The 55864-nt window shown below is 44.6% G+C and carries 58 protein-coding genes (1 of these 58 running past the window's edge); 35 read left to right on the top strand and 23 right to left on the bottom strand.

All coding sequences use genetic code 11. The features are described from left to right. The 3 genes in view from AB4484_RS06470 to AB4484_RS06480 are tightly spaced (at most 52 nt apart) and all read left to right on the top strand, a layout consistent with a single transcriptional unit that may run on beyond the window. Positions 1-168, top strand: partial view of a DUF2955 domain-containing protein gene (locus tag AB4484_RS06470; RefSeq protein WP_372077125.1) — the 3' end only. 849 nt of this gene lie to the left of the window's left edge; the window shows 168 of its 1017 coding nt (coding positions 850-1017); its start codon lies beyond the left edge, outside the window; it ends in the stop codon at positions 166-168. Next, a complete protein-coding gene (locus tag AB4484_RS06475; RefSeq protein WP_017062227.1) occupies positions 131-598 on the top strand; it encodes a MarR family winged helix-turn-helix transcriptional regulator in 468 nt (155 codons plus the stop codon). Before AB4484_RS06470 ends, AB4484_RS06475 begins: the two co-directional genes overlap by 38 nt. 52 nt (positions 599-650) lie before the next feature. After that, a complete protein-coding gene (locus tag AB4484_RS06480; RefSeq protein WP_372077126.1) occupies positions 651-1184 on the top strand; it encodes a lipocalin family protein in 534 nt (177 codons plus the stop codon). Between the two features lie 70 nt (positions 1185-1254). Here the strand turns inward: AB4484_RS06480 and AB4484_RS06485 are convergent, their stop codons facing one another. Beyond that, entirely contained in the window at positions 1255-1593 is a 339-nt protein-coding gene (locus AB4484_RS06485; protein WP_050650325.1) for a hypothetical protein, read from the bottom strand. Between the two features lie 236 nt (positions 1594-1829). Here AB4484_RS06485 and AB4484_RS06490 point away from each other — a divergent pair, with 236 nt between their 5' ends. The 5 genes from AB4484_RS06490 to AB4484_RS06510 all read left to right on the top strand — a co-directional run bounded on the left by AB4484_RS06490 (position 1830) and on the right by AB4484_RS06510 (position 5051). Next, positions 1830-2663: an AraC family transcriptional regulator gene (locus AB4484_RS06490; RefSeq protein WP_050650324.1), complete on the top strand. Its 834-nt coding sequence runs from the start codon at positions 1830-1832 to the stop codon at positions 2661-2663. A 104-nt stretch (positions 2664-2767) separates the two neighbouring features. Continuing rightward, positions 2768-3496 carry an AzlC family ABC transporter permease gene (locus tag AB4484_RS06495; RefSeq protein ID WP_372077127.1) on the top strand — a complete coding sequence of 243 codons (729 nt, stop codon included), beginning with the start codon at positions 2768-2770 and terminating at the stop codon, positions 3494-3496. Between the two features lie 2 nt (positions 3497-3498). After that, complete coding sequence (locus AB4484_RS06500; RefSeq protein WP_372077129.1) at positions 3499-3828, top strand: AzlD domain-containing protein; 330 nt, start codon at positions 3499-3501, stop codon at positions 3826-3828. 62 nt (positions 3829-3890) lie between these two features. Next, positions 3891-4196, top strand: a complete 306-nt coding sequence (locus AB4484_RS06505) for an NIPSNAP family protein (RefSeq protein WP_372077131.1) — start codon at positions 3891-3893, stop codon at positions 4194-4196. Positions 4197-4277: 81 nt separating this feature from the next. Then, on the top strand, positions 4278-5051 hold the full coding sequence (locus AB4484_RS06510) for a viroplasmin family protein (RefSeq protein ID WP_372077132.1): 774 nt from the start codon (positions 4278-4280) through the stop codon (positions 5049-5051). Positions 5052-5236: 185 nt separating this feature from the next. On the opposite strand, the gene AB4484_RS06515 is transcribed toward AB4484_RS06510, so the two are convergent. After that, a complete protein-coding gene (locus AB4484_RS06515) occupies positions 5237-6385 on the bottom strand; it encodes a glycosyltransferase family 4 protein (RefSeq protein WP_050634766.1) in 1149 nt (382 codons plus the stop codon). 316 nt (positions 6386-6701) lie between these two features. Between AB4484_RS06515 and AB4484_RS06520 the strand changes: the two genes are divergently transcribed. The 6 genes from AB4484_RS06520 (at position 6702) to AB4484_RS06545 (ending at position 11699) form a co-directional block, all read left to right on the top strand. Further along, positions 6702-7628, top strand: coding sequence for a glycosyltransferase family 2 protein (locus tag AB4484_RS06520; RefSeq protein ID WP_372077134.1), 927 nt, complete (start codon positions 6702-6704; stop codon positions 7626-7628). Positions 7629-7784: 156 nt separating this feature from the next. Further along, positions 7785-9221 carry a lipopolysaccharide biosynthesis protein gene (locus AB4484_RS06525; RefSeq protein WP_372077137.1) on the top strand — a complete coding sequence of 479 codons (1437 nt, stop codon included), beginning with the start codon at positions 7785-7787 and terminating at the stop codon, positions 9219-9221. Positions 9222-9335: 114 nt separating this feature from the next. Then, the gene (locus tag AB4484_RS06530) at positions 9336-9689 is read left to right on the top strand and encodes a hypothetical protein (RefSeq protein ID WP_372077139.1); all 354 of its coding nucleotides are present in this window, start codon (positions 9336-9338) and stop codon (positions 9687-9689) included. A 108-nt stretch (positions 9690-9797) separates the two neighbouring features. Next, on the top strand, positions 9798-10412 hold the full coding sequence (locus AB4484_RS06535) for a LysE family translocator (RefSeq protein WP_372077142.1): 615 nt from the start codon (positions 9798-9800) through the stop codon (positions 10410-10412). A 36-nt stretch (positions 10413-10448) separates the two neighbouring features. After that, positions 10449-11225: a phosphotransferase gene (locus AB4484_RS06540; RefSeq protein WP_372077145.1), complete on the top strand. Its 777-nt coding sequence runs from the start codon at positions 10449-10451 to the stop codon at positions 11223-11225. Between the two features lie 39 nt (positions 11226-11264). Then, positions 11265-11699, top strand: coding sequence for an N-acetyltransferase (locus AB4484_RS06545; protein WP_048609286.1), 435 nt, complete (start codon positions 11265-11267; stop codon positions 11697-11699). A gap of 42 nt (positions 11700-11741) precedes the next feature. Here the strand turns inward: AB4484_RS06545 and AB4484_RS06550 are convergent, their stop codons facing one another. The 4 genes from AB4484_RS06550 to AB4484_RS06565 all read right to left on the bottom strand — a co-directional run bounded on the left by AB4484_RS06550 (position 11742) and on the right by AB4484_RS06565 (position 14784). After that, positions 11742-12209, bottom strand: coding sequence for a DUF3429 domain-containing protein (locus AB4484_RS06550; protein WP_048609287.1), 468 nt, complete (start codon positions 12207-12209; stop codon positions 11742-11744). Next, entirely contained in the window at positions 12206-12751 is a 546-nt protein-coding gene (locus AB4484_RS06555; protein ID WP_017096041.1) for a glutathione peroxidase, read from the bottom strand. Before AB4484_RS06555 ends, AB4484_RS06550 begins: the two co-directional genes overlap by 4 nt. 104 nt (positions 12752-12855) lie before the next feature. After that, a complete protein-coding gene (locus tag AB4484_RS06560) occupies positions 12856-14175 on the bottom strand; it encodes an ABC1 kinase family protein (protein ID WP_372077149.1) in 1320 nt (439 codons plus the stop codon). A 222-nt stretch (positions 14176-14397) separates the two neighbouring features. Beyond that, positions 14398-14784: a thiol-disulfide oxidoreductase DCC family protein gene (locus AB4484_RS06565; RefSeq protein ID WP_048609289.1), complete on the bottom strand. Its 387-nt coding sequence runs from the start codon at positions 14782-14784 to the stop codon at positions 14398-14400. Positions 14785-15170: 386 nt separating this feature from the next. Here AB4484_RS06565 and AB4484_RS06570 point away from each other — a divergent pair, with 386 nt between their 5' ends. Next, positions 15171-16961: a hypothetical protein gene (locus AB4484_RS06570; protein ID WP_372077151.1), complete on the top strand. Its 1791-nt coding sequence runs from the start codon at positions 15171-15173 to the stop codon at positions 16959-16961. An 86-nt stretch (positions 16962-17047) separates the two neighbouring features. On the opposite strand, the gene AB4484_RS06575 is transcribed toward AB4484_RS06570, so the two are convergent. Then, complete coding sequence (locus AB4484_RS06575; RefSeq protein ID WP_372077153.1) at positions 17048-18391, bottom strand: sigma-54 interaction domain-containing protein; 1344 nt, start codon at positions 18389-18391, stop codon at positions 17048-17050. A 286-nt stretch (positions 18392-18677) separates the two neighbouring features. Between AB4484_RS06575 and AB4484_RS06580 the strand changes: the two genes are divergently transcribed. The 4 genes from AB4484_RS06580 (at position 18678) to AB4484_RS06595 (ending at position 22630) form a co-directional block, all read left to right on the top strand. Beyond that, positions 18678-19235, top strand: coding sequence for a DUF1439 domain-containing protein (locus tag AB4484_RS06580; RefSeq protein WP_060982921.1), 558 nt, complete (start codon positions 18678-18680; stop codon positions 19233-19235). A 226-nt stretch (positions 19236-19461) separates the two neighbouring features. Next, positions 19462-21024, top strand: coding sequence for a glutamate synthase-related protein (locus AB4484_RS06585; RefSeq protein ID WP_372077155.1), 1563 nt, complete (start codon positions 19462-19464; stop codon positions 21022-21024). Between the two features lie 273 nt (positions 21025-21297). Beyond that, positions 21298-22089 carry an arylamine N-acetyltransferase gene (locus tag AB4484_RS06590; protein ID WP_050634755.1) on the top strand — a complete coding sequence of 264 codons (792 nt, stop codon included), beginning with the start codon at positions 21298-21300 and terminating at the stop codon, positions 22087-22089. A gap of 19 nt (positions 22090-22108) precedes the next feature. Continuing rightward, positions 22109-22630 (top strand): NADPH-dependent FMN reductase, encoded by a 522-nt coding sequence (locus AB4484_RS06595; RefSeq protein WP_372077158.1) that lies wholly within the window; start codon positions 22109-22111, stop codon positions 22628-22630. Positions 22631-22736: 106 nt separating this feature from the next. Here AB4484_RS06595 and AB4484_RS06600 read toward each other — a convergent pair whose 3' ends face one another. Beyond that, on the bottom strand, positions 22737-23549 hold the full coding sequence (locus AB4484_RS06600) for an enoyl-CoA hydratase/isomerase family protein (RefSeq protein ID WP_372077160.1): 813 nt from the start codon (positions 23547-23549) through the stop codon (positions 22737-22739). A gap of 130 nt (positions 23550-23679) precedes the next feature. Between AB4484_RS06600 and AB4484_RS06605 the strand changes: the two genes are divergently transcribed. Next, complete coding sequence (locus AB4484_RS06605; protein WP_012604456.1) at positions 23680-24639, top strand: LysR family transcriptional regulator; 960 nt, start codon at positions 23680-23682, stop codon at positions 24637-24639. 152 nt (positions 24640-24791) lie between these two features. Further along, positions 24792-25232 carry a redox-sensitive transcriptional activator SoxR gene (gene soxR / locus AB4484_RS06610; protein ID WP_004736387.1) on the top strand — a complete coding sequence of 147 codons (441 nt, stop codon included), beginning with the start codon at positions 24792-24794 and terminating at the stop codon, positions 25230-25232. A gap of 17 nt (positions 25233-25249) precedes the next feature. Here the strand turns inward: soxR and AB4484_RS06615 are convergent, their stop codons facing one another. Together AB4484_RS06615 and AB4484_RS06620 are read right to left on the bottom strand one after the other, a co-directional pair. Continuing rightward, positions 25250-26014: a carbohydrate deacetylase gene (locus AB4484_RS06615; RefSeq protein ID WP_333007484.1), complete on the bottom strand. Its 765-nt coding sequence runs from the start codon at positions 26012-26014 to the stop codon at positions 25250-25252. A gap of 130 nt (positions 26015-26144) precedes the next feature. Then, the gene (locus AB4484_RS06620) at positions 26145-27473 is read right to left on the bottom strand and encodes a 6-phospho-beta-glucosidase (RefSeq protein ID WP_372077162.1); all 1329 of its coding nucleotides are present in this window, start codon (positions 27471-27473) and stop codon (positions 26145-26147) included. Positions 27474-27577: 104 nt separating this feature from the next. Between AB4484_RS06620 and AB4484_RS06625 the strand changes: the two genes are divergently transcribed. The 3 genes from AB4484_RS06625 to AB4484_RS06635 all read left to right on the top strand — a co-directional run bounded on the left by AB4484_RS06625 (position 27578) and on the right by AB4484_RS06635 (position 29474). Further along, a complete protein-coding gene (locus AB4484_RS06625; RefSeq protein ID WP_050644616.1) occupies positions 27578-28462 on the top strand; it encodes a LysR substrate-binding domain-containing protein in 885 nt (294 codons plus the stop codon). Positions 28463-28538: 76 nt separating this feature from the next. After that, on the top strand, positions 28539-28919 hold the full coding sequence (locus AB4484_RS06630) for a VOC family protein (RefSeq protein WP_048609300.1): 381 nt from the start codon (positions 28539-28541) through the stop codon (positions 28917-28919). A 153-nt stretch (positions 28920-29072) separates the two neighbouring features. Further along, positions 29073-29474: a globin gene (locus AB4484_RS06635; protein WP_372077164.1), complete on the top strand. Its 402-nt coding sequence runs from the start codon at positions 29073-29075 to the stop codon at positions 29472-29474. A 62-nt stretch (positions 29475-29536) separates the two neighbouring features. Here the strand turns inward: AB4484_RS06635 and AB4484_RS06640 are convergent, their stop codons facing one another. Beyond that, positions 29537-30097 carry a hypothetical protein gene (locus AB4484_RS06640; protein ID WP_050644615.1) on the bottom strand — a complete coding sequence of 187 codons (561 nt, stop codon included), beginning with the start codon at positions 30095-30097 and terminating at the stop codon, positions 29537-29539. A gap of 365 nt (positions 30098-30462) precedes the next feature. Further along, positions 30463-31233, bottom strand: a complete 771-nt coding sequence (locus tag AB4484_RS06645) for a DUF481 domain-containing protein (RefSeq protein WP_372077166.1) — start codon at positions 31231-31233, stop codon at positions 30463-30465. Positions 31234-31372: 139 nt separating this feature from the next. Here AB4484_RS06645 and AB4484_RS06650 point away from each other — a divergent pair, with 139 nt between their 5' ends. Then, a complete protein-coding gene (locus AB4484_RS06650) occupies positions 31373-31762 on the top strand; it encodes a DUF4345 domain-containing protein (RefSeq protein WP_050622079.1) in 390 nt (129 codons plus the stop codon). A gap of 9 nt (positions 31763-31771) precedes the next feature. Beyond that, a complete protein-coding gene (locus AB4484_RS06655; RefSeq protein WP_372077168.1) occupies positions 31772-33274 on the top strand; it encodes an arylsulfatase in 1503 nt (500 codons plus the stop codon). A 67-nt stretch (positions 33275-33341) separates the two neighbouring features. Here AB4484_RS06655 and AB4484_RS06660 read toward each other — a convergent pair whose 3' ends face one another. The 4 genes from AB4484_RS06660 to AB4484_RS06675 all read right to left on the bottom strand — a co-directional run bounded on the left by AB4484_RS06660 (position 33342) and on the right by AB4484_RS06675 (position 38419). After that, positions 33342-34367: a LacI family DNA-binding transcriptional regulator gene (locus AB4484_RS06660; RefSeq protein ID WP_048609306.1), complete on the bottom strand. Its 1026-nt coding sequence runs from the start codon at positions 34365-34367 to the stop codon at positions 33342-33344. Between the two features lie 250 nt (positions 34368-34617). Then, positions 34618-35724, bottom strand: coding sequence for a porin (locus AB4484_RS06665; protein ID WP_372077170.1), 1107 nt, complete (start codon positions 35722-35724; stop codon positions 34618-34620). A gap of 248 nt (positions 35725-35972) precedes the next feature. Then, positions 35973-36989 (bottom strand): nuclear transport factor 2 family protein, encoded by a 1017-nt coding sequence (locus tag AB4484_RS06670; RefSeq protein ID WP_048616719.1) that lies wholly within the window; start codon positions 36987-36989, stop codon positions 35973-35975. Between the two features lie 125 nt (positions 36990-37114). After that, on the bottom strand, positions 37115-38419 hold the full coding sequence (locus AB4484_RS06675) for an MFS transporter (protein WP_017104144.1): 1305 nt from the start codon (positions 38417-38419) through the stop codon (positions 37115-37117). 348 nt (positions 38420-38767) lie between these two features. Here AB4484_RS06675 and AB4484_RS06680 point away from each other — a divergent pair, with 348 nt between their 5' ends. Both AB4484_RS06680 and AB4484_RS06685 read left to right on the top strand, forming a co-directional pair. Then, a complete protein-coding gene (locus tag AB4484_RS06680; RefSeq protein ID WP_372077172.1) occupies positions 38768-40309 on the top strand; it encodes a sodium:solute symporter family transporter in 1542 nt (513 codons plus the stop codon). 26 nt (positions 40310-40335) lie between these two features. Further along, a complete protein-coding gene (locus AB4484_RS06685; protein ID WP_050652336.1) occupies positions 40336-41706 on the top strand; it encodes an L-serine ammonia-lyase in 1371 nt (456 codons plus the stop codon). 100 nt (positions 41707-41806) lie between these two features. On the opposite strand, the gene AB4484_RS06690 is transcribed toward AB4484_RS06685, so the two are convergent. Next, positions 41807-42292, bottom strand: coding sequence for an Lrp/AsnC family transcriptional regulator (locus AB4484_RS06690; protein ID WP_372077174.1), 486 nt, complete (start codon positions 42290-42292; stop codon positions 41807-41809). A gap of 122 nt (positions 42293-42414) precedes the next feature. Here AB4484_RS06690 and AB4484_RS06695 point away from each other — a divergent pair, with 122 nt between their 5' ends. After that, positions 42415-43014 (top strand): LysE family translocator, encoded by a 600-nt coding sequence (locus AB4484_RS06695; RefSeq protein WP_016798109.1) that lies wholly within the window; start codon positions 42415-42417, stop codon positions 43012-43014. A 136-nt stretch (positions 43015-43150) separates the two neighbouring features. Here AB4484_RS06695 and ahpF read toward each other — a convergent pair whose 3' ends face one another. Then, entirely contained in the window at positions 43151-44743 is a 1593-nt protein-coding gene (gene ahpF, locus AB4484_RS06700; protein WP_372077176.1) for an alkyl hydroperoxide reductase subunit F, read from the bottom strand. 198 nt (positions 44744-44941) lie between these two features. Next, a complete protein-coding gene (gene ahpC / locus AB4484_RS06705) occupies positions 44942-45499 on the bottom strand; it encodes an alkyl hydroperoxide reductase subunit C (RefSeq protein ID WP_016798107.1) in 558 nt (185 codons plus the stop codon). Positions 45500-45969: 470 nt separating this feature from the next. On the opposite strand from ahpC, the gene AB4484_RS06710 reads away from it, so the two are divergent. Further along, entirely contained in the window at positions 45970-46461 is a 492-nt protein-coding gene (locus AB4484_RS06710; protein ID WP_016798106.1) for a VOC family protein, read from the top strand. Positions 46462-46604: 143 nt separating this feature from the next. On the opposite strand, the gene AB4484_RS06715 is transcribed toward AB4484_RS06710, so the two are convergent. Further along, complete coding sequence (locus AB4484_RS06715) at positions 46605-47279, bottom strand: fibrobacter succinogenes major paralogous domain-containing protein (protein WP_372077178.1); 675 nt, start codon at positions 47277-47279, stop codon at positions 46605-46607. Positions 47280-47450: 171 nt separating this feature from the next. Then, positions 47451-48341, bottom strand: a complete 891-nt coding sequence (locus tag AB4484_RS06720; protein ID WP_372077180.1) for an AraC family transcriptional regulator N-terminal domain-containing protein — start codon at positions 48339-48341, stop codon at positions 47451-47453. Positions 48342-48572: 231 nt separating this feature from the next. Between AB4484_RS06720 and AB4484_RS06725 the strand changes: the two genes are divergently transcribed. From AB4484_RS06725 to AB4484_RS06745, 5 genes are all read left to right on the top strand, one after another. Continuing rightward, entirely contained in the window at positions 48573-49442 is an 870-nt protein-coding gene (locus AB4484_RS06725) for a patatin-like phospholipase family protein (RefSeq protein ID WP_372077182.1), read from the top strand. Positions 49443-49739: 297 nt separating this feature from the next. Beyond that, positions 49740-51116: a uracil-xanthine permease family protein gene (locus tag AB4484_RS06730; RefSeq protein ID WP_372077184.1), complete on the top strand. Its 1377-nt coding sequence runs from the start codon at positions 49740-49742 to the stop codon at positions 51114-51116. A gap of 245 nt (positions 51117-51361) precedes the next feature. Continuing rightward, complete coding sequence (locus AB4484_RS06735; RefSeq protein ID WP_048609315.1) at positions 51362-51853, top strand: VOC family protein; 492 nt, start codon at positions 51362-51364, stop codon at positions 51851-51853. Positions 51854-52183: 330 nt separating this feature from the next. Continuing rightward, positions 52184-52609, top strand: coding sequence for a septal ring lytic transglycosylase RlpA family protein (locus AB4484_RS06740; RefSeq protein WP_157373141.1), 426 nt, complete (start codon positions 52184-52186; stop codon positions 52607-52609). 469 nt (positions 52610-53078) lie between these two features. Next, positions 53079-54092 carry a manganese-dependent inorganic pyrophosphatase gene (locus AB4484_RS06745; RefSeq protein ID WP_372077186.1) on the top strand — a complete coding sequence of 338 codons (1014 nt, stop codon included), beginning with the start codon at positions 53079-53081 and terminating at the stop codon, positions 54090-54092. Between the two features lie 142 nt (positions 54093-54234). Here AB4484_RS06745 and AB4484_RS06750 read toward each other — a convergent pair whose 3' ends face one another. Both AB4484_RS06750 and AB4484_RS06755 read right to left on the bottom strand, forming a co-directional pair. Next, entirely contained in the window at positions 54235-54456 is a 222-nt protein-coding gene (locus AB4484_RS06750) for a hypothetical protein (RefSeq protein WP_050644600.1), read from the bottom strand. A gap of 492 nt (positions 54457-54948) precedes the next feature. Further along, on the bottom strand, positions 54949-55845 hold the full coding sequence (locus AB4484_RS06755) for a LysR family transcriptional regulator (RefSeq protein WP_372077201.1): 897 nt from the start codon (positions 55843-55845) through the stop codon (positions 54949-54951). Positions 55846-55864: the final 19 nt, after the last annotated feature.

Raw genomic sequence — 55864 nt, forward strand, 5'->3', positions numbered from 1 at the left:
ATGTTAGGAACTATGCTACCATTGCAACTCTATGTTTCAGCAACCGATCTTGGTTTGCAAGATACCTACTTTCGTGCAGAGTTAATGTCCATCGTGTTGGCATTATTAGTGGTCTGCCAAGGAATTATATATGGAAAATCAACCAGCATTATCCATCACCGGAATTGATGCACTCGACAGCAATCCTATGTTCTTAATGGGCTTTGCTTACAAACAGTTTCGAGCTCAAGTCACCGCTGAGATGGGCACCACTTCGGGCATTTCTCTAGAGATGTTTGGTGCGCTTCGAGTGTTAGATAAGCATGGCAAAATAACTCAGCAAGAGTTAACCAATTACTTGCTTCGAAATCGCTCTGTGACCAAGCGTTTGGTTGATAACGCGATTAAGCTGAACCTTATTGAGGCCAGCAAGAGTGAAACGAACAAAAAGGTAAAACTTCTTTCTTTAACGGAAGAGGGCAAGAAGCTTGCCGAATATTGTGAGCCTATGGTCGATAGTATCAGCGAGCAGTTTCAGAGTGCGTTGAGTGAAGACGAATCCAAGCAGTTACAGACCTTGTTGGCTAAGCTTGTAAAAACAGACCAATTCGTCGACTGATTATGCGATCGAAGGTGTGGGTCTAATAACAATCGAATAAAGAGTAAGTGACATGACATACAAAATATTAGCGATGCTAATGATTAAGCTGTTGTTTACGTTTCGTGGCAGTAAACCCACGTCTAAAATTCCCGCCTCTGACTTTGATGCCGAACGCTTCGCTGGTACATGGTATTCCGCTTGTTATATCCCGCATCCATTGCAATCAAAGCTCGGTTCTTTGTCGTTTAGCTTTTTATTTGAATCTGACGGTAATCTTAAGCTGACAACTCGAGGCTACAACGCGAAAAAGAATGAGTGGAAGACCAAAGAACGAGCCGCAACATTTAAGGGCTCTCAAACCGAAGCGTGGTTTTCAGTCGAAGCGAATAGCCCTTATGAGAAGCAGAGAAAGGTGATTTTCTTGAATGAAGATTACACTCAGGCTTTGTTGGTGGGTCCTACCAAAAATACCTTACAGATCTTGTATCGCACTGCAGAGTTCACCAAACAAGACTTAGACTCGCTGATTGAACGGGCGCAGAGCATGGGTTTTAAAACCAGTAAGTTAGTTCGTGTGTCACAACATATCAATGATGTGCCTTAACAATAAAGTAAGTTCGGCTAGTCCTGACTAGGTAGCTCGGCTAATAAGCAAACAACATTGCTAACCCGTCCTAATTCGCTGGCAACACCACTGCAGACGCTTCTTCGTCTGAATCTTCTTTGTCTTCTACTTGGTCAGCAACCCAATCAATTGTCTTTGTTAGATAAAGCTTGTTGGTTTCGGTATCGCACCAACTCTTGGATAATCCTCTTCGATTGAATTCACTGCCAATTGCTGCGAGTGTCTGGTTACTTGAGCGCCCGTAATACAAGGTGTCGCACAGTTGCAGGTTCGACATCGATTGTGGGTATGTATTAACCGACGAGGAGTTCATGCTCAGTGCTTTGGATTGATTGTGCGTACAGCCTGTAAGGCTCAGGAAAAAGAAAAGGATTAGCGTATTTTTCATGGTGTATCAGGTCTATTGCCGATGATTTGAAGACAGTATTGGCGTGTATGATTAAATTATTGTCAATTTTTTGCCAACTAGTTATAGACCAAGACTTTCCTCCCAGTTAGAAAGCGTTATTAAGCCAACGACAAAAACGGTATTAACAAACAAAAGCGCAATTTTGTACAAAAGCTGAAAGAGACTATAGAGTAGACTGATAAGTCGCTCGATAATCAACAGGCTTGGGAATTGTTATGGAGAACAAGAAACACTCTAAAGAAAAGGCCGAATATAAGATAACCGAAGAGCTCGGTGGCCTTGAAATTCTTAATGCTGAATACGAAAAGCAGAACTTCTCGCGCCACAGCCACGAGGGCTATACGCTGGGAGTCATCGAGCAGGGCGCTCAGCGTTTCTATCGAACGGGCGGACATCATATTGCGCCACAAAATGCGATTATTCTGGTCAATGCCGACGAAGTTCATAGCGGTCACTCTGCTACTGAGGGCGGTTGGGCGTATCGAGCCATGTATCCACTCCCAGAGCAACTTGCCAAGATAACTCAAGAGCTTAACCTACCGAATTACGGCGCACCTTACTTCCCAAGAGCGGTTGTTGAAGACCCTGAACTCGCTAATCAATTGAGGTTGGTCTTTAACACGATCGATGAATCCGACAATCGCCTGTTAAGAGAGACCTTGATGTATGGGATGTTGGTTAAGCTGATTAGTCGACATGGAAAATCGCCGCTTAACCCTCAACTCGATGGGAAAACTCAGCGCCAACTTGTCTTAGTGAAAGAGTTCTTAGATGACTTTCCACAAGCCGATGTGTCCCTAGAAGAGCTATCTAAGTTAGCGGCATTAAGCCCGTTTCACTTAGTGCGTTCTTTCCAAAAAGAATTTGGTCTTCCGCCACATGCGTATCAAATCCAATCTCGGTTAAGGCTTTCTCGTAAGTTATTGAAGCAAGGGCATACCATTTCTGATACCGCGCAAGAATGTGGCTTTCATGATCAAAGCCATTTTCATCGACACTTCAAAAAGGCCAATGGCTACACGCCGGGGCAATACATTAAAATGCTCTAAATCGGACACCTTAATTCGTTCGCGAAATCGAGCAAGTTTGTACAATCGAACCGACTCCACTCTTCTTACATTGAATAGCAAATGTGAAGAGAGAAAAGAATGATATGGATAGTGAAACAATGGATAGACGAACACAGTTATGGAAGGGCGTTTTAGCGGGAATGCCTTTGAGTATTGCGGTCATCCCTTGGGGAATTCTTGCGGGCTCATATGCGATAGATGCCGGATTGAATCAACTTCAAGCGCAAGCGATGTCGGCTATTCTATTTGCTGGCTCAGCACAACTTGTTGCTGCAGGTATGTTTAAAGCGGGTATTGGTTTAGGCACTATGTTGTTGACCACACTGTTCATCACCTCAAGGCACTTTCTGTATAGCGTATCGATGCGTGACAAAATCAGCCATCTTCCTGCGCGTTGGCGTCTATTACTCGGATTTTGGCTCACCGATGAGCTGTTCGCGATTTGTAGTGGGCAGTCTCAGCAAGAGTTTAATCGCTGGTATGCTGCGGGTGTAGGCGGCGGTTTTTACCTCGTTTGGAATATCGCGAGCTTCGTTGGCATTGTCGCGGGAAGCCAAATTCCTTCGCTTAATGAAATTGGGCTCGATTTCGCGGTCGCAGCAACCTTTATCGCCTTGGTGTTCCCATTAATCCGAACTCTACCCGTCGTAGTGTGTGTGGTGGTTTCATTGGTCACTTCGGTTGCCATGTCGGTTAACAATATTGAGGGCGGGCTAATGATTGCAGCGATTGCAGGTATGTTAGCGGGCTTTTTCAGTGAATCGTTCCAAGAGCGAAACAACGGTAACAAGACAATCGTGGAGGGGAAATAGAGATGATTTGGTTAAAGATATTACTCATGACTGCGATTGTTTTCTTTAGTCGGTATCTGTTTCTTGAGCCTGCAATCCCGCTTCGACTCAATCAAACCGCAAGGCGCCTATTACGCTATTCGAGCCCCGCGGTGCTGACTGCGATTTGGGGGCCAATTGTATTTGCTCCTGAACAAACATTTTGGCCAAGCCTTGAAAACCCATACTTGATAGGCGCGGTGGTCACAGGTCTGTTGATTTGGAAAACAGGCAATGTGCTACTAACGATCGGCGTTAGCATGGCGGTGTTTTTGTTCTATAACCTTGTCGCGGTTGATTACCTTTTCTCGTGAGCTTCAACTTCAATGTCAACTTAGGCTTTGTGTTTCTCCTATTATTTAAGGGCTGTATAAATATGATTACTTGTTATGTTCGATATATGATTGATCCTAAAAAGGTAAATGAGTTTGAGGCATACGCAAAAATGTGGATTCCTCTGGTCGCTAAATTCGGGGGCCAACACAATGGTTATTTCTTACCGTCGGAAGGGGCGAACAATATTGCCTTGGCGCTGTTTACCTTTGAAAGTTTGGCTGCCTATGAAGAGTATCGGATTAAATCGTTGAACGATGCTGAGTGTATTAAAGCGTTTGAATTTGCAGACGAAGTTGATTGCATCGTGAGTTATGAACGCAGCTTTTTTAGACCTGTTTTAGAGTGATAGACCTTGCAACGTATAGCGTGGTGGCATCTAATGTACTGATTCACGGTTTGTGTGTTTAGGTTTTGGTAAGGAGTTAGTTTGGCTAAGAAATATTATGTGGTTTGGAAAGGTCGCACACCGGGTATTTTTACCACTTGGAATGAGTGTAAGTCTCAAGTCGATGGCTTCGCTGGTGCGAGATATAAATCGTTTCCAACACTAGGCGAGGCTGAGTCTGCTTTCGGTGGTAAAACGTCGTCTGCGTCAGGTTCTACTGCGACAAAGCCAAGCTCTGCGGGTAAGTCGACGAAAGCTAAGGTGCCGCCTCTTTCGGAGCAGCAAATCACAGATATGCTTTTTGATATCAAGATCTTTACCGATGGTGCGTGTGAACCAAACCCTGGTGAAGCAGGGACGGGGTTAGCGGTCTACCAAAACAACCAATTAACAGAATTGTGGTATGGCCTATATCAACCTGTTGGTACCAACAATACCGCCGAGCTACATGGGCTTAAGCAAGCGTTTATTCTCGCGAAAGAGAAGTTAAACGCAGGCCTCTCTGTTGCGATTTATTGTGATTCTAAGTACTCAATTGATTGTATTACTAAGTGGGCAACGGGTTGGGAGAAAAAGGGCTGGACTAAGTCGGGCGGCGAGATCAAAAACCTCGATATTATTAAGCCTGCGTATGCGCTCTACCAAGAACTGGCTTCAAAAATTACCATCTACCATGTGAACGGTCACGTTGGAATTGAAGGTAATGAATTGGCCGATAGAATGTCGATTGTGGCTATTTCATCGAAAGAGCAACAACTCGCTCAATATCGTGACATCGAAGATATTGAGTCTATTTTGACACTGCGAGCAGGCTAGTTTGGCTTCTTAATGAAAAGCTACTGAAAGCATAAGTCGCCATCATTGGGCAGTGCTAAGTTGAGCGTTACATTTCAAATGGATGTAGCGCTCTTTTGTTTTTGTGGTGCTCCGTTTTCTTATGGTGCTTAGTAGTTCTTGTGAGGCGTAGCGGTCCTTGTGATGCTTACTGCCTGAATTAATCCTTATTGAGCCGGGTTCTCTATCCAACGAGATAACTGCTGAGCTTGTTTTATCGAGTTAAAACTGTCTTTCACTCTCTCACGCGCCTTTAACCCCATCGATGCTTTATCGTTGCTGCTTAGCTGCGCGAAACGCTCAATCGCTTCTCTTAATTCTTCCACGTTTTTTTCGCTAACCACAAAACCTGTCTCTGGTGAGACGATCTCTTTGCACCCCATGATGTTGGTGGTAATGACTGGCGTTCCCACGGCCATCGCTTCTTTTAAAACCAGAGGCCCTGTATCCACACATCCGGTTTCGGAAAAACAGAAGGGCGCGATTAGGCTGTCATAGTTCGATAGTTTTTCTTTTACCCATTCGTGAGGTTTCGCGCCAAGAAAGGTCACGTTTCGAGCAAGTCCTTTTTCTTTGACCTGCAATTTTAACTGTTGCTCTAAATCGCCCGTACCGATGATATCGAGATGAATGTCGAGAGGTTCGGCAATCGGCGCCAATGCATCAATAAGATGGTGGATGCCTTTTTGCTCCACTAATCGGCCAAGGAAAACAAAACGAAGTTGCTTCGCTTCGGTTTTTGGGTTGAGTTGGAATTGTTTGGTATTAACTCCGCAGTGCAGGAGTTTAATGTTTCCTTTCGCCATGGTGTTGAAGTCAGCAAGCATGTCTTTACACACAGCAACCACAAAATCACTCGACGATATTTTATGTTCAATGTCATAAGCGAACTCGTAAACATCATGACCATGAGCAACGAACGAACAGGTGATATTCAGCAGTTTTGCCGCGACGATGGCGTGAGCAGTGGTGTGCTGACAGAAATGCGCGTGAACGTGTTCGACGTCATTTTCCGCGAGTTGCAGCGCTAATTTAAACCCATAAGCGAACAGTGACTTTTTGGGCATGCTGGTTTGCTTAGAAATAAATGAGACAGCCTTGATGAAACCTATCCAGTTAATGCTGGCGACTTTCCCCTTCCGAACATTTTTACCTATTTCGACAATGTCGTAGTCGAACTGTTTTTCACTGTTTTCAATTTTGAACGTCATGACACAAACATCGTGCCCACACGCTTTCACAGAGTCGACTTCTGTTTGAATGAAGGTCTCACTGAGTACTGGGTAGGTTGGCGCCACAAATGCTACTTTCTTCATTCCTTACTCCTCAAATCCATATGACTAAAGCTATCAAGCCAAGGTAATAACCAATAAAGCAAGATACGAACCAAGATCGAATCGTAGCTTTGGAGGGCTTTCTGATTGCTTTTCGAAGGTTACCCCTTAAGAGGTGGCTCGTTTTCTCAAATTGATAATCAAATTGGAGTTGCAGTTTTTTTGAACATCTGTGTTTGGTCGTCATTTTGAGAATGGACGCGTAGGTGGCTGATCTAGATGTGATTTCATAGCAAGACACTCTCGGCATAGAACATGCAACGTCAGCCATATAACGTATAAATCTGAGGGCGTCATTATGGCTAAAGTAAGTGTTGTTATTCCTACCTACAATTGTTTGGATTACCTGCCGAAAGCGATTGGCAGTGTACTAAAGCAGACTCATCAAGATGTTGAGCTGATTGTCATTGACGATAACAGCAACGATGGAACGTCGACGTATCTTGCTTCTATAGACGATGAACGCATTATTACGTTGTCCACATTGGGTGTTGGTGCGCCTCAAGCGAGAAACCTAGGGATTGAAAAGGCGACCGGTGAATACATCGCTTTTTTAGACGCAGACGACTTCTGGTTTCCTGAAAAAATTGAGCGCCAACTCGAATTTCATCAACGTTACCCTGAGCTTGCGATGAGCTTTACTAACTACGAGCATCTTACTGAAGATTACCAAGTGATAGTCGACTGCTTTAGTTACTGGTCGCAGTTTCAAGATCAAGATGAGCTGTTCATCAATATCGAGAACCCGTTGGAGTTCATCATTGAAAACAATGTGATTGGAACATCAACGGTCATGGTGAAAGCAGATGTGTTTTCTCAAACAGACAGTTTCAATGCTGACATCAAGTATGGGGAAGATTGGGAACTGTGGCTTCGAATGAGTGAAAACCATCAGATCGGTGTGTTGAACTCGGTGCAGGTTGGTTACTTGATGAGAGCGAGTTCAGTAACCCAAACTGAAAGTCTTAAACTGAGAAATTTACAGTCTATAGAGACTATTCTTCAACATTACCAAAATGACAGTCAACGATGGAATTTACCCACTTCCAGCTTAAAAATCGCAAAGGCGAGAATACTGGAAGGCTACGCTGACTATTATCGAGGCTTACAACAAAACCGATTGGCCATTTCATACAGTATCCGCTCGCTAGTTTTGGCTCCGCAAAAACGAACGTTACGACATCTTCTTGGAGACTGTAAGAGTTTCCTAATGCCTGCATTGTAAGGAATAGGTGTCTGCTATGGGGTCACTAAAACAGTCTGCCTATTACGCCATTGGCATTGTGATGATGAAAGGGATCTCGCTCGTGATGATCCCGACATCTTCTTGGAGACTGTAAGAGTTTCCTAATGCCTGCATTGTAAGGAATAGGTGTCTGCTATGGGGTCACTAAAACAGTCTGCCTATTACGCCATTGGCATTGTGATGATGAAAGGGATCTCGCTCGTGATGATCCCCTATATTACTCATAAGATGACGTTGGCTGAATACGGTTCTTTAGAAGCCATTGTCTTGTTGGCTGACATCGGGACGATCTTATTTAGCTTTGGCATTGTTGAAGCCATGTATCGATATGTTGGCGTTGCTGAGGGTGAAGAAAAGAGAAAGCTGGTATCGAACTGTTTCACGTTGAGTGTCTTGGTCTGTGTGCTTGGAGGGGCTTTAATTGCTCTTAGTATGCCGTTGTTGTTGCTGATGCTTCCCGTCGAGTTCCAACCCTATCAGATCCTAATTCTGTTAATACCGACCATGTTAGATGGTGCGATTTCTATCCCGCTCACATTGATGCGAATGAATGCGATGGCTAAGCGCTTTTGCATGCTCAATGTAATGAAGGCGAGTGTGCAAGCTGCTATGACGTTTGTACTGCTTGAAGCAGGTTATGGCATCGATGGTGTACTCATATCTGCCGCTGTTTCGAGTGTGTTGTTGATGCTGTGTTTACTGCGTTACCAATGGCAGGAGATGGGTTCATTTGGCAGCCTCAAATACTCCGCTAAGATCCTGAAATTTGGATTGCCCACGTTGGTTGGTGGCGCTTCAATATATATGATTACAGGGCTAGACCGCTGGGTGATGGCAAGCTTTGTTGGCGTTGAAGAACTTGCGATTTATGCGGTCAGTGGCAAGTTTGCGTTGCTTCTGGGTTTGCTACTGCAGCCTTATGCTCTGTGGTGGTTTCCAAATCGAGTGGCCATGTTACAACAACCTGATGGTAAGAAAGAGTGTGCGCACAGAGCGCTGGTCGGCGTTAATCTGGCCATTGTGTTGGGTTGCTTGATGATCCTCACTGTACCTGGTTTTATTACTTTGATTCTGCCAAGCAGTTATCAATATGCAGGCACGATTGTTGTAGCACTCTTGGCGATTGGTGTAATTAAGAACGCTGGGGATTATCTCAATCTTGGCTGTTTCAGCGGTCACTCAAGCCAATCGCAAATGTGGATACAAGGCGGGTGTGCGATTCTAGCTGCGATTGGTTATTTTGTTGTGACACCTATTTATGGAGTGTGGGGCGTTGTGGTGGTGCTTTGTGGTACTTACGCCGTGAGACTGTCACTGCTCTATATCGTGAGCCAAAAAATGGAGTACTTGCCTTATGATCACCGAAAATGGGTGGCTGCGCTGAGTATCGCCATACTTGCCATTATTTGTGATCGAGTTCTTGGCTTGGCGCTGGTTGATGTTCATGATTTTGTTTTAGGCAGTTTTGTGGCGATAGTGACGTTAGTGGCCTTCATTCGATACTCTGTTATCCCAGTTCCACAGGGGCTTCTCGATAAATTGATGTTAGGCAAGCATTCACATGTGGGTTGAATTCGTGTCACCCAGCACTGGGCTTTCTAATCGGCACTCTTAAATATAATAATTCTTGATAATAAAACGCTGTTCATAATGGTTCTGATTAGATAGTATTTATAAATTCAGTGAATGCTAACGATGGAAAGATATATGAATAAGTGGATGCTGCTCCTTTCTCTGTTTTCAGCGGCCTCATACAGCGCCTCTGATTTTTCAAGTGAGGGTATTGCTGTTCCCGACTTCAATTCACCGGATTTCAAGCCGCCAGAAGTTTCTCAACAGGAACAACACAACATCGTTTGTGAAAGCGTAGTCTGCAATTCAACATCTGCACGTCAACCCGTTCCTGTTGTTGGTGAAGTGCCCGATAGAGAGCCTAATCAAACTATCGAAACCCTTGCGAGTGCCATTTACATAGTGGGTGAAATGGGGATTGCAGAAAACTTAGCGACACCAGAGTACGAGAAATTTTTTGAGAATTAGTTGAAAGGATACGACACTAGGATTGGTACTGGTTTTAATAGCTGCTATAAAGGTCATATTTCATTCAATGATACGACAACCTTGGCATATTGAGACTAGGAAATACCAATGGAAATATGGAAGTTGCTGCTGTTTATCCCCGCTTGTTTTGCGCTCAACATGACTCCGGGCCCAAATAATTTGTTATCAATGAACAACGCCCGTTGTTACGGATTTCAGGCCGCCTTTGTCGCCGGACTAGGAAGAATCCTCGCTTTTTCTGGCATGATTGCTTTGGCTGCATCTGGCTTAGCGGTTGTACTTTACACCTCTGAAACGTTGTTTTTCCTTATCAAGCTATTTGGCGCGATGTACCTGTTATGGATCGCGTTCAACCTATGGCGATCACAAGCTAGCCCGGTCGCGGATATCGAACGAAATAAGAACTGGTTTGGTCTGGTTAAACAAGAATTTGCACTCGCTTCTGGCAATCCAAAAGCGATACTCATTTTCACTGCATTCCTTCCTCAATTTGTTGATGTTTCAGCGGATGTAAATACTCAATTCTTTGTTTTAGGAAGTACATTCTTAGTATTAGAAATGCTCGCGATTTCTATCTATGCGGCGTTTGGTTTATATCTACGAAGTTGGTTTTCAAAACCTCAAATGGCCAAGCGCTTTAATAAAGCATGTTCTGTGTTTCTTGCCTTATCTGGTGCGAATTTGCTGGTAAGCCGTCAGTAGGGTTCGTTCTGTTGTTTACATGGATAGAAGGATGCGATGAGTAATCAAGACCTTTCACAAATGGGCGCTGCGCAGGTTTCTTTAACTCAGCGTAATGGCGTTCCTTGTATACATAAACAAGGGGCTGGCGAGGTTGAAGTCGCTTTTTACCAACACGCAGCGCAGCATCTTGATGGAGTGAATACGCCTCGGCTTCTTGCGGTCGATGGCCGTGATCTTTATCTCGAATACATACCTAATTCGGTTTGCCTTACTGAGCTGCAAACGACAAGTGATGTATTTCATCAGCTCGCGAGTATTCATCGTTCTCAATATCGACCAACATTTGAAGTTAAGCGCCATCAATGGAGTTTAGATGACACTACGGCGGCTTTATCTTCCCTACAGTTGCCTCAAGTTACGCAAGACAGTCTTAAGTACATTCAATCGCAGAGTGATGCTCTTTTTAATCATGACACGTTAATTTCGGGTGACTCCAATGAAGGGAATTGGGGAAGAAGAGATAACGGTCAGCTCGTGCTGTTTGATTGGGAGAGGTTTGGCTTTGGTAGCCCCGCGATAGACTTGGCGCCACTCGTTTCTCAAATGGGTACTCTGCAAGATTATGAGCTGATTATTGAACAGTATCTTTGCCATAACACCTTGATTCCGCGTGAAGAATTAATAAAGCAATTGATCATCGCTAAAAGCTGGATCGTAATAGAAGTCACGAATATATTAGTCGGTCGTAACAACCCACAAGCTTCCAAGTACATCAATTGGTTTGGAGAGCAATTGCCAACTTGGCTGGCTTCAGTTGAAGGCCAGTTGTAGCTGAATCGCGGTTGTAGGTATTCTATTTAAGGTCGATGTATGAATGTTGTTTGTGCGGAAAAACAAGAGCTCGCTAATATTTACCAATTGGAACATGCTTTATTTGGCGATCACGCCTATCCGTTGTTTTTCTTTCGTCAGGCATTTGATTGCTGGGGGAAGGGCTTGTTGGTGGCGAAACAGGATTCGCAGGTTGCGGGCTACGTGTTAATGACGCCAACCGACAAACAACAAGAGTATTGGGTTTTGTCACTGGCTGTAGATACTGCTTACCGAGGCATGGGGATTGGCCGTTCATTGATGCAGCAGGCGATAGAAACATTGCCACAAGATTCCAAGCTGTTGCTTACTGTTGATCCAAATAACAACTCGGCTTGTGAGCTGTACTTGTCGATGGGGTTCGTCACCATCAAGGAAGAGAGCAATTATTTCGGTGACGATGAGCCTCGTCTGGTCATGCAGCTCATCGTCTAGTTCCCGTTTCATTGTGTCTATCTAGGTGCAGGCATCACGCGCTTAGGTCAACATTACGATACCGTGCATCAACACCACGCTAGAGGTCAGTCGGGTTCGCATATCAAAATAGCCGTCTGGGCCTTCACTTTGGTTCTCTTCTCTCATTGACCTCTCCGCTCGCCAAACCGCAATGTAGCCAATGATAAGAATCAGAGTGGTGAGAAACTCTTGTTGCTCACCGAGTAGCACCGCTAGCCACGCAGCTAACACAATAACATTGCTTAGAATCAGAGCCTTGTTGCTGGATTGGCTTTCGAAGTTATCTATCCCATTGCCCCACAAGATGCCCGACAAAAAGCTCAAGATAACCACGCTGTAGGTGATGAAGAGTGATTCTCCGCTAAAGCTAAAGAATTGGCTGTCGGTGAGTGATAACAGTAGGCCGAATAAAAAGGGGATTAAACCCATATAACCGAGCTTGGCCATGGTGTTGCGTGTTTGAGTTGTCTCCAAGTAATCTGACCTCATAACTGCTGCTCTATTGCATTTTTGAGGGTACTACTGGTTGGCGATGTAGAACTCGGGAAGGTTGCTATCACTTTGCCTTCTTTGCTGACCAAGAACTTGTAGAAATTCCATTTTGGTTTGATACCGGCTTGTTGTTGGATTTCGGCAAAGACTGGATTTGCGTTTGGCCCTGAGAGTGAAGCGCGCGCCATCATCGGAAAAGTCACACCATAATCTAGGTAGCAGATTTTAGCGGATTGCTCCTCGCTTCCTCTGTCTTGGCGAAAATCATTGCTTGGGAAACCAACAACCGTGAACCCTTCATCTTTATACGTTTGGTGAAGCTGCTCAAGTTGCTCGAACTGTGGCGTGAAACCGCATTGGCTTGCCGTATTTACAATCAATAAAGTCTTGCCTTGAAACTCTTCACACAGCTCAATTTCTTCGTTTGAATTTAACAGCCTTTGTTTGCCATTGAGTATCTCAGGGCAGCTTGCTGAAAAAGCGAATGAACTTGTTAGGCTCGCGATTAGGGCGGTGGAGCACAGCAGTGAATGTTTCATAAGTCTGACTCATTTTAGTTGGCGTAACTGTTATTACTGTTCAACGACTTAAAATGATCACTTTAAAGACCAGAATCGCTTAAGTATCAGCTGTCGTTTAAGTGTCAATTGTCGCTTAGTAAATAGGGCTCCACCAAGCGTCTGATGTTTACCTTGGCTCCAAGACGAGATGCCAGCAGGTACATGCCTCCGATCTTTCGGTGCAGGAACAGCGCATCGGCTGGTGGTGTGTGCCAATACTCTTGTTCCATGCTCAATATGGTGCCTGCTTCACGAAGCCTTTGTGCTAAACCACTGGCTTTGAAGTCGTAATCTTCATCGACAAGCATGGGTTCACACGCCATAGTCACTAAGTTGAGAATCGCTTGGCGCTGGTCTGGGAGGATGGTCTCGCTAAAAAATCCAATTTGCTCTAGGGCTTTGTTTAACCCCTGCTCATCATGATTGACTACAGATGTGAAAGCCATGCGATAACCATCACTGAAGCGGTCGCTGTATTCACGGGTGGCACCGAAATCCAATAAGCCAATCTGTCGTGTTTGTTCCACATACAAGTAATTGGCGAAGTTGGGGTCGGTCTGCACCATCTTAAAATCGAACAATTCCCTGAACATGAGTTCGAGCAAGCTGTGCATCACAAAATCTCGTGTACTTTGATCAGAACCTTCAATTTGCTCTATCGAAATGCCCTCAATGAAGTCCATGGCGAGCACCGATTCTGATGAGATTTGCGTATGAATCTTAGGCACGACGAAGTGAGAGTGCGCTTTTAATGCATTTTGATAACGAGTCGCATACTCTGCCTCGCGAGCATAGTCGGCTTCATCATGTAGTTGTTTTTTTGCCTCTTCTAACAAGCCTTTGTAATCGACTGACTTTGGTATCAACCCAACAATATTGAGCAATGTACCAACGTTGTCCACATCACTGTCGATGCTTTTTCGAATGCCAGGGTATTGGACTTTGACGGCGAGTTTGTCTCCCGCATCGCTATAGGCTTGGTGAACCTGGCCTATAGATGCGCTGGCAATAGGTTTAAAGTTGAAGGAAAGGAATTCGGCTTTCCAATGGCTCCCGAGCGCGCTTTCTAACACTTGGTTGAGCTGCTTTGTTGGCAGAGGATCTGCGTCTGAGCGCAGGCGAGAAAGAATGTCGGCTAATTCAGGTTCTAAGACATCGCCTGCATCCATTGATAGCATCTGCCCCAGTTTCATTGCTGCACCGCGCAGGTGTGCGAGTTGATCGGTGAGTCGAGCAATGTTTTGTGTCGTTAGCAGTAAGTCTTTTGCTTTAGGCCTGTTGCCTTGTGCTATTTGCTTGGTACCTTCCGTTAGCACATTACCCGCGACCCTTGTTGCCAGCGAGGCAAACTTACTGAATCTAGAAATTCGATGAGTGGGAAGGTTTCTCTCTTTTGCCGACATAAAGGTTCTCACTTAGTTATCAAGACTCACTACAAAGTTCTATAAATCATTACCCAACCGAATGTTTTGTTGTGGTAACTTGTCTCGCGAAACAGTAAACAGAATTTAAAGGACAAAACATGAAGTTTATTTGGTTAAAAGTCGCGGTTACCGTTTTAGTTTTTGCCGCACTGTTTGGCGTGGTGTATTACAAAGTCGCGAGTGGCATGTCTTAACCTAGCGCTATTTTGTGCAGCTGTTACCATCGCAGCGCGACTTTCCGGTTAACCAGAAAGAGACTTTATATCGGTTCTTGGCAAATCGTAAATAACACCAATCTGCCACTGGCTTAAATATCGCCCAACGTAAAGGGGCGTATAGCCAACCTTTTCCTACTAGGCGCCATGCTTGGTAGGTCACGTCTAAACCTAGCAGCAGTTTTCCATTCTCATCCAGTGCATGCAAAATAGTGTTGGCTGCGTCCGCATCAATCTGTGGGTAGTCTGAAAAGGCTTCACTGTAGATATCGATGGTTTGAATCTTATTCTCGGTATCATGCTTGGCAAGTGCCGCCATCTCTTTTGCGCACAATGGGCATGTCCCATCGTAGAATATCGTAAGTTGTGTCATCGTCTGTTCACCTATCATTTCACGATCTGAACCTCCCGTTACCCGTCAATTCAACCGCTTGTTATTCAATAATCTAGCAATGGCTACGTGATTGTACCTTTTAAAGATCACTCTCCTCGTATCAAAGCTCTAAAGATGTCTGACTTAGACACTTTGTTCATCCTTCCAAGTCCTTGATTGTTTGGTCAAATCTCTGGTCTATGGACAAATGATAACAAAGCGTCCAATAAAGGTGTTCCGTCAATATATAAACATCAATCAAATCAATTAGTTGAACTTGGCTTGGAATATGCTCTATCGAACCTACGAATTGCTAAAGGATTTTCTCCAATTTGGGCAAGGCAGAAAACCCTAAAAGCATAAGTATGAACAAATGGAGAGAGAACATGAAGGTTATAAATTATTTACTTAGTGTGCTTTTGTTGTTTAGTAGCCCCCAGTTGGCGTGGGCTACTGTTGATGTGATGGAACTTGATGGTAATGCGACCAGTGATAATAGTGGTATTGATTGGGACGATGTAAATGATCCCAACAGCATGGTTGGGATTGCAGAATTTTTCCAAAAAGACCGTAATGGTATCGACCAAATCTTTTGGAAGGGTGGATCAAAAGATGATTCCGACATTACGGATTGGGCGTTCCGTACCGCGTCACCACAACCAAAAGATGACTTTACCAATGCGTATGCCGCTGCCTTTGAAAGCGAAGGCGATTTGCTAATTTACTTTGGTGCAGACCGATATGCGAACAATGGTGATATGTACATTGGCTTCTGGTTCCTACAAGACCAAGTAGGGTTACCGGATGGACAAACCAAGGGCGACTTTGTTGGGCAACATGTCAATGGAGACATCCTTGTGCTGATTTCATTCCCACAAGCGAGTGGCGGTAATCCGTATATAGAAGTGTTGCAGTGGGATTTGAATAATGGCGATGTCACCGACAACATGACGAGAATTTTCCAAACAGACGGTGATCCTAAATCGAATGATTTTGTGGGAGCTAGATGTGGCAGTGGCGCTGTTGGTGTCGATAAGATATGTGCGATTGCAAATGATGACTCTATCGGGGCAATACCGCTACCTAATGTACAAGGTTGGGACTACCTCGCGAAAACGGGTGAAACAACCTCTATTCCGACAGAGAGCTTTGTTGAAGGACGTCTGAATTTATCTGCGTTGTTGAACGATGAGTTTGGTATCAGCGACATTCCTTGTTTCAGTAGCTTCTTAGTTGAGTCACGAGCTTCTCGTTCGATTGATGCATCTTTGGCTGACTTCGTTGTCGGTTCATTCAGTTTATGTAGCATCAGCATAGCGGCGACTTGTAACACAACCAGCTTTACGGTTGATGGCATGTTTAACATCGATTACACCGTGATGGTAACCAATACTGGTCCAGGTTCGTTAGGCACCAATGGTGATTACGAAGTGGCCTTTTTATCGGAGTCACCAATCTTAGGCGCGCTTCCAGTGGTTGGTAATGGTGATGAAGTGTGGAGTGTCGGTGAGTCATTCTCATTCATGGGTAATTACTTGTCTGTAAATAATGGTGCTGTCGGTGTCATAGATGGTTCGGTGGATCTTGATGGGCTTATTGTGAATGCTCAAGCGCCAGTGGCCTACAATTGTCCACCAATAGACTTGAGCCCGATGGTTGAAATTTCTAAGGTGTGTAATAGCTTCTTAGAGGTTGATGGCGGTCAAGTTGTGCTTAAGAAAACCTATGATGTTGAAATATGTAATACCGGTGATATCCCATTAGCCATTGAATCGCTGGTGGATTCTAAGGATGACTCTTTGAGCCGTTCTGATTTACCTACTGAAGTAGTCAACAGCAGTTATTACCTCGACTTTGCTTTACCTTGTGATGATCTTGAGGATGTGACCACATGTGGTGCTGGCAATATGTGTAGTGCATTAAGTGCCGACCCTGAGCTGTTTGCTTGTAAAACGGGTGAAGGAGAGTGGATACCGAACTTTGGTGATGCGATTGGCCAAGTGTGTACACAAGTAAGTAAAACTTATGCGCCAAATGTGTTACCAACCGGAACTGCAGGAATGCTATCTAATCAAGTGACAGCAACGTTTGACTCGCTGTTCTTGCAACAAGCATTTATGGAAACATCGAACATTGCAACCTGTGATGTTTGTCCGTTTACTGTTCCTGAGCCATAAGTACTTTCATTAATTGAGTACAACTAAACTCCAAAGCAGCCTAGTTCGTTAGGCTGCTTTATTAGTTAGTTAGCTAGCCAGGCGACTTAAATTACTATCTGATGTTTTTTGATCAGCTTATATAAGGTTGTCCGAGAGATAGATAACGCTTTAGCGGATTGGGAAATATTGTAGTGGTGTAGCTGAATCACTCGACGAACATTTTTTGAAGACAGTCGTGCGTCACTCTCAGTATCGGGCGACGCGTCTTTCAATTGAATCCCCATATGACGAGTAGAGAGGGCGCTTGAATTAGAAAGAACAATCGCCCTTTTTATGCAGTTGAATAACTCTCTAACATTGCCCGGCCAATGGTACTGTTTCATTTGCTCAAGGGTGTCACTAGGCAGTTTGGTTTTGGATGCGTAATTGTGCTTCAGTTCAAATCGAACCAAATCTTCAATGTCTTCTTTGTGATCATTGAGTGGTACTAGGTCTAATGGAAGTACATTGATGCGATGAAAGAGATCCTTTCGAAATTTACCCGCAGCAACGGCTTGTTCGATATTGACGTTGGTGGCGAAAATTACACGGCAATCTACGGGCAATTGGTTGTTACTGCCTAATCGTTCTATCGAGCTATTTTCAAGAAAGTGGAGCAGGTAAGTTTGCAGCGAAAGTTCAAGGTCGCCGATCTCATCCAAAAATAGTGTGCCACCATTCGCTCTTTCCACGTGTCCGACGTAGCGTTTGTTTGCACCTGTGAACGAGCCTTTTTCAAAGCCAAATAACTCTGAGTGAATCAGGGATTGTGGAATTGCGCCACAATTTACAGCGATGAAAGGTTTTTGACTGCGGGCTGAGGCCTCATGTATTAAACGCGCACATAGGCTTTTTCCTGTTCCGGTTTCCCCTTGAATCAGCACTGGAAAATCGTTGTTAGCGATCTTGGCTATCTTCTTTTTAAGTTGTTGGATGGTTCTGGATTGCCCTACCAATTGACATTCATGGCACGAGACAGGCTTGGGTCTAGTTTGCTTGGTATCTACCATGCCATACGCATGCCCTAAATTTCGACAAAGCCATTCTGTATCAATAGGTAGGTGGTAATAATCCCAAAAGGTTTGCTTAATGAGCGATAAGTTGCGGCTTGGTGGTTGGTTGCAGATAGCGATTGCTTTTAAACTTGGAGAGTGAACCTTTAACGCTGATATTTGCTCACACTGTTTGTCGATTGAGGATGATGTTAGACAAGAAACGACAATTGGTGCGTAGCTTTCGCTGCGTCTATCAAGTAAGTGAATGGCCTGTTCGGTCGTTTCTGCAACTTGAGCTTCCCAGTTATGGAGACGCAGCTCTCCTACCCACTGACTATGGTGCAGGCATGCGGTGTTGCATAACAGAATCACAGAACGAGTTATTGGCTCAGGTGATACTCTTTTTGATGGCATTGTGCTCACTCTTCATGTTTCGACTCCATGATGAAACCTTCAGTAAGCCCCCTAAATATCCATAAGCTTAGAAGCAAAATTCAATTAATTCGAGCACACAAATCTGATGGCGTTTGGCTGACAAGTGTCATTATCTCAAGCGGGAAAGCTAATCTGGTGCTTTACTTACTGATATTTATGCTTATTAATTAAAGGTATTCACGAATATCGTGTTTTTACTGTTTTGTTTATTGATGATCACACAGTAAACTCCGCGCTAATCACTAACGATAAAGAGCTGATATTGATGATAATTAACGTAGCAAAAAAGTTCATTTTGGCAGCTTCTGCGCTGGTGCTAGGTGGTTGTGTGAGCTACAGCGTGACTGAGCAAGAAATGACGAACTACCTTCAAGATTCGGTGATGTTAGAACAAGAAGTCGGTGTGCAAAACGTTATGTATGCTCAAGTGGCGGTTGATGACTTAGCGGTGCAAATTGGTCGAGCTGATGCCGAGCGAGTGTCTGTTCTGGCGAATACCAATGCAAAGGTTCAAGTGTTTAACATGCCAAACATGGGGCTAGATCTGGATATCGAATTCAGCGCGATTCCCGAATACGACAAAGAGAGTGGTGAGGTCTACTTAAAGTCTCTGCGTCTTGAGCGCTTTGAGGAGAAGGGAAAGCAGCTTTCTCCTGAAATAGAGAAGTTACTAAAGCCTGCCGTTTCTATGATTGGCTTTGCTTTGTCTCAGTCACCGGTTTACAAATTGGATAGCAATAAGGTTCAAGAGTCATTGATCAAGTCATCGGAACCTAATCTAGTGATTAAAGACAACAAGCTGGTCATCGAGTTATTTGATTAACCTTTCCCGTTTAGCTGACACTCAGATTTAAAACACAATGGCTGCCGATTTGGTGGCCATTTTTGTTTGTGTTGAATCAGCAAGATTTCTGTTTTGAGGCTGTCCATTAAGCTTGTTTTCACTGGCTCATTTATTGAATTCGCCGCGTATCTCACCTTTACTTTACTCTTGTGAGCAAGTCATCGCTTCAGTCATCAAATCATAAGAAAGAAAAGGTGAGCGAACTATGAAGAATCCAGTAATAGCGGATAACAAACCCGTTAAGGTCGAGCTAACCGAAGGCGAGGAGTATTACTTCTGTACCTGTGGCAAATCGAAAAACCAACCGTTTTGTGATGGTTCTCATGCAGGAACGGGCTTCAAACCAAAGAGTTTCGTGGCCGAGGAAAGCGGCGACGCTTATCTGTGCCGCTGTAAGTATTCGAACAACCTCCCTTTTTGCGATGGCACCCATAAACAGTTTACTGCTGAGCAAGTGGGTCAAGAAGGCCCTGATGTTCATATCCAAGCGGCAACGCCCGATCTCTTACCAGCGGCTTCTGCAACCAAAGAAGAGCCCACGGTCGAATTTATTCATCAATTAGCACGAGATGGCTTATCCAAAGTAGGTCACCATGGGCCAATGACTTCAATGGGTGTCCCAAGATATCTATTACCTCACTGGGATGATATTCAAGTGATGGTTGCACAAATGGCGACTAAACCGCTATTGGAAAATGTGCCCGTCGGTGCTGAGCTTATTATTGGGCCAAAAGCGAAAAAGCCGCTTAAATTGAACATCTCTTTATTTGTGTCTGATATGAGTTTTGGGTCGTTATCTGAAGAAGCGAAAATCTCTTTAGCGACAGGCGCGGAGCTTGCGGGAACGGGAATATGCTCGGGCGAGGGCGGCATGTTACCCGAAGAGCAAGCGGCGAACTCACGTTACTTTTATGAATTAGCTAGCGCACAATTTGGTTACGACGAATCTAAGCTCAAAAATGTCCAAGCCTTCCATTTTAAAGGTGGGCAGGGTGCTAAAACCGGAACAGGCGGTCACCTACCGGGTGCGAAGAACATTGGCAAGATAGCCGAGGTACGCGGTATTGAAGCGGGTACAGCCGCGATTTCCCCACCCACCTTTGTTGATCTAAAAACCGTCGAGGATTTCAAAAATTTCGCCGACCGAGTTCGAGAAGTGACGGGCGGTATCCCAATAGGGTTCAAGTTGAGTGCCAATCATATTGAAGAGGATATTCAGTTCGCATTGGATGCCAGTGCCGATTACATCATCTTGGATGGTCGAGGCGGTGGTACTGGGGCGGCGCCAGAAATGTTCCGTGACCATATTAGTGTGCCGACCATTCCAGCGCTTGCTCGTGCCAGAGCCTATCTAGACAAGCAAGGCGTAAGTGACAGAGTCACCTTAATCATTACTGGTGGGCTTCGTGTTCCAATGGACTTCGTAAAAGCGATGGCGCTTGGTGCAGATGGTGTCGCTATCTCGAACAGTGCCATGCAGTCGATAGGTTGTGTTGCTGCCCGTATGTGTAACACCAATAATTGCCCGGCGGGTATCGCGACTCAAAAAGCCGATTTGCGCCAACGGTTAAATGTCGAGAAGGCATCGAACCAATTGAAGAACTTCTTCGAAGCCTCGACTGAATTGATGCAAGTGATGGCGAGAGCGTGTGGTCATGATCATTTGAATCAGTTTAACCCTCACGATCTGGCAACATGGAATCGCGAAATGGCCGAGCTATCCGGAGTCGCTTACTCTGGTGTCAGTCCATTAAACCAACTTAAGTAAATAGTATTTCGATAAAGCACACTCACTGTATTTTGAGTGTGCTTATTTTTGTCTGTGTAAAGAAAATCTATATTTAACCTTTCGTAATTAACTGCTTTATAAGTATTTTTAAATTATTTCCTATTTTTTGAAAATATCGCTTTACCTCAAGTTAACTTAAGGTTTTATCATCGTCCCCAATCTAAAAACATAAACAATCACCTTGTCATTCTTGAGCGTTGTCAGCTTGGAAGACGTCAGTCATTAGGTGATGAAAACAAATCAGGGTTAGGTATGGAACAGCGTCAAGTCACCGAATATTTTTCAAGAATTGGTTTATCTCAACCAAGCGATACCACAATCGAAAACCTAATAGCGATCCATAAGCATCAACATCGAACCATTCCGTTCGAGAATTTTGATGTGGTTCAGGGACTGCCTATTCAACTGTCTCAAGAGGCATTGCATGAAAAGCTGGTGGTTAATCAGCGAGGTGGTTATTGCCAAGAACTTAATGGGTTGTTGCTGAATGTGTTAACTCATATGGGCTTTGAAGCGAGAGCCTTGCTTGGTCGAGTACACCTAGCAGGAGAGCCTACAGGGCGTAGCCATCGAGTGACATTGGTGGCGATTGAAGGCAAACAGTGGCTGGTGGATGCGGGCTTTGGCACCTTTACCCCTCGTGCTCCATTGCTGATTGAAACCAATATTGAGCAGTCTAATGACTTACAAACTTTTCGTTTTATCGAAGATGAACGATATGGTTTCTTACTGCAGATAAAGCAGGGTGAAGAGTGGATGAACGTCTACAGCCTAGACATGACGTATGTGGGTGCCAACGACTTAGAGTCGAGCAACTTCTTCACTTCAAACAGTCCGAAATCCATTTTTACATCAAACTGTATTGCGGCACTACCGATTGAAGGTGGGATTGTCACGCTGCTTAACCAGAAAATTAAAATTAGCATAAATGGCTCAACAGAAGAGTGGTTACTTGAAGATGAGCCTACGTATCTTGCTGCATTACAAACGTACTTTGGTTTAGCGCCAAATGTGCCTTTTCAAACTTTAGAGAAATGTTTCTAACCAAATTCGAGGATCAACAATGAAAGTAATAGCGGTTGGCGCGACCAACAGTAAAGCATCGATTAACCAACAATTGGCAGCGTACACCGCAAGCTTAGTTGAGGGCGCGCAAGTAGAGGTGCTCGATCTTAATGATTTCGAGATGCCTATTTATAGTGAAGACAGAGAAAAAGAGTCCGGCGTTCATCAACACGCGCAGCGCTTTTTTAGCAAGATTGGCGAAGCAGATGCTGTTGTCATCTCTTTTGCAGAGTACAACGGCTCATACACCGCAGCCTTTAAGAATGTGTTTGATTGGACATCACGAATCGACATGAAAGTGTATCAAGGCAAACCTGTTGTGATGCTCTCCACATCACCAGGCCCAGGTGGCGCAAGCTCTGTGTTGGCGTCTGCGGTAAATTCGGCACCTTACTTTGATGCTGATGTGAAGGGGTCGATGTCGATGCCAAGTTTCTACGACAACTTTAATGTAGAAACGGGTGAGATCATCAATGCCGAAATGGCCGAGAGCCTGAAATCGATCATGAGTCAGATCTAACTGCTTCAGTGAGTAAGAGAATTACTACATCGGTGCACAGATAAATTGATAAATAAATAGATACATAAATGGCCATCAAGCGATGGCCATTTAATTGCGTCATTGTCTATTGTGATAACTCTGCTGCGGTGTCAACGAAGATGCCTTGAATGTCTTTCGCTTCACGTTCGGTTTGACCACCGTGTTTTAGAAACGCACCGATAATTGCTGCGGTTTTTTGCTCTTTTGCGCGCTCTAAGAAGTAACGCAATTCTAGCTCAGCGCCCGCTTGCTCATCTTTGATTGAGGCTGCGATGATCTCTTTGTACATCACGATATCACGTACTTCTAATTGACTGATCACACCGAGTGTCGCTGCTAAGAAACCCTCTAGCTCTGCCTTCGGTACGAACTGCGTAATGATGTTACGGTCTTCTGCTTGCTGAGCCGTAAAGTCGTTGCCAAGCAGCAAAGCTTGTAGCGCTTTGTTTTTGCCCATGCGTCTTGCAAATTGAACTGCGCCTTGGCCACCCGTTGGGATGTTTACATGAATTTCAGGTTGTGCGAACGCTGAGTTTTCAGTGCCGTAAGCAAGGTCACACGCCATCACAAATTCATTACCGCCTCCACGAGCTACGCCATCAACTACCGCGACAGAGACTTGTTTCATCGCTTTAATGTTCTCAATCATATGGTTGAATTCGATCGAACCGGCTTGTCCACCTTGTGTACCGTTGATCACATTGAGATCTAAGTGAGCCAGAAAGAAGCTCTCATGTAGTGATTTAAAGACCACAACCTTAGTATCACGATCATCTTTCAATGAAAGTACAAAGGCATTGATCTCGTTGATCAAGTCGAAAGTCAGCACGTTCACTGGTGGGTTGTTGATTGATACCGTTGCGATGCCATTTTGGTTAGTCACAGATAGTAGTGTCATGGGGTGTTCCTCTATTAGGTCGGGACTGAATGTTGTCTCCGTTATGTGCAGCTACTATAGATTTGTAATAAGATGAGAAAAATAGTCATATTGGCACTTGATTGGTGCTTTAAATGCAACAAAGGGCGTTATGGATATATCGAGTCGTTTATTATTGTTACTTGAAGTGGTTGAGCTGGGTTCGTTTGTCAAAGTGGCGGAGCAAAGAAACGTCGACCGTTCCGTTATCTCTAAACAGATCAGCCGTCTTGAAGAAGAGCTGGATGTTCGATTACTCAATCGCACCACTCGTTCGTTATCTCTGACAGCTGCAGGCAATGAGATGGTCAATCAAGCGCATCAGCTTCGTGCACTATTGAACGATACTCGACGCTTGGCGCAAAATTATCATGCAGAGCCTCGAGGGTTATTAAGAATCACCAGCTCGACCATGTTCGGTCGACAATATGTTCAGCAGGCGATTGCGGTTTTCCAGAAGCAGTATCCAGATGTTGATTTTGAATTGAGACTCGAAGACCGAATCGTCGATATGGTTAAAGAAGGGTTTGATATTGGTTTCCGTATTGGTAAGCCCAAAAACTCCAGCCTAATCAGCCGTAAGATAGCCAGAAGTCGATTGCTGATTGTCGCTTCACCTGAGTTCATTGCTCAGCATGGCGAGATCAACACCATCGAAAAGTTAGAGTCATTACCTGCGACTATCTATGCCGCTCCGGGTTTGTTGATTGATAAGTTTTCTTATGTCGATCAAGAGGGGCAAGCGCAGCATTTTCAGCTTAATGCCGCTTATAAAGTGAATGACGTTGAGATGATTTCCAAGAGTGCGTTAACCGGCAGTACTCTCGCGGTCGTCACGGCGCAGATGATTGAAGATGAAGTGCTCAGTGGCGAGTTGGTGCCTATTATGACTCACTTAAACTTGGATGACTTTGGTACTTTTTATGCGGTGTACCCACATCGAGATGCACCCATAAAAACTAAGCTCTTCATTGATACATTGAAAACCATTGTCGGTGAAGATAAACCCGTGTGGGAGCAAGGCATTCCCGGGTTTGACGACATGTATGGTAATCAGCGAACAAAATCATAGCCCGGATAATCAATGTGTTAGGCTTTTTTGTTGCGCGTATTTTGTAACCTAGTCCAAACCTTAATTTGAGCCCAAACTTCAAGTTAAAGTGAACTCTATTATACTGTTCATTATCAGGAAGAAACGGCTATTCAAACAGGAAGTGAAAGATCATGAGAAACATCGTATACCTCACCATAGGCCAGTTGGCTGAGCGCAGTGGCGTGGCTCCTTCGGCCTTACGTTTTTACGAAACCAAGGGGTTGATTGCTTCGATTCGTACTAACGGAAATCAGCGCCGTTATCAGTCTGCGATGTTGAGACGAATTGCGTTGATCCAAGTCGCACAGTCGATTGGCTTCACGCTGGAAGAGATCACCGAAGAATTATCGACATTGCCGATGAACCATACCGCGACTAAGCGAGATTGGGAGCGTGTTGCTAAGAAGTGGCAGGGGCAACTCGACAGTAAAATGGCGCAGATTAAATCGCTACAAGAAAACTTAACAGGCTGTATCGGTTGCGGGTGTTTGAGTATGCAGAAATGCCACTTGTTGAACCCTGAAGATATTCTGCATGACCAAGGGCAGGGCGCACAACGGATCGTTGAGTAGCCCTGAATTAATGTATCTTATCTGAGATCGTCGAATCCAATGCACTCAATCTGATGGTCAGCTAGCCACTGTTTTAGTTCTGGGTTAGTGAGAAGTTGATGCTCATCTACGCGTTTATCACTGTAGCTTGATAGGGACTTAAGCTGTTCACTTGCCACTGATGAAGGGTGGCACATTAACTCAAGCACACCGTCAGGCATCATAGCTTGGTAGCTCAGTAATAAATCTTGCAGGCCATTCCGTGATACGCCTTCGTCAAAGAAACGCATATCGAAAGCGTCTGGTGTTGGCACTTGAAGTTCATCTTGGCCACTTAGGATGTTATCGATTCGTCTAACTGGAAGACCAATGCGATTCACTGTGCGGGTAAACGCTGCTTTTAGAGGTTTAAACACACCACCAAAGTGATGGCTGTCGATATGGTTAATCTTTAAACCGGCATCGACAGCGGCTTGATATTGCGCGTTGAGTTCGAGCATCACCTCATCTTCATTCACATCTGATTTATCGAACAGGGTGATGTTGCTAAAGAAGTGACCGTGTTCGTCCACTAAGCTCGGCACTAACTCTGGTGGCGTCAGTGGTTTGCCTGCGGTGACCGTAAAGTGCAAGCCAACTTCAGAGACTAAACCTTGATGATAGAGCTCAATCGCGTGCTGTGTACCCGGTTGATTCATCATGATGGTGGTCGACTTAACCAGACCCGCCTTGAAACAGTCGACGATGCCGTGGTTCACGCTTTCAGTGAGGCCGAAATCATCGGCGTTGAGTATCAATTTCATCATGACCTCTTATTAAAAGATTTGGATTCAATATCTTGAATGAGCTCTGCTGTCACTGAGCTCATTTGCTGTTATTACGGAGCTTATTAGCTGTTATAACCGAGCTTATTAGTTGCTAACAAAGGCCACATTAAGCGAGTCGATGAGCAAACGCAGGCATGAAGTCTAAGTTCTCGCGAATGGTTTCTTGCAAAGCCTCGTCGATGTGCGAACCACTATCGACGATAGGGTTTAAGATCAGAGCACGTTTTGCTGTTGCGATGTCACCCGTCATCGCCGCTTTAACGGTCAGAGTTTCAAACTCTTTCATCTGCTGAATCAAGCGCAGCGTGTCACTATCAAAAGGTTCAACGTTCAGTGGCAGGATCGCACTGCTGGTGATCACCGAACTCACTTCTACCGCGCAGTCATCGGGTAATCCTTGAATCGCACCATTATTGCGAGTGTTGACGTGCATGATAGAACGTTTGTTGTTGTGAATACTGCTCATCAGCTCACAGGCCGCTTCAGAGTAGTAAGCACCGCCTCGTTCTTCTAACAATTTAGGTTTGGTATTGAGCATCGGATCTTTATAGATCTCAAGCAGTTGCTTCTCAACTTGAGCCACCAAGTCGGCGCGATTAGCGTTGTTCTTCGATGCCTCAAACTCTTTATCTAAGATATCTCTGGATTGGTAGTAGTAACGTAGGTAAGCACAAGGAACGATGTTCAGAGAACGAATCAATTCAGCGTCCCATTCAAAGGGAGGGATGTTCTTTGGCATCATTTGATCGTTACCACCAAGGAGTTGTTCGATGAGTTCTGCCAATTTATCTTCACCTTTATGAAGCACCTTACGAGCCCACACTAGGTGATTTAATCCGGCGATTTGCATCGTGATATCTTTGCGTTCTGCGCCGAGCATTTTCGCCGCGCCTAGCTCCATGTTGATGGGAACGTTACATAGACCAACGGTTTTAATGGTTGAGTGCTTAATCAATGCTTCCGTTACCATGCCTGATGGGTTGGTGAAGTTGAGTAACCACGCATTCGGACACAGTTCTTCCATCTCTTTCGCTATCTCGAGAGCAATCGGAATGGTTCGGCACGCATTAGAGAAGCCACCTAAGCCATTGGTCTCTTGGCCGATCATGCGATACTTCAGAGCAATCCTCTCGTCGCGTAATCTTGCTTCCATTCTTCCTGCGCGAAATTGTGAGCAGACAAAATCCGCATCTTTCAGAGCTGCTTTTCGATCCGTGGTGAGGTGAACATTAATCTCACAGCCTGCTTTGTTTATCATTCGCTTGGTGAGCGCCGCGATTATCTCTGCTTTTTCCATGCCTTCTTCGATATCGACTAACCACAGATCAGAGATAGGTAATTCGTGATGGCGCTTGAGCAGTCCTTCAACGAGCTCTGGGGTGTAACTTGAGCCACCACCAATCACGGTTACTTTGAGTTTTCGATTCTGTTGCATGCTGTTCACCATTTAATGTTGTAGATTACTTGGTTTAATTTATATGATGGTTACATACACCGACAAACCAGTTATGACGAATTATGAATTAGTGAGGTTAATGCATGGGGCTGTTCGAAAATCGCCAACAAACGCTGTCACTGCTGCACACCTTTAGTGTTGCGGCTAAACATTTAAGCTTTACGCTTGCCGCCGACGAGCTCTTCTTAACTCAGGGAGGGGTCAGCCATCGCATCAAAAAACTCGAACAACAATTGAAGTTCAACCTGTTTGTGCGCAAGACGAGAAAGCTCGAACTGACGCCAGAAGGTCAGCGTGTGTTATCCATGTTGAACGTTTCGTTTGAGTCTATCTTTTCTGAACTCATGGATATTCAAACGGGTGAGCTAAGTGGGGAGTTGTATATCGCGACATCGCCTTATTTCGCTTCCTCATGGTTAATGCCGCGTTTACCGGAATTCAGACGCTTGTATCCGAATCTAAGCATCAAACTGCAAACCAAACAGAGCCAGTCAGACTTCCAGTTTGAACCTTATGACGTGGCAATTTTCTATAGCGAAGGCCATTACCCCAACCATTACAGCGAGCGATTATTCAGTGGAGTAAGAACTCCTGTGTGTAGCCCTGAATACGCGAAACGCTTCAAACTAGACCAAGGCATACACCACTTAGATGACGTTCGTTTCATTCACAGTGGCGATATCACTGCGTGGCAGCGTTGGTTGTATGAAGCTCAAAGTGATACCAACTGCGCACTTCAGTGTGACTATTACAGCGATAACCGCTTGGCGATGGATGCGGCGATATTATCGATGGGGCTGGCACTAGGGCGGTTAGAGTTTATGACACCGCAGATTGAACAAGGCTTATTGGTCGCGCCTCTTATGAGCATTGAGTCGGGCAAAGGGTATGATTTAGTGTGCCCGAAAGGCATGGAGCAGCGAACTAAGTTTCAGGTGTTTGCTCAATGGGTTAAGCAACAGTTGTGACCGAATAGCGTGCCTAGACAAACACGAATTATAGGTCTAGTTTAGGTGGTTATTTCAATAGAAGAAGAGGTTAGTTATGTTCAGCCATGTTTTTCTCGGTACCGAAGATATTGAACGCGCGAAGGCTTTTTATGACCCAATCATGAAAGTGCTTGGTTATAGCGAAGGCTCTGTTGATCCTAAAGGGCGCTGTGTTTACGTTAGTCAAACGGGTGTGTTGGGCTTAACGAAGCCGATTGATGGTCAGCCTGCGACTCACGGCAACGGCATGACGGTGGGTTTTCTTGCGTCTTCTCCTGAAGTTGTAGATGAGTGGCATCGAGTTGGCGTCGAAAATGGCGGTACCAGCATTGAAAATGGTCCCGGAGCGAGAGGTTCTGACGAGCGTCGCTTGTACATGGCTTATTTACGAGATCCTGATGGAAACAAGATCTGTGCAACTCACTTTATGCCATAGTTGACGTTATGCCACAGTTCGCTTTATGCCATCGTTCATTTTATGCCACAGTGGCGTATACTTAGATCATATTGATGGTTCGGAGTTGGCGAAGTCGCGGCTCTGAACTTGTTAGCTTCCCGAAGACTCAAAATTTTGCAAAGGACTGGCTAGATGAAACCGAATGAACTGTTTTATGAAAGCTTTGAGCGCTGCCGGATTGACCAAGAATTTCTCGAAACGTTTTTGGCGGATTTTTGCGAGCATAATCCAAGGTTTTCAGAACGTTTTGAAAAGATAGGGTTAGAGCAACAAACCAAGATGCTTAAAGCCTCGATCATTCTTATCTATAACTCTGCTGGTCTACCGAGCGTACGAAACTCGGTGAAAAAGCTTGGGAAGCGACATAAAGATTTAGGAATGGTTATCTCTGAGCAAGAACTCAACGAGTGGTTCAATTCGTTACTCAATACGGTTAAAAAATACGATCCTCACTATGATGAAAGCGTTGAACAAGCTTGGACAGAAACGCTCGAGGCTGGCTTAACTATCATGAAGAAAGAGTGCGTAGTCTGAACCAAAATGTGGAACGAAGTAAGCCTCGTCTAACGAGAGGCTTACTCATTTTTTCTACTCAATTAAAAGGTAAAGCCTGCTTGGATACTTAGTACCGACTCAGTGGTATACCAACCAGTACTTCCTCCGAACTCATACCAATCAAATCCAGCTCGAGTCACAAACTTGGAGTGGCCGAAAACGGGTTTTAGTGACTTGTATTCTGCGCCGATACCGTAAGTTAAGCCAAGATCACCATGCGACCCTTTGTGGACTTCATTATTATCGCTAGATAGGAACACCAGTTTGGTATCTGAGTGTGCGTAAAAAGCGCCCGCCTTACCATAAACAGCGAAGTTTTCGCTGAAGCTGTGCTTATACATAGGTGTTAATGAAAGCATTAAAGAATCGAACTCTTGCTCTGTTTTAAGATCCTTTTCATCAGTGCTAATAACAAGCAACGTTGATTCAACATACCAGTTGCTTTGCATGACTTGGCTACCAAATGTGAACTGGCCACCGACATCGCCATCATCCATCCCGAAACCGCCTAGTGCGTACATTTCATTTGATGCAAAAGCTGAAGTTGATGCGATGCCGGTAACTGAGGCAATCGTAAGAGCCGCTAAGATTAATTTTTTCATTGTTTCCACTCTGGTTTGTAAATTTCGGGAGAGGATTCTAGCGATATTTTCAAAATAAAAAACACTGTTCGAATAGGGCGGGAAGGATTAAATGAAGATTAAATATCTCAAGATATAAACCTGTATTTCTATGATCTAAAATTACAATTTTTTAGATAGATTAAATGAACGATGTTCAGGTGTTACTCTATGATTTTATGGGTTTTCTTTGAGGGAGGTCGGTGTATGTTTCACGAAGAAAAACCTCTGGTGACGGAGGTCATCGCCAGAGGTCAGAATCATTTGAGGATTACGTTTTAATAGAAATTAAATCCAAATGTGCAATATTGGGTTGGCCTAGGTTCTAACACGTTACGAGAATCGGATTAAAAGTGAGCAGCCCAACCAATCAGGAACCCTTGCGATGCGGTATCGTATTCAAAGGTGCCCTTGTTTTCGTAATCAACCCAGGTCGATTTGTAGGCAACATTTAAGTCAGACCAACTGTTTATCTGGTATCGCACGCCAGTTAACAGAGATGAAGTAAAGTTGGTGTCACTGCCAAGACCTGCATCAATGGTTGCGTGAAACTTCCAATCCTTATTGATCTGCGTTATCCATCTCACACCTATTTGGTAATCTATCCAATCTTCATCTAATGATTTGCTTCTATTTAAGTCGCCAACTGAAGTGTAAAGCTTGGCATCTATGTCGTTATCCCACCAACGAAGCCCAAACAGATAATCAATCGTGCCAAAATCGTACTGGTAGCGCTTAAACCCCTTCACATCTAAAACACCTTGTCGGATATCAAGGTTGCCCCTCAATACCTCTAGGTTGTTACCTAACACTGAGTTTGTTTTTCCGCTTAGCTTCATGAAGCTATAGTCAATGAAATAGCCCCACTGATTGTCATAGATACCCTCTAAACGCACCATTGCGGTCATATCAAGATGATCCATGATGAATGCAGGATCAACATCGACATCTGCTGACAAGCCACCAATGGTGCTGTCTCCACGGATATTGAGTGCAAGCGCGTAAATTTCGAAGCTATGTTGCCACTTTTTTGTATCCGCTTGTGCACTTGCTTCCTGAGCATTTACGGTTGAACTTGCAGCCAATGCTGATGCGAGTAGGTAACGCCATTTAGCCATATTGATATCCTTATCTTCGATGTGAAATAGCACGAATGTGAATGTATGTTTTAACTATTCACTTTTCACATATGCAACTTGTATATTGCTGATTGTAGACTATGTTTTTTGAAAAGAGCCAAATTAAAAGAGTAAGGATATGAAGCCACAAAGCATTTTTTTGTTCGTTGCTGTTTTGGGTTTAACACCGATTGCGTTGTCGTACGGTTATGCCCCCGTTGTCTCCCTTGATTATCTTTTCGGAATTGATGCTAGCCCTATCAATGTCACTCATATCTTTCGTGCAGTGATGGGGTTGTACTTAGCGTTGGCTCTGTTTTGGATAGCAGGGGCGTTACTAAAGAAATACCGATTGCCAGCACTCTACAGTTTGGTGGTCTTCATGTTGGGTTTGGCTGCCGGTCGAGTCATTAGCTTGTTGATAGATGGCATGCCTCACTGGCTACTTGTCGTCTATCTACTATTGGAGCTTGGCTTTGGTTTGGTAGGAATAAAAATGGTTCACAAAGAGCAATCTGAAACAGTATAAGGACATTCTATGAAAAGGATTTTCCACCTTGTTGTTCTGAGTGTGTTGAGTAGCTTTTCGCTATCAGCATGGGCAGCACAAGAGCAACCGAATATTTTTGTTATCTTCACGGATGATATTGGGATATCAAACCTGAGTGCTTATCACAATGGTGTGATGAGTAGTGAAACACCGAACATTGATAGTATTGCTGAAAAGGGCATGCTCCTGACTGATTATTACGCTCAGCCTTCTTGTACGGCGGGTCGTTCTGCATTCTTAACGGGTCAACTTCCCGTTCGAACAGGCATGCACTCAGTCGGATTACCAGGTGGCCCAGTTGGTTTAAGTGCTGACACGCCAACCCTTCCTGAAATCCTTAAAACCATGGGTTATGTCACGGGGCAGTTTGGTAAAAACCACCTTGGTGACCGAGATGAATTCCTACCGACAATGCACGGTTTTGATGAGTATTGGGGTTGGTTGTATCACTTGAATGCAATGGAATACACAGAAGATCCTGATTGGCCAAAAGATGGCTCTTTGGATGCCTTTGCGCCTCGTAATGTTATTTATGCAAGATCAGACGGTAAAGGTGGTCAAACGATCGAAGATGATGGTGCATTGTCGATCGAGCGTATGCGCACCCTTGATGACGAAGTGAATAAACACGCGATCAACTTCATTGAAAGGGCGGTTGAAGCGGATAAACCCTTCTTCACTTGGTACTGTCCATCACGTGGTCACGTTTGGACGCACCTGTCACCTGAATACGAAGCCATGCTCGGCCAAAACGGTTGGGGGCTTCAAGAAGTGGTCATGAAAGATCTTGATGATCACGTCGGTGAGATGATGGCGAAGATGGAAGAGCTCGGTATTGCCGACAATACCATCATCATTTTCACTGCCGATAACGGCCCAGAGATCATGACTTGGCCTGATGGCGGTATGACACCTTATCACGGTGAGAAAGGCACAACTTGGGAAGGTGGCGTAAGAGCCCCTGCACTGGTCAGCTGGCCGGGTAAAATCCCTGCGGGTACTGTAGGCAATGGCATCTTTGATGGTATGGACTGGTTACCCACTCTGGTCGCTGCGGCTGGTGGTCCAACGGATCTAAAAGAGAAACTGCTGAAAGGTCACGATGGCTTTAAAGCGCACCTTGATGGTTACAACCAAGTGGATATGCTGACTGAGAAAGGCGAGTCAAACCGTAAAGAGATCTACTACTACGAACGAGATCAGCTGCAAGCGGTTCGTGTTGGTGATTGGAAGGCGCACTTCATCGTGCAAAATCACGGTTGGAGTGGTCCTAAAGAAGCGCTAAACGCACCATTACTGTTTAACTTACGTCGTGACCCATACGAGCGAGCGGCGGAAGAGTCGGGCATGTACTTGAAATGGATGGGACAAAAAATGTGGGCATTTGGTCCTGCACAAGCTGCTGTCCAACAACATCTAGCAACTTTTCAAGAGTGGCCTCCAGTGACACCTGAATCTCCGGCAGAGAAGACTGGTGGTGTAGGTAACTAGTTAAATATCATAAAAATCCCGCTCACACTGAGCGGGATTTTTATTTGAATGCGTCTTAACGTTGGTTCTATTTTAGCGTCGTGTTTCGTTCAATAAACTTCACTGGCACCATCAGCTTAACCAAGCTTGTGTCTTGCTCTTGAATCTGGCTAACGACAATTTTCACTGATTCACGTGCAAGGCGTCTGAAATCTTGCTTGAAGGTAGTGAGTTGGTAGTTCAACCATTGAGTCTGTGGGATATCATCAAAACCAATCACTTGGAGATCTTCTGGAATACGCAGGTTGAACTCTAAGCGTGCCACATCCATTACTGCCATCGCGAGGTTATCTGTCGCACAGAAAATCGCTTGAGGATGTGTGGGTTCTGAAAACAGAGTCCGAATGGTATCTAGAGCATCAAGGTAGTCATAGTCAGCTTCAATAACACGAGCTTGCTTGCCAGTGAGATCTTCGAATTCTGAGCAAAAGCCCGATTCACGCTCGCCGTTGGTGTAGGTTGGTACGTTACCTGTCAGGTAAACCGCTGATTTTGTTCCTACGCTATGTAAATGCTGAGCGGCGACTTGGCCAGCGGCGTAGTTGTCACTCACCACATGGCTACTCTTCGTCCCTTCAACAACACGTGCGAACTGAACGATAGGTATGTCGAACTCTTCACACTCTTCATAAAGCGACTTATTAAAGGTCGCAGAAGCTGCAATCACGCCATCAACTCGGTATTGGAAGATATTAGGAATCGAGTGATTGTCGTTTCCATCAACTTGCCAAGGAATCAATACCGCAGAGTAACCCTGTTTTTGTAGCTCGGTAGAGATAAGCTGCAGAGTTTTCATGTGGATCGGGTAGTCGGCATCTGGGAAAACTAAGCCAATCAATTTGGACTCATTTGTTGTCAGACTGCGGGCAAAGGCATTGGGACGATAGTTCAACGATTTTGCTGCATCGAACACTTTCTGCTTGGTCTTTTCAGACACTGAACTGCCCGGGACAAATACACGAGATACAGTTGATTGAGAAACGCCAGCAAGTTTAGCGACATCTTTAGAGGTGACGGTTGGCTTTGACGCCGTGGAGTGTTTTGGAGAGCTCATAGACCACACTTTTGAACCAAATTAACTGCGCACAGAGTAACATATTTAGGTACGTACTCATAAAGTAATACCAAGGAATGATATGAAAAATAAGGAATAATGATTATTTTGAATTTGATGTTGGGTATAACCCATTCTCTGTATTGGGAAAACAGTAGGATTACAGAGGTAGTGACAAAAAAGCTCTGCGTAAGAGCAGAGCTTTAGATTTCGAATTTACCCATAAAATGAGCAACATACCGCTACATCGTTAGAAGTAGTAACGAATACCTGCAGCGAACTGGTCATCGCTATTTTCGTAATGGTTACCAACAGATTTGTCGTTACCATTATCAAACTGGTATTCCGTCCAAACTAAGAACTTATTCTTCTTAAAGTGGTACTCAAGGCCAGGAATAATAAGCTGGCGCTCGTAGCCGTTTGCGTTGTCGTCGGTATCCGTTAAGTAGTTCACGTTAAAGGTTGGACGCAGACCGTTTTCAAAGTGGTAGTAAGTGAAGAATTCCGCACCGCGGTGGTCGTAGAATTCAGCTTGGCTGGTGGTTTCCCAGTTTGAACCTTGGCTGTAGGTGAAACCAACGAATAGACCGTCATTGGTATAGTTAACACCTAATAGGCCAATGCGTTGTGTATCACCACCTTTGATATTTTTAACGCCCGCATCGACATCATCAAACTCATTCTGGTGGTAAGCTAAACCAATCGTTAGGCCATCCATAACAGTGTACAGCGTTGATGCGCCCATACCGTTTTTCAACGTTGCTGTTAAGCCGTCAGCTAGGCCAACATCTTCGCGAGTGGTTTGGTAAGTGAAGCCGTATTTCCAGTTGTCGCTAATGCTGTTGCGGTAAGTAATCGAGTTCTCGGCACGACCTGTACCTGACGCAATACCCCAGTCAGATAGGTTGTAGTAACCAGAACCACGCGAACCGAACACTCGACCCATATCGGTAAACCAAGCCACATCGTAAAAAGTAGACCATTGCTTAGTACCTGCTGCGATCTTGCCGTATTTGTCGTGCTCTACGCCTGCGTATAGAAGTCGGTCGTAAATATTGTCGCCGTTAGCACCTGAGTTGTAACCCCATTCAGCATGGCCAAAGCCAGTCCAGCCGTTATCGAGTCCCATTTGACCTTTAAGGCCGAAACGAGAGCTACCGCTGTTCCACTCACCGTTATCTTTTTCCCAAGCATTGGTATCTGAGTTAAAGACTTCACCTTTGTCTTGGTAACGAACGTCGAAACGACCGTCTAAAGTAAGGCTATCGCCCGCGTCATTGGTAAAAGTGTGTGCAGCAAAAGCAGAACCCGAGGTAAGTGCTGTAAGGATCACTGCTGAAAGAATCGACTTGTTCATTGTAATTCTCTTTATTCAGGCTGTAGAAAGCCACCGTGCTTTCAAGCCCGTTATATTGGTAATGGTTTGGCAGGGTGTACCCCATCCATGAGGCACGAGTAGATTCAGTTATTAGTGGAGCAATAATGAATTGGTTGGAGCACTTACTAGGAGCGAGAAGGGTCCCCCAGTAAGCGTGGCAACCTAAATCAGATGTCTATTTAGGTTGCCACTATTTCGTTTCAATCTTTTGGATTAAAGCGTATTGATTACAGCGTTGGGTTCATGATGGTTGAAGTACGTTCAAATACATCTAGACCTTGCTGTTGTAGCCAGTAAGGAAGGTCGATAAGAACCCAGTTCTCAGACAGCTTGTCACCGTCACGGTAGTAAACGTCAACTACTTGCATGTTTGCACGTACTTCACCGCCAGTCATACCTAGGAAGCCACCTGTTGGTGTGTTTGATAGGTTTGGCCAACCGAAGAAACAAGAGAAGTTACCTTCAGCGAAACGACAAACGTGGCCGTTGAACTTCTTGTCTTTCAGGTTGTTACGGAAAGGAAGTTGGTGCTGTTGTTGGTAGCGAGGAATTGTGTAAGACGCGCCGATACCACATGGGCCGTACCAAATCATGTCTTTTGACCAGCTCTTCGCTAGTACTTCTGGTGGGCAACCCATCGCACCGCTGTCGTTAAGAGCAGACAGGTCATCAACCATTTTGTTTACTAGAGCAAGCGTTGCAACACCTTCTTCTGGAGCCGCGTCTTCAAATAGCAGACCATCGTGGTTACGTGGGCCAGGGTATACGAAGTGCTTACCAGTTGATGGTGGAAGTGGGTAACAACCCGCTTGATCCATCATGCCTAGAAGATCTAGGAACAGGCCTGTCTTTGTGATTTTGCCGTCAACTACGCAGTTAAATTCTGCGTAGCGAACGTTCATGATCTTGCCAGTAGGGCGCATGCCTAGGTATTCAGCGTCGAATAGACCCATGAAGTGACCCATGCTCATTACCCAAATCTCATCTGGGTTAACTTCGTTGTTACCACCGATGAAGATGTCTTGACGACGCTGCATGCGAGTCATTGACTTCATCATTGGTGCCCAGAATACGTCAGCAGCCGCTTGTGCGCCTTCTTGCTCACGGAATGGGTAAACACCGCGCCACAAGTAATCTTCAGAAGTGTGTGCTTTTAAAACTTCAGCAACGTTCTCGTGAGTTGCGTTTTCCATTGCATCGAAGTATTCACGAACAATGCGTTTAGCTTCTTGATATTTAGACATAATAATTTCTCTTTGTGTTGCCGAGTCAACATTCGGAACAGGACTCGATTTGGATTTTGTTACCGGCTGACTTATCAGCCGGCTTTAAATTTTTCGTATTTGAACTTCAGCGTATGAGTGTTGAATTAAGCTTTTGCTGCTTCAGCTTTTTTGCTCTTATCGAAGACGCCACCTTTAAGAGTTTCAGGTAGTGTTAGCCATAGTAGGCCGGCGATAATCCATACGATTGGTGAACCCCACATTGCTGTTTGTAGGTCGGTACGCTCTTGGATGAAGATAAGAACCATTGGTGCCCACATGCCGATAATACGACCGCCATGGAATAAAGCTGCACCATAGCTACGCAAGCGTGCTGGGAACAATTCAGAGAAGTAACCGCCCCATACTGCAGAAGCAGACAGGCCGAAGTTGTAGATAAGACCTAGAAGAGCCAGCATGTTTAGGCCACCAATCATCATGTCGCCAGGTGCGACAAAGAAGATAGAAACCATGATACCTGCGAGGATGAAACCGAAAGCGTTGATCTTGCGACCGTACTTATCTGCTGCCCATCCCCAGAACCATGCACCGAAGAGTGAACCAAATGCTGAGATAGAGAAGATCAAACCGATGGTTGCACCATCAAACATACGAACATCTTTCAGGTAGGTAGTTACAAAGCCACCGAAGAATTGGAATCCGTAGAAGTTAAGACCAGAAAGAAGTAAACAAGTAATCGTAATTTTGCGGTAAGGCTTGCTTAACATCTCACCCCAAGAACCTTTTTTAGCTTCGGTTACTTCACCAGCTGCATTGGTTGTGGTTTGTTGATCTTCTTCACCGTAGGCGATCACTGTTTTGTCGCTTGGTAATACAAAGATCATTAACGCTGCTGCTACAAGCGGTGGAATACCACCTACCCACATTAGGCTTTGCCAAGGTGCATCAACACTTGTAATGAAGGCTGCGTAAGCGCCCATTGCCACTAAAGCAACAGAGAACATTGAAGAAGCAAAAGCAGTCAACTTACCGCGAACCGTTGGTGTAAATAGGCCAATCATCAAAGATACAGCTACAGTGAAGTAACCACCTAAAGACAGTCCAATGATGAAACGCATTGCAGCCCAAGTGGCGTAGTCGGTAAACATCATGTTGATGATGGTTGCACCACCGTTTAATGCCGTAATTGCTACTAGTGTGGACTTCTTGCCGAACTTAGTTGCGAACCATGCACAGCTCAGCGCACCAATCAGAGCACCAACAGACTGCCAAGTGTAGAACTGAGCGGTATCAGAAAGGCTAATACCAGCATATTCTTCCACAATGTATGGGCGTACGTAGTCAATAATTACAAAGTTATAACAATAAAAAAAGTAACCCACTAGAATTGCTAGATATGCGGCTACCCTTTGAATCATAGGAACTTCGCTCATGTGTTTTTTAATGGTCATGACCGATAAACCTTTATTTTATATAGGGTGGTTTTGGTTTTAATTATTGTGTGTTGATTATTTAGTTTCATCACACCGTCTTCATTTCGGGAGAGATAATAGAATTTTTGTGGTTATTAGATCCGTGATCAAAGTCAATTTTAAAATGAGTGCGTACCCATTTTGTGTGTTTTGGTGAACTGGATCTCATTTGATCGCGTTTTTGTGCTTTGCGGGGCGATTTGAGCGTTTAATCGTCGATCTTAGTGATAATAGTCACACTTACTGTGGGTTTTTGAAGGAAAATATCCATTTATGAGTACTATTGGCGGCGAATGATTTGCGACATACAATAAACGGAATCTAAAAATGGTTACGTACTCAAGTTTTGTGGTTATTGCTCTTTATGTGCTAACTACATTGTTTATCAGCTACTTAGTTAATAGGCGCTATAGCGTCGGTGGCGACTTTTCGACTGGTGGAAAACAGTTTGGTTGGTTTACGGCAGGTGTGTCGATTCTTGCAACCTACATCAGCGCAATGACGTTCGTTGGTATGCCGGGCTGGGTTTATAGCTCGGGTATGGAAGCGATGAGCGTACATTTGAACTATCCAATAGTGATCTTTTTCACTGTGCTTTTCTTTGTTCCGGTGTTTTACAAGCTCGGCTTAACCTCGATTTACGAATACCTAGAGCACCGCTTTGGCGTTGTTGCTCGCACGATCAATTCCATCGTGTTCATTGTGGTTCAGTGTATTTCGGCAGGGGTTATTTTGTATGCGGTTGCCCTGATTTTAGTGCAAGTGCTGCCGGTGAGTATCTCTGAGGCGATCATCTACATCAGCGTATTTACTGCGTTGTATACCTATGTGGGTGGTATCTCGACAGTAATCTGGACTGACATGCTTCAGTCAGCAGTGTTGATTATCGGCAGCATTGCGATCTTTGTTTTATTGCTGATGAAAATCGATGCGGGCGAGGTGTTGTCTCCTGAACATTTGAATATCATCAACCTCGATTTTGACTTAGGCGTCGATACCACATTGTGGGCAGGCGTAGTGGCTGTGAGCTTCTTACACCTGAGTGTGTATGGCACTAACCAACTGATTATTCAAAGAACGTTGGCGACTAAGTGTGTTAAAACAGCGCAAAAGTCGATGTTACTTTGTGGCTACGGCGCGTTCTTTGTTTATCTGTTCTTTGCTGTGATGGGGGTGCTGTTAAGTGTCTTTTATCAAGACAGCAGCTTTGAAAACAGCAACGAAGTGATTCTCGATTTTGTGTTTAACCATACCAACCCAATCATTGTTGGTTTGGTGATCTCAGCACTTTCGGCAGCGGCCATGTCGACACTGGATTCCACTTATAACTCAATGGCGACGGTCGCAACGTTCGATTTCTATAAGCGATTTTTCCGCAAGAAAGCCTCTGACGCGCACTATGAATCGGTTGCTAGAAAAATGAGCCTTGTTGCTGCAGCGTCGGTTGTTGTGCCTGCATTACTGGCTGTTTCTAATGAATCAGTGCTTAAAACGATTGCGAGCCTAACCTCTATTTTTGTCGGTATTCGCCTTGGCTCTTTCATCTTGGGTTTGTTCTTCAAACAAGCAAACGAGAAAGGGGTAATTGCGGGCAGTATTGGCAGTGTGGCCGTCGTATTCATTGCGAAATACAGCGGAATAGCTTGGCCTTGGTTTGCCTTGATTGGCACTGTGGTTTTCTTAGTGTTAGGTGTTGTTGTGAGCCGCTTCTGGGGAGAGGTAACCGAGCAACAAAATGAATTTATAGCCAAGCAAAAGCATTTGTTTGCAAAGCCTACCGCGAGTCATTACGGCTTGTTGGTGTTCGCTGTTGTGACGATTGCTGCTTGTACTGTTATCCCTGATTGGCTTTATGCCGCTCTTTCTTAATTGACCGATTTTTTACTGGTATATCTATGTTATCGATCTTTGATATCTACAAAATTGGTGTTGGGCCATCGAGCTCTCACACCAACGGCCCAATGATTGCGGGTTTCCATTTCACACAATTAATCGCTGATAAAATCGCTGAAGTGACGCGTGTTCAGGTGGATTTATACGGTTCTTTGTCATTGACTGGCATAGGTCACCACACCGACAGAGCTACAATATTGGGGCTACTCGGCAATAAACCAGACACCATCAAAATCACCAGCGCAAACCAAGCAATGCGTCATGCCGTAGACAGTGGTGAGATGGATTTAGCGGGCACAAAGCACATTGCCTTCAACTACGAAACCGACATGTTGTTCCACGAAGACAATTTGCCTCTGCATGAAAATGGCATGATGATTACTGCGTTCGACCAAAGTGGAAACGTGATTGTCGATGAAACTTATTATTCGATTGGCGGCGGTTTTATCGCAACCGCTGACGAACTGCAAAATGGCACTCAAACCCAAGCAGTAGAAGTCCCATTCCCATTCAAAAATGCCGATGAAATGCTGCAACAAGCCGATAATAGTGGGATGAGCTTGGGTGGCATGATTCTGAAAAATGAAGCGGAGTTTGAAGGCTCTGACATTATTTCAGAGAAAGCGGATCAAATATGGCGAGTGATGAGTCGTTGTATGGAACGCGGCTTTGAAACCGAAGGCATTCTTGATGGTGGTTTGAACGTGACACGTCGTGCGCCTAATCTACTGAAAAAGTTAGAAGCGAATGCGGCGGTTGAAAACGACCCAATGGAAATCATGGATTGGATTAACTTGTTTGCGTTTGCGGTTAGCGAAGAAAATGCGGCTGGTGGCCAAGTGGTAACATCACCAACCAATGGTGCTGCGGGCGTTATTCCTGCCGTATTGATGTATTACCATCGCTTCATTAAAGAGTTGGATACTAAGCAGTTAAAAGACTTCTTAGCCGTATCAGGCGCGATTGGTATTCTGTACAAAACCAATGCTTCTATCTCTGGTGCGGAAGTTGGGTGCCAAGGTGAAGTAGGGGTGTCGTCTTCTATGGCGGCGGCTGGTTTAACGGCACTTCGTGGTGGCAGCAATGAGCAGATCTGCATTGCGGCGGAAATCGCAATGGAGCACTCGTTGGGTATGACTTGTGACCCAATTGGCGGCTTGGTTCAAGTGCCGTGTATTGAGCGAAATGCGATGGGCGCGATGAAAGCCATCAACGCATCACGCATGGCTTTGAAGCGTAATAGTAAATCTTTGATCTCGTTAGATAAGGTTATTGCGACCATGTATCAAACAGGCAAAGACATGAACAAGAAATATCGTGAAACGTCACTCGGTGGTTTAGCCTTGATCCATCTAGCTCACCCTTGTGAATAGCTAAGCTAGTTCAAGCAAGTAAATAGTAACGTTAAGCCCAGAGCTCTAGATTTCAGACATCTATCGCGGCTGGGCTTTTTGTTTTATGTGTTTTAGGGAGCTAATCTGAAATCGGTAATCGATAGCTGTTTTTCAACTCTTTCACCGAGATGTTCGATTGAATCGCACTCACGCCTTTCACTCGTCTGATCGAGCTAATGCGCTCAAAGTACTCTTCCAAATCTTTCGCCAACACTTGCACCATGTAATCGGCGCCGCCTGCAATGCAGTGACACATAGGAATCCAATCGGTTACCGCGACAAACTCTTCGAACGGTTCTGTGTTTTCAACTTCATGGTTACCCAAGGTCACAAGAGTAAAACCAGCCACATGAAAGCCTAATTTTTTACGATTCAGTTTGGCGGCATAACCATCGATATAGCCTGTTTCTTCCATGCGTTTCCAACGACGCCAGCATGGGGTTTCGCTGAGGTTGACCTTCTCTGCGAGCTTGCTGTTGCTCATGCGTCCGTCTTGCTGGATATGCTCTAAGATGGCGATATCTGTGTCATCTAACACTTCTTTGGTGGATTCTTTCTGTTTCATGACTATTTTTGAAAAGTCTTGCTCAAATTTGGATTAATATTAGCCTATATAGCAATTTAATTCCTAGTCGAATCTGTAAACTCTCTCCCTATAAATACTTTACTTATTAGGAGTGAGAGGAAATGAGCTCTCAATTAATGCTGGCGTTCTTGCTATTTTCAACATCAATTGCAATTACCCCTGGGGCAGGCAATATCGCATTACTTGGGATTTCAAGCCGTTATGGATTTGCTGCGACTTTACCTTTTATCTCTGGGAACGCTGTTGGCATCATCATCGTACTGGCAGGTTCTAGTGTCGGTTTGGTGAGCCTATTTACCCTTTATCCAGAGCTATACAACATTTTGAAATACGCGGGTGCGGCTTATTTGCTGTTCATGGCATGGTCGATTGCGAACATGCAAATCGAAGAAAGCACGACCGACAATCGCTCGGGCTTTATGTCAGGTGTGTTGGTGCAGGTGTTAAATCCTAAAGGTTGGATAGCGTCATTAACCGTGTTTTCACAGTTCATTACTCCGAATGCCGATTACTTGATTCAAGTCGTGACCATTATCGCGGGCATGGTGATTACCGGTGTGCCGTGCATGTTGGTGTGGGCGTATTGCGGCACCATGCTTAAAAAGTTGCTGCAATCACCAAAACAGATGATGTTTGTGAACCGTTGCTTGGGCGGAAGCTTAGCGATGGTGGTTGCCTTTATGCTTTATCAACCGGCGTAAATCACAAAGAAAAAAACCACTCCTAAATCCATAGGAGTGGCGTCTAAATGTCGACTAAGTCGTTAACAGTAAAGAATTAAGTTAACAAATATTTAAGGAACTTGAGTTAAAAGCTTTAAGCTTTTCAGTGTAAAGGTTAAGCGGTTTCAGCCTCTTTAACTGGAGCTGAGTTACGAATTAGGTGGTCAAATGCACCTAAGCTTGCTTTCGCACCTTCACCCATCGCAATGATGATCTGTTTGTAAGGTACAGTTGTCACGTCACCCGCGGCAAACACACCTTTCATCGATGTTGCACCATGAGCGTTAATTTCAATTTCACCGCGTGGTGAGAGCTCAACTTTCGAACCCTTCAACCATTCGCTGTTTGGCATCAGGCCGATTTGAACAAAGATACCTGCTAGTTCGATCTGTTTAAGTTCATCGGTGTTGCGGTCTTTGTATTCCAGAGCGGTTACACGGTTGCCATCACCAATCACTTGCGTTGTTTGCGCCATCTTGATGATTTCGATGTTTGGTGTTGCGTTTGCTTTGTCTATAAGTACTTGGTCGGCACGCAGTGTGTCTGCAAATTCAAGTACGGTTACGTGTTCAACGATACCCGCTAAATCAATTGCCGCTTCGATGCCTGAGTTACCACCACCGATAACCGCTGTTTTCTTACCTTTGAACAATGGACCATCACAGTGTGGGCAGTAAGCGACGCCTTTATTGCGGTACTCTTGCTCACCCGGAACGTTCATTTCACGCCAGCGAGCACCGGTACTTGTGATAACTGTGCGAGCTCGTAGTGTTGCGCCGCTCTCTAGCTCAACGTGGATGTAGCCGTCTTCTGTGTCTTCTGCCGCGATGATGTTTGCAGCGCGCTGTTCAGTCATCACTTCGACACCGTACTCTTTTACGTGCTCTTCAAGGCTTGCCACTAATTTAGGGCCAGTTGTCGCTTTCACTGAGATAAAGTTCTCAATCGCCATGGTATCCATCACTTGACCACCGAATCGGTCAGCAACCACACCTGTGCGAATGCCTTTACGTGCAGCATAAATTGCCGCTGAAGAACCTGCCGGGCCGCCGCCGACAACCAATACATCAAACGGTGCTTGTTGGTTTAGGTTTGCTGCTTTCTTTTCCGCTGCGCCTGAATCAACCTTGTTCAGGATCTCTGCCAGTGACATACGACCTTGACCAAATAGCTCACCATTAACGAACACACTTGGTACTGCCATGATGTCGCGAGACTTCACTTCATCTTGGAATGCTGCGCCATCAATCATTGTTGTCTTAACCAGAGGGTTAATCGCCGACATCATGTTGAATGCCTGAACCACTTCTGGACAGTTTTGGCATGAGAGTGAGATGAAAATCTCTACATTAAGCTCTTGGTCGAGCTCTTTAATTTGCTCGATTACGTCCGCTTCAAGCTTGATAGGGTGACCACCACTATGAAGCAGTGCTAGAACCAGTGACGTAAATTCGTGACCCATTGGCAAACCGGCAAAACCGATCGCTGTGCCTTTCTCTTGGTTCACTACCTGCATGATTGGGCTACGCGTGCTTGCGCTATCATCGCGAGTCACTTCAATCTTGTCGGTCAAAGACGCGATGTCATTCGCCAGATCTTGAAGTTTGTTTGCGGTGTCGCTGCCATCCAGGCTAAGGACTAACTGAACATTGGTTTTTAGGTTTTCTAGGTATGCTTTTAGCTGCTGCTTCATTGCTTGATCTAACATAATCGTGCCTGCTCTTAAATTCTGTGTCTTGGTATTGACCAATACCTTCTTGCTGAAAAAGGAAAATAAAAAGGGGGCGCAAGTCGGCAAATATTGTGGTGTTGATGTTTTGAAAGGGTGGCGCGCGACTGCCCTTTAGGAGGGGGGCCGAAGCGCGCCTGTAGAACCGTTTAGCTATTCTTGTTAGCTAGGCTTAGATTAAATCTTGCCTACTAGGTCTAGAGATGGAGCTAGAGTCTCTTCGCCTTCTTTCCATTTAGCTGGGCAAACTTCACCTGGGTTAGCGGCTACGTATTGTGCTGCTTTAACCTTACGTAGTAGGTCTTCTGCGTCACGGCCGATGCCTTCAGCTGTGATTTCCATTGCTTGGATAACGCCTTCAGGGTCGATTAGGAACGTTGCACGGTCTGCAAGGCCTTGACCTTCACGCATAACGTTGAAGTTATTTGTGATGTTGCCAGTTTGGTCGCCTACCATGAAGTATTCGATAGTGCCGATTTTGTCAGAAGTATCGTGCCATGCTTTGTGAGAGAAGTGAGTGTCAGTTGATACTGAGTAAACTTCTACGCCGCGAGATTGAAGCTCTGCGTATTTGTCTTGTAGGTCAACTAGCTCAGTTGGACATACAAATGTGAAGTCTGCTGGGTAGAAGAAGAATACAGCCCACTTGCCTTTAACGTCTTGCTCAGTGATTTCTACGAATTCGCCGTTTTTGAATGCTGTTGCGTTGAATGGTTTGATTTCTGTGTTGATCATGTTGGACTCTCTTTCTAATTTGTAGTGTTTAACGCTATCCCGCGTCGATGTAGATATATTGCATTGCCACCGAAAATTAGTGAAATCGGACATTTCTATAGATTCAATAGGCGAATCCTATCTTCGAAAGGAAAAGGCTATCGGTAAAAGCTATCAACAAAAACGATTAACAAAAGCCATCAAACATCAGCAACCCCCAATTTGAGTAGCTATGCTCTTTAGGTTGTTCTCTATATTGGGCTTACCTCTATTGGCGTGCGTATCTATGTGTCTATGTAGGTAAGGGTAGATATGGTTTCTTTACGTGAGTTGAGTGTCATACCAAACTGTAAATAACAAAATGTTATCATTAATATAAATTATGATAATTTCATTTAATCAGTGTGTCTCCATATACTCTCTCCATCGAAACGAAACACCGAAGCAAGTCTTCGAAAAATACAGAATTTAAAACGAATTTGGAGAAAGTTATGAAAATGAATCACGTAGGCATCATGGTTGGCGACATGGACCAAGCAGTTGAGTTTTACACGAAAGCTTTAGGTCTAAGAATCGTAATGAACAACACTAAAGTGATGGAAGAGCGCGAATCAGCAATCGGCCGTATGTGTATCGCTGTGTTCGGTGAAGGCTTTAAAGGCTTCAACATTGCTCACCTAGTAACATCTGATGGTATCGGTGTTGAGCTGTTCGAAATGAAAGAGCGCCAAGAGCGTCACGAAGTTGATTTCTCTCGCTTAGGTATCTTCCACTTCTGTCTACAGCTTCCAAAAGAGCAGTTTCATTCAGCGATTAAGCGTGTTGAAGAGTTTGGCGGTAAGGTTCGTATGGACATCATGCGCTACCACCCAGAAGACGAACTAAAACAAGCACAAATGGTTTACCTAGAAGACCCGTTTGGCAACCTGTTCGAATTCTACTCGCACTCATACGAAGATACGTACGCGACTGATTACGAGTAATCGCGTTACTACCTTCCATAAGGTAGAAAAGCCGAAACACCCCTAAAGAGGATTGGTAGAGATACCAATCCTTTTTTTGTTTGTGCTTTTTGGGGAAGGGGAGATGTGCTGTTTTCAGGGAGCACAGCTGCCACAATGACGGATTATTGGCCTTCGATTTTTACGCATCGAACCGAGAACATATAGTCTTTCGAACTTGTTGCTCTCCGTATTTCACCTTTATGCGTATTCCACCAAGCGTAAGCAAGTGTTCGGATAATCCCTTTTTTGTCGGATGCGCTGCTCGCAGTCCAAAACTCGGTGTAAGCACCTTCAGTGATATACCACCCATTCCATTTTACGCCTGCAGGTCTAGCAAAGAAGTTCTGTTTATTGACAATAGATGGGTCGACTTTGGAAAATGGTCCATCTGCTTGAGCTTCTTTGAGTTGCAAACCTAACTTTTTCTCACCCCCACGCCAACCGTTTTGGTGTACTTCTTCCTCAGGCATACCGATGGCCAGTTCCAACTTTTTCCAATCCTTATCGGTGGCCACTCGCCAGCCGGGTGGGCAAAGGTTTCGTTGATCTGAAGCGTCATGCCAATTGTATAAACGTCCGTATTTTAATAGGTTTTCTTGATCATCTTTTGGGATCACGCCAGATCTTACCGGGCTACCATCTTGGAACTGAGTGCTTCTCAAGCTTTCCGCTAACCAAACCTGTTCACCGATAGTAACGGTGCGATAAGTGTTGCCTTCCGCGTCTTGAACCGTATCCGTCAGTTGGTATAACTCTTTGTTGATGTCGTTAGCCGATGATGTGGCAGCAATAACCATACTGACTCCTATAGATGAAATTAGCTTTTTCATGATGAATAACCCGTCGTAATCTTATGGGGTTACTTTAACTCTCATGTTGAGCTAAAAATAGGCGATATGCTCTCTAAAACATGCCTATTTATCTCATTTAGTATGGTGGAGAGATTCAATAGTCAGTTTGTTTTATTGCTATGCGATGTTTTCAATTAGTTGCTTCGATTGGCTCCACTGCTTAGGTGACTGGCCATACACACGTTTAAACTCACGACTAAATTGAGAAGAGCTGACGTACCCAACTGCCATCGCCGCTTCATTGACATTCTTACCCGCAGCTATTTTCATCGCCGCATTATTCAAGCGCATCGACTTCATAAATTGGATCGGTGACATTCGGGTCGCTTGTTTGAATTTTCGGTGGAATACCGCTCGGCTCATCCCGACATGCGATGCAAGCTCATCAATCGTGACGTTCTTTGTCAGGTTCAACGATAAATACTCAATTGAACGAGCAATTTCGTTACCAATACCAAACGCGCCTCGTACTGAAAGACCAGCCTCACCTTGTAAGACAGCATAATAGAGCTCTCTTAAACGACTCTCGCCGAGAATGGCCGTTCCTGCTTTATCGTCTCCTAACTGAATGAGTCGAAGTAGAGCATCAGAAAAAGTGTCGTCCCAATTGGCGAGTGATAACCCTTGAGGTTGTGGGCTACCTTTAGGGACCTTGACCGCGCCGCTGACGCTCTCCATTGCGATAGCTAACTCGGTCATCACTTTGGTATCGAGTGAGATAGCTACCCCTAACAATGGATTTTCAGGTGTCGCTGCTGGCGTACCCGCCTCAACAGGCATGGAGACTGAGCAGCACAGGTACTTACTGCTGTCATAGATGTACTTATCGCCATCGAGTATTGCTTCTTTACTGCCGCTTAAAATCACGATTAGCGTTGGTTCATAGACGGCGGGAGCACATGGAATAGCTTGAGTTACCTTAAATAGGCGAACTCCCTTTATACCCGTTTCGAGCATGCCATCTTCCGTTATGCGACTTTCTACTAGCTGCTTAATTTTCTGCTTCATTAACCTGCACCGTAAATTCGATCTGATACAAATAGGCATATTTTTGAGATTAATTCGCCTATTTATTAATCTCTGTGAGAGTTATAGTAACTTCAGACAACAATACTACCGCTGATAGGTGCATGCAAACTGCTTTCGTGTTTTATCAAAAGCTCAATCTAGGTCTGGTCGTTATATCGAAAAGGCTTGGTGGAGATAAGTGGTTTTAAAATAAAGAGTTGGAAAAAGAACATGTTAAAAAGCTTCATTGTCACATTGGTTACGCTGTCTTTGATGGCCTGCTCAACACCTAATGTTTATAACGATCTCAATGCAATACCTTCTACGGAAACGGGTGAGCATGAACTCGGTATTGCGTTTGGCGGTGGTGGCGTTCGTGGGTTTATGCACCTAGGCGTGATCAAAGCCTTGGCAGAGGAGGGCATTGCCCCTGATGTGGTGAGCGGCACCTCTGCGGGTTCGATTGCTGCGACTCTATATGCTTCAGGGCTGAGTTATGAAGAGATGGAACTCGCGATAGAGAAAGTTGGCATGTCTGACATCGCCGATTTTGTCTTTTCTTCAAAAGGCTTGGTGAATGGCAAGAACTTGTCAGAATGGATAAACAGCCAAGTGACGTATGATGACCTGTCTGATATGCCAATGCCTGTCGCGCTTACCGCGACCAATATGACATCGAGAGAGACCGTTATTATTCGTTCGGGTAACCCGGGGCATGCTGTTCAAACCTCATCAACCATTCCCGGCGCATTTGTACCCGTTGAAAACCAAGGTGATATCTTAGTTGATGGCGGTATTTTTAGTGTTGTGCCTGTTTACGCGGCTAAAGATCTCGGTGCTAAAAAGGTGATAGCCGTTGATATCTATTGTCACAATCAAATCACGCCAGAAGTCTCGGCGAGCAAGATTACGCTTGCGGCTTTTCGCATGCAAAGCTGTCGTCTGTCTGAGCAAGAGCTAAACAGTGCCGATGTGGTCATTAGACTGGACTATGAACCGAATGGAAGTGCGGCTTTTAATGAAAAAGAACAAGCGATACAAGCGGGTTATCTAGCTGCAAAAGAGGCGATGCCTGAGATAAAGGCGATGCTCTCCATCTAGCGGCGGAGATATTGCTGAAACACTGTTTGGCTCAAACTCCGGTTAACTGAGATTTAAACGTTTAGAAAGGATTGGTAGAGATACCAATCCTTTTTTGTGTTTGTGGGACTTAATTTAGGAACATCGGATAAACCGTCGGGTGCACTAAAACAAGCCGACAATGTTGCTCTTTAGTGCAGCATATCCTTGATGGAAAACTTAACTGGTTGATAAATATAATGTTAAACCATTGGCATATATGTTGCTCTATTCCCTTTTGTAAATTGTATACAATAAAAAATACATTAAGGAAGTCACATGGAACAGAACAGTGAATTGATCTACGGGTTAGACGATCGACCTTCAGTTAAAGCAGCCAGTTACGCGGCACTGCAGCATGTATTAGCCAGTTTTGTTGGTATTATCACCCCCACGCTTATTATCGGTGGTGTTTTAGGGTTGGGTGAACACATCCCTTATTTGATCAGCATGGCACTGATGGTGTCTGGGGTAGGTACCTTTATCCAAGCCAGAAAAATAGGGCCAGTTGGCGCAGGGATGATCTGTGTCCAAGGGACCAGCTTTGCGTTCTTAGGTTCTGTCTTAGGTGCGGGTTTTCTTGTTAAAGCAAATGGAGGTGGGACGGATGAAATGCTGGCGACCATTTTTGGCGTTTGTTTCTTCGGTGCGTTTATCGAAATTGTCCTATCGCGTTTTATCGAAAAGTTGAAAGTGGTGATCACCCCAGTTGTAACCGGAATCGTTATCACCACAATTGGCATCTCTTTGATTAAAGTTGGCGTTACAGATATTGCTGGTGGCGTTGGCGCCGAAGATTTTGGCTCTGGAAGCAATCTGATGTTGGGTGCCATCGTCCTCGGAACCATAGTCGCGCTTAACCTGAGTAACAATAATATGGTTAGGCTGTCGTCGATTTTAGTTGGGTTGGTAGTTGGCTGGGGCGTTGCCATTTTGATGGGTAAAGCGTCTATGGTTTCTTTTGCTTCTCAACCGCTATTGAGTATTCCTGTCCCATTTAAATATGGCTTCGCTTTTGATTGGCAAGCCTTCCTGCCTATCGCTTTTATTTACTTGATTACTGTTATAGAAACTACGGGTGACCTTACCGCCAACAGCATGTTCTCAGGGCAGCCGGTTAAAGGGCCTAAATACCTCAATCGACTCAAGGCTGGCGTGCTGGGTGACGGCGTGAACTCACTTATCGCTGCGGTATTCAATACTTTTCCGAACACGACTTTCAGCCAGAACAACGGTGTGATCCATTTTACGGGGATCGCGAGTCGCTACATCGGCTATTTCATTGCCGCGATTCTTTTTCTGTTAGGGCTATTTCCCATCTTAGGTGCGGTATTAATGACGATTCCAAAGCCAGTCTTAGGCGGGGCGACATTAGTGATGTTCGGTACGGTTGCTGCGGCGGGCATCAAAATCATCGCTAATGAGAAACTGGATCGCCGCAGAATCATGACGATAGCCATCTCACTAGGCTTAGGGCTTGGTGTCATGCTGGTACCAGATTTATTGAAAGAAGCACCCAAGCTAGTGCAAAGCATATTTGGCTCACCTGTAACCATGTCTGGTATTGCCGCGCTAGTGATTACCGGGTTGATGTCATTGGTGCCTGAAACAAAAGCCAAGCCGATCTCGGATGCAGTTCAAACCAGTAAAGCGTAACGGGGTTCTTCGTGCTGAACTAAGGATGTTTAACTAGAGCCACATGACATATGTGGCTCTGAACTTTAACTTATTGTGTGACGTGTTGGCATCTCACTTAATTTGGTAAATAACATAAAATTATCATTAATATAAATTATGATAATTTCAGTTAATCAGCGTGTCTCCATATACTCTCTCCATCGAAACGGAAGACCGAAGCAGTCTTCGAAAAATACAGAATTAAAGAGAATTTGGAGAAAGTTATGAAAATGAATCACGTAGGTATCATGGTTGGCGACATGGACAAAGCAGTCGAGTTTTACACGAAAGCTTTAGGTCTAAGAGTCGTAATGAACAACACCAAAGTGATGGAAGAGCGCGAATCAGCAATCGGCCGCATGTGTATCGCTGTGTTCGGTGAAGGCTTTAAAGGCTTCAACATTGCTCACCTAGTAACATCTGATGGCATCGGTGTTGAGCTGTTCGAAATGAAAGAGCGCCAAGAGCGTCACGAAGTTGATTTCTCTCGTCTAGGTATCTTCCACTTCTGTCTGCAGCTTCCAAAAGAGCAGTTTCATTCAGCGATTAAGCGTGTTGAAGAGTTTGGCGGTAAGGTTCGTATGGACATCATGCGTTACCACCCAGAAGACGAACTAAAACAAGCACAAATGGTTTACCTAGAAGACCCGTTTGGCAACCTATTCGAATTCTACTCTCACACATACGAAGACACGTACGCGACTGACTACGAGTAATAGCGTTACTACCTTCCATAAGGTAGAAGAACCGAAACACCCCCTAAAGAGGATTGGTAGAGATACCAATCCTTTTTTTGTGTGCTTTTTAAGTGTTCCATCATAGGGGGTGGTTATTAAATCAACAGCTTTAAGGCTTTGTTAAAGTTAACGTTTTGAAGATAAAACCTTTCATGAATATGACTGAAGCGAGCGTGCTTCATGAAAACATTGCGGAATCACACTGGTGATAGCCTTCGCTGAGAACTCATAATACTCAGTTCAATACGGCTGAACCGCACTACAATGAAAATAGATAAACATTACATGAAGAAGAACTACTCAAATAGCATGAAAAAACTAAACATTATCTTTGCCGCTTTTCTTATTACTTTGCTTGCCGGATGCTCGTCACATGCGGCCGTCGATACTTCAAAAACAAAGGGCTATGCCAATTCACATGCGCTTGTGGGAGTGGCTTCTTGGTATGGCGATAAATTCCACGGAAAACTGACAGCAAGTGGTGAAACGTATAATAAAAACGCCTATACAGCCGCTCATAAAACCTTGCCATTTGGGACTATCGTGAGAGTGACCAATACAGCCAATAACAAGTCTGTCGATGTCAAAATTAACGATAGAGGTCCTTACGTAAAAGGCCGAGTGATTGACCTTTCGCACAAAGCATTTTCTCAAATTGGTGACGTCAAGAAAGGCGTAGCAACAGTCAAAATTGAGATCATTGATGACAGTAACACCTTTCGATACAAACACTAGAATCCCCTCCTATCCTCCCCTTGGTTTACATCTACGCTCCCTTACCAGTCGTGGGAAAGGGGAGGAACAGAACCTCGATCTCGATGATTGAATATCACATTTATGCTTACTCAATAAGGCTGCTTAGTAGCCTTTTTGTGCCTTTCGATAATTCATTCCAATAAGATTATCTCATTTCTAGTATGTGGGTTGATGATGTTATGTGGTCAATAAATCAGTGCCTTAGCTTTCTTGTCATTAGGGTTCATTGAAATTCATTGTGAAATAATGAAAAGCTGAACTAATCCCAAATTGGTTGTGGCGGGAGTGTAATAGAAAGGGGGGCTCAGTCCAAATTGACGGGGAGAAGAAGAGGGAAATTACATTTCGTTACTCACTGAAGTAAATCTGAAATATTGGTGACACGGTTCTGAAATTTTTGGTGTTTAGCTTATGGAGTTCTATATCGAATTCAAATAAGGAAATACCCGTGAAGCTAACCCCTGTCGTTGCAGCCGTAATTATGTCTTTCAGTTCAGCAAGTTTTGCTTTTAGCTTGCAACAAGCTGCTAATGAAAACAGTGAAGATCTCGTATGGACAGGGCACCTAAGCCCAGATAGCGACACGGTAATGTCTGCGATGCTCGCGGCTCATATCTATGGCGGTACAGCGACAGTACCAGAGCCGATTAATCCAGAATCCACCTTCATCTTGAACTACTGCAATGCTGAATCACCACGCGTAGAGACAGATTACTCTTCATACCGAGTGGGGCTGGTGGATTTCAACCAAGTCACTCAACTAGCGCCAACCATTGACCAATCATCCATTGTTGCTGTGGTTGATCATCACGCAATTGGTGGCTCGCCGATTAACACACCACAAATTGTCGAGATGGATATTCGAGGCTGGGGATCGGCTGCGACAATTTTGGCTGACAATGCTGAAAAGCTGGATGTGACCCTACCTAAACACCTTGCTTGTGTCGGCTTAGGCGCAATCCTTTCTGATACTGTGGTATTCCAATCATCAACCACGACTGAGTACGATCGTGAATACGCAGAGAAACTGGCAAAGGTTGCAGGCATTTCAGATATCGAAGACTTCGGCCAACAGATGTTGATTGCTAAGTCGGATCTTAGCCATCTTTCTTCTGAAACCATTCTGACTCTGGACTACAAGAATTTTAAGTACGGTGGCAAACAGGTGGGCATCGGTGTGGCTGAAACATTAACCGCTCAACAACTGATTGATCGTAAAGACGAGCTTTTGGCAGCGATGAAGTCTTATAAAGAAGAGAATGGCTTAGATCATCTGTTCTTCTCCATCACCGACACTAAGAACAAAGAAGCAAACTTACTTTGGGTGGATGAAAGTGACTACCAAGTCATCAAATCGGCTTTCAACGCTGAACCAACAAGCGATATGTTGACGTTAGAAGGCGTCACTTCGCGTAAGCGTCAGATTGGCCCTGCAGTTCAAAAGGCAATTGAGAGCTTGTAAGTTTTAAGAGAGCTTTAGAAGGGATTGGTAGAGATACCAATCCCTTTTTGTTTTTGGGTGTGCTGAATTAGATTTGGACAGCAATGAGTTAACAACCAAAAGATTGCTCGAGATCTACTGATTCTCGCGTAACCTTTTCTTCTTACTGGTGCGCTTTCTTTCTTATTGGCTTTAAAGCTTTCATAATTGATGACTGTTTCCACATACCAACACCTGTCAAAGCAAGCGCGGGTATTAGAACCCATAGCGTAGCTGTAATATATGCTTCATAGCTTCCTAAGGGGGAATAAAACGCCGCACCAACAAATAGCGCTAACGCTATGTGCACCCATCTCAAAATTATTCTTATGTTTTTACCATTCATGATGCTTTCCTTGTGCTGTTATTTTAAGTTCTATGATAAAGCTGCTTTATCTATAGTTTTTATAATTGCGACAAGCGGTGTTTACAGAGCGTGAGTTGCTCCATCTAAAGGTGAATGGGAAAAATTCATTACAAGTACCAAAAATAGACACTTGAATATCTAATTGAGCAACCCCGTGTTAGCCCAGCCTCAAATCCCCTCCTAGCCTCCCCTTAATCAGCATCTTCTGTCCATTGCAGTTTTAGGAAAGGGGAGGAACAGAATACCGATCGTGACATGTGCAGCTGTACGTTCAGCGCTAAAGAAGGTTCTCCCCCTCGTTCGTCAGTCTGCAGAGGTTGATGAACTTGGTTTGAGGGGGAGTTAGAGGGGGAGGGGGTTTCAAAATCGACGAAAACACGGCAGCCTATCAGCTATTGAAAGCAGTGTGATTGCGCCTGATATGAATGGAATGCACATACGTTTCAATTGAAAGATTCAGCGTTCTAAGACTCACAACGTATAGGCGTTATTCGATTCCAACCACTCTTTTACCGCTCGGTTAAAAGTGACCAACTTCTGCGGTGTTACTCTTCTTTGAGCATAGATGAGGCTTAGCTTTTGGGCTTTTATCGACCATTCTGGGAATACGTGAATAAGCTCACCTTGCTTGAGCTGCTCTTCAACTTGATAGAACGGCAAGCTGGCGACACCTATCCCTTGCATCGCCAACTCTAAAATTGAACTGTAGGTATTCGAGCTAACGCTTCCAGTTACTTCAACATGGTAGGTTTGCTCGCCATTGATCAACTCCAGCTGATTCCAACGTTCATTTTGACTGTTAAGAATGAAGCTGCATTTATGGATGTCTTTGGTGGTGGCGAGTGGGTTAGTTGATACGTAATCCGCACTGCAAACGAGAACATTGCGGATATGCCCAAGATCGTTGGCAATCACATCATTAGGCAGTTCATCGTAGGCTCTAAAAGCAATGTCAAAGTCGCCAGATTCTATCTTCTTTTTCATCGGCCCAAAGTCGAGAATCAAATCTACTTTTGGATACTCTTGCTTGAAAGTAGGGATGATATGACGACAAAGCGCACGCCCAAACTCTATCGGTGCGGTAATTTTTAAATCGCCTGCCACTTCCTGCGTCATGTCTAAGACACGCATTTCCGCTTCGATTGCTAATAGTTGAATTTGCTTCGCTTTCGAATACAACTCTTCACCCACTTCTGTGAGGCTGATAGAACGAGTCGTTCTGTGAAACAGCTTAGAATTCAATGTTTCTTCGAGTCGTTGTACATGCCGAGATACCAAACCTTTCGACACATCCAATACTTCAGCGGCCTTGGTGAAGCTTTGCTCTTCGGCGACAGTCAAGAAGGTCTGCATATAAATCAAATTCATCATTAACACCATTTAGTAA

The organism is Vibrio sp. 10N.261.46.A3, assembly GCF_041472995.1.
Taxonomy (GTDB): Bacteria; Pseudomonadota; Gammaproteobacteria; order Enterobacterales; family Vibrionaceae; genus Vibrio; species Vibrio coralliirubri.

Bases quoted from the DNA above. Each gene is read 5' to 3' on its own strand.
- AB4484_RS06475 (WP_017062227.1), top strand. From the start codon at position 131: ATGGAAAATCAACCAGCATTATCCATCACCGGAATTGATGCACTCGAC.
- AB4484_RS06480 (WP_372077126.1), top strand. From the start codon at position 651: ATGACATACAAAATATTAGCGATGCTAATGATTAAGCTGTTGTTTACG.
- AB4484_RS06485 (WP_050650325.1), bottom strand. From the start codon at position 1,593: ATGAAAAATACGCTAATCCTTTTCTTTTTCCTGAGCCTTACAGGCTGT.
- AB4484_RS06490 (WP_050650324.1), top strand. From the start codon at position 1,830: ATGGAGAACAAGAAACACTCTAAAGAAAAGGCCGAATATAAGATAACC.
- AB4484_RS06495 (WP_372077127.1), top strand. From the start codon at position 2,768: ATGGATAGTGAAACAATGGATAGACGAACACAGTTATGGAAGGGCGTT.
- AB4484_RS06500 (WP_372077129.1), top strand. From the start codon at position 3,499: ATGATTTGGTTAAAGATATTACTCATGACTGCGATTGTTTTCTTTAGT.
- AB4484_RS06505 (WP_372077131.1), top strand. From the start codon at position 3,891: ATGATTACTTGTTATGTTCGATATATGATTGATCCTAAAAAGGTAAAT.
- AB4484_RS06515 (WP_050634766.1), bottom strand. From the start codon at position 6,385: ATGAAGAAAGTAGCATTTGTGGCGCCAACCTACCCAGTACTCAGTGAG.
- AB4484_RS06520 (WP_372077134.1), top strand. From the start codon at position 6,702: ATGGCTAAAGTAAGTGTTGTTATTCCTACCTACAATTGTTTGGATTAC.
- AB4484_RS06525 (WP_372077137.1), top strand. From the start codon at position 7,785: ATGGGGTCACTAAAACAGTCTGCCTATTACGCCATTGGCATTGTGATG.
- AB4484_RS06530 (WP_372077139.1), top strand. From the start codon at position 9,336: ATGCTAACGATGGAAAGATATATGAATAAGTGGATGCTGCTCCTTTCT.
- AB4484_RS06535 (WP_372077142.1), top strand. From the start codon at position 9,798: ATGGAAATATGGAAGTTGCTGCTGTTTATCCCCGCTTGTTTTGCGCTC.
- AB4484_RS06540 (WP_372077145.1), top strand. From the start codon at position 10,449: ATGAGTAATCAAGACCTTTCACAAATGGGCGCTGCGCAGGTTTCTTTA.
- AB4484_RS06545 (WP_048609286.1), top strand. From the start codon at position 11,265: ATGAATGTTGTTTGTGCGGAAAAACAAGAGCTCGCTAATATTTACCAA.
- AB4484_RS06550 (WP_048609287.1), bottom strand. From the start codon at position 12,209: ATGAGGTCAGATTACTTGGAGACAACTCAAACACGCAACACCATGGCC.
- AB4484_RS06555 (WP_017096041.1), bottom strand. From the start codon at position 12,751: ATGAAACATTCACTGCTGTGCTCCACCGCCCTAATCGCGAGCCTAACA.
- AB4484_RS06560 (WP_372077149.1), bottom strand. From the start codon at position 14,175: ATGTCGGCAAAAGAGAGAAACCTTCCCACTCATCGAATTTCTAGATTC.
- AB4484_RS06565 (WP_048609289.1), bottom strand. From the start codon at position 14,784: ATGACACAACTTACGATATTCTACGATGGGACATGCCCATTGTGCGCA.
- AB4484_RS06570 (WP_372077151.1), top strand. From the start codon at position 15,171: ATGAAGGTTATAAATTATTTACTTAGTGTGCTTTTGTTGTTTAGTAGC.
- AB4484_RS06575 (WP_372077153.1), bottom strand. From the start codon at position 18,391: ATGCCATCAAAAAGAGTATCACCTGAGCCAATAACTCGTTCTGTGATT.
- AB4484_RS06580 (WP_060982921.1), top strand. From the start codon at position 18,678: ATGATAATTAACGTAGCAAAAAAGTTCATTTTGGCAGCTTCTGCGCTG.
- AB4484_RS06585 (WP_372077155.1), top strand. From the start codon at position 19,462: ATGAAGAATCCAGTAATAGCGGATAACAAACCCGTTAAGGTCGAGCTA.
- AB4484_RS06590 (WP_050634755.1), top strand. From the start codon at position 21,298: ATGGAACAGCGTCAAGTCACCGAATATTTTTCAAGAATTGGTTTATCT.
- AB4484_RS06595 (WP_372077158.1), top strand. From the start codon at position 22,109: ATGAAAGTAATAGCGGTTGGCGCGACCAACAGTAAAGCATCGATTAAC.
- AB4484_RS06600 (WP_372077160.1), bottom strand. From the start codon at position 23,549: ATGACACTACTATCTGTGACTAACCAAAATGGCATCGCAACGGTATCA.
- AB4484_RS06605 (WP_012604456.1), top strand. From the start codon at position 23,680: ATGGATATATCGAGTCGTTTATTATTGTTACTTGAAGTGGTTGAGCTG.
- soxR (WP_004736387.1), top strand. From the start codon at position 24,792: ATGAGAAACATCGTATACCTCACCATAGGCCAGTTGGCTGAGCGCAGT.
- AB4484_RS06615 (WP_333007484.1), bottom strand. From the start codon at position 26,014: ATGAAATTGATACTCAACGCCGATGATTTCGGCCTCACTGAAAGCGTG.
- AB4484_RS06620 (WP_372077162.1), bottom strand. From the start codon at position 27,473: ATGCAACAGAATCGAAAACTCAAAGTAACCGTGATTGGTGGTGGCTCA.
- AB4484_RS06625 (WP_050644616.1), top strand. From the start codon at position 27,578: ATGGGGCTGTTCGAAAATCGCCAACAAACGCTGTCACTGCTGCACACC.
- AB4484_RS06630 (WP_048609300.1), top strand. From the start codon at position 28,539: ATGTTCAGCCATGTTTTTCTCGGTACCGAAGATATTGAACGCGCGAAG.
- AB4484_RS06635 (WP_372077164.1), top strand. From the start codon at position 29,073: ATGAAACCGAATGAACTGTTTTATGAAAGCTTTGAGCGCTGCCGGATT.
- AB4484_RS06640 (WP_050644615.1), bottom strand. From the start codon at position 30,097: ATGAAAAAATTAATCTTAGCGGCTCTTACGATTGCCTCAGTTACCGGC.
- AB4484_RS06645 (WP_372077166.1), bottom strand. From the start codon at position 31,233: ATGGCTAAATGGCGTTACCTACTCGCATCAGCATTGGCTGCAAGTTCA.
- AB4484_RS06650 (WP_050622079.1), top strand. From the start codon at position 31,373: ATGAAGCCACAAAGCATTTTTTTGTTCGTTGCTGTTTTGGGTTTAACA.
- AB4484_RS06655 (WP_372077168.1), top strand. From the start codon at position 31,772: ATGAAAAGGATTTTCCACCTTGTTGTTCTGAGTGTGTTGAGTAGCTTT.
- AB4484_RS06660 (WP_048609306.1), bottom strand. From the start codon at position 34,367: ATGAGCTCTCCAAAACACTCCACGGCGTCAAAGCCAACCGTCACCTCT.
- AB4484_RS06665 (WP_372077170.1), bottom strand. From the start codon at position 35,724: ATGAACAAGTCGATTCTTTCAGCAGTGATCCTTACAGCACTTACCTCG.
- AB4484_RS06670 (WP_048616719.1), bottom strand. From the start codon at position 36,989: ATGTCTAAATATCAAGAAGCTAAACGCATTGTTCGTGAATACTTCGAT.
- AB4484_RS06675 (WP_017104144.1), bottom strand. From the start codon at position 38,419: ATGACCATTAAAAAACACATGAGCGAAGTTCCTATGATTCAAAGGGTA.
- AB4484_RS06680 (WP_372077172.1), top strand. From the start codon at position 38,768: ATGGTTACGTACTCAAGTTTTGTGGTTATTGCTCTTTATGTGCTAACT.
- AB4484_RS06685 (WP_050652336.1), top strand. From the start codon at position 40,336: ATGTTATCGATCTTTGATATCTACAAAATTGGTGTTGGGCCATCGAGC.
- AB4484_RS06690 (WP_372077174.1), bottom strand. From the start codon at position 42,292: ATGAAACAGAAAGAATCCACCAAAGAAGTGTTAGATGACACAGATATC.
- AB4484_RS06695 (WP_016798109.1), top strand. From the start codon at position 42,415: ATGAGCTCTCAATTAATGCTGGCGTTCTTGCTATTTTCAACATCAATT.
- ahpF (WP_372077176.1), bottom strand. From the start codon at position 44,743: ATGTTAGATCAAGCAATGAAGCAGCAGCTAAAAGCATACCTAGAAAAC.
- ahpC (WP_016798107.1), bottom strand. From the start codon at position 45,499: ATGATCAACACAGAAATCAAACCATTCAACGCAACAGCATTCAAAAAC.
- AB4484_RS06710 (WP_016798106.1), top strand. From the start codon at position 45,970: ATGAAAATGAATCACGTAGGCATCATGGTTGGCGACATGGACCAAGCA.
- AB4484_RS06715 (WP_372077178.1), bottom strand. From the start codon at position 47,279: ATGGTTATTGCTGCCACATCATCGGCTAACGACATCAACAAAGAGTTA.
- AB4484_RS06720 (WP_372077180.1), bottom strand. From the start codon at position 48,341: ATGAAGCAGAAAATTAAGCAGCTAGTAGAAAGTCGCATAACGGAAGAT.
- AB4484_RS06725 (WP_372077182.1), top strand. From the start codon at position 48,573: ATGTTAAAAAGCTTCATTGTCACATTGGTTACGCTGTCTTTGATGGCC.
- AB4484_RS06730 (WP_372077184.1), top strand. From the start codon at position 49,740: ATGGAACAGAACAGTGAATTGATCTACGGGTTAGACGATCGACCTTCA.
- AB4484_RS06735 (WP_048609315.1), top strand. From the start codon at position 51,362: ATGAAAATGAATCACGTAGGTATCATGGTTGGCGACATGGACAAAGCA.
- AB4484_RS06740 (WP_157373141.1), top strand. From the start codon at position 52,184: ATGAAAAAACTAAACATTATCTTTGCCGCTTTTCTTATTACTTTGCTT.
- AB4484_RS06750 (WP_050644600.1), bottom strand. From the start codon at position 54,456: ATGAATGGTAAAAACATAAGAATAATTTTGAGATGGGTGCACATAGCG.
- AB4484_RS06755 (WP_372077201.1), bottom strand. From the start codon at position 55,845: ATGAATTTGATTTATATGCAGACCTTCTTGACTGTCGCCGAAGAGCAA.